Origin of the sequence: Mesorhizobium sp. LNJC405B00, from assembly GCF_000502615.1 — a bacterium.
In the GTDB taxonomy this organism is placed as follows: Bacteria; Pseudomonadota; Alphaproteobacteria; order Rhizobiales; family Rhizobiaceae; genus Mesorhizobium.
In genome coordinates, this window is sequence record NZ_AYWC01000015.1 from 1 (window position 1) to 54477 (window position 54477).

Here is a 54477-nt window from a genome sequence, read left to right on the forward strand (position 1 = left end):
CAAAACCCCTTCGGGCCAAAAGTGTTACCCATGTCTCCGATATAAACCGTAACCTATGTGTCCGGAATGGACCTTGAAGTTGTTGGCGATCCCGACAGGATTCGAACCTGTGACCATCGGCTTAGAAGGCCGGTGCTCTATCCAGCTGAGCTACGGGACCGCTGGCCGGCATTTGATATCTTGGCCGGCTGGTGTCTATGTGCCAGGCGCTGACCGCCGGTCAATGCGTCCAGGGTATCCTGCGGTCATAGCGGAAATTTTCCGCGTAGGAAATCTGCCGGCGCTTGGTCTCTTTCGGCTCCTCGACACGGAAGGCCAGCCCCTGCTTTTCGGCATAGGCCACCGCTTCTTCCCTGGTGTCGAAGGTCAGCCTGATCTGGCTCAGCATGTCGCCCGATGTGGTGTAGCCCATCAGCGGGTCGATCTTCTTGCGTTGGGCGGGATCGAATTCCAGCACCCAATGGCCGGTCTTGGCCTTGCCGGACTGCATCGCGGTTTTGGCTGGGCTGAAAATACGCGCGGACATGGGCACCTCGTAGCTGCGTTGGCGGTAGCGCCGCCTTATTTCAGTCAATACTGTGCAACACTGCCGACGGCAAGGCCGAAGCGGCCTGCAACCAGGCCGCTTCGGCAGCGGCATAGGCTGGATACACTGGCGTAGCATCAAAAGTCATGGTCATGATGGCGACACAAAGAGGCATGGACGCAGGGATTTTGCACGCCGAGGCCGACAGCCAAGCGATTTTCGACGGCGCGATCGTGATCGGCGCCGGGGCAGCCGGCTTGACCGCAGCCCATGCGCTGCTCAAGACCGGCGTGCCTGTGATGGTGTTGGAAAAGGAAGCCCGGCTGGCCGAGCCATGGCACGGGCGGCACGAGCGACTGCATCTCAACACGCATCGCGACCTTTCGGCGCTGCCGGGCGTTTCCTTTCCTGCCGGCACCCCTGCCTTTCCGCACCGAAACACCATCATCGGCCATTTGAACGAATTCCACGCCATGCACCGGCTGCCGGTCGAGTTCGGCATCGCGGTCGAGGAGATTGGCTTCGAGGGCGACCACTGGCTTGTGCGGACCAGTGCCGGGCCGCGGCTGGCGCGCCATGTCGTCATCGCCACCGGGCGCGACCGGCAGCCCTTCATCCCGGCCTGGAAAGGCATGAAGGCCTTTGCCGGACGCATCATCCATTCGGCCGCATTCGGTAACGCCAAGGCCTATGCGGGCAAGAAAGTGCTGGTCGTCGGCGCCGGCAATTCCGGCTTCGACGTGCTCAATCACCTGGTGGCAGCCGACGCGGGACAGATCTGGCTGTCGGCGCGCAACGGTCCGGCACTGCTGCCCAAGCGCCTCGGCCAGATCGCCGTCCACCGATTTTCGCCGATCCTGGCGCGGCTGCCGTTCAAGCTCGCCGATGCGGTGATGGCGGCGACGCAGCGATGGGCCTTCGGCGACCTCACGGCCTACGGCCTGCCGCCGACGCCTTCGGGCGGCGCAAGCCGGCTGGCGTCGGATTATACCGCCATCGCCACCGATGACGGCGCCGTCGATGCCATCAAGGACCGCAGGATCATCGTGCTGCCAACCGTGCGGGAATTTACCGGCGACACGGTCGTTTTCGACGATGGCGCGACGATCCAGCCCGATATCGTCATCGCCGCGACCGGCTACCGCACCGGGCTCGAGGCCATGCTGGGCAAGCTCGGCGTGCTCGACCAAAAGGGCGTGCCGCTGTTCAACGGCGCCGACAGCGACCCGAAACTGCCGGGCCTGTGGTTCACCGGCATGCGGCCAAGCATCCGCGGCTGCTTCGCCAATGCTCGCATCCAGGCCAAGGCGATCGCAGCCAGGATTGCGCGGGAGCGCAGACCGCCAAGCCCCGTTTGATGTTTTAGGGGTTGCGCGACAGGGTCCGGAACCGTATACGCCGCAGGGCCTCGGAGTGTAGCGCAGCCTGGTAGCGCATCTGGTTTGGGACCAGAGGGTCGGGAGTTCGAATCTCTCCACTCCGACCATTTTTTCCCACAAAGCCAGTCCTTGCCCAAGGTCACCCCCAAGGTCGCCAATGGCTGCCTCGCCGGTAGCGCATGGCGGCACGCATTGCCCAAGCAGCAGCCGCTCGCCGATCGGACCCTACATTGGAACACCAGTTCGCTCCGAGAGTTGTGTATGTTCAACCCAAGGAGCAAACAATGAAAACCCTTCTCATCGCCTCGATGATCGCGTTCGCCGGAACGGCGGCTTTGATCGCACCGGCGAAAGCCGCCAGTCTGACTATCCAGTCCGATGACGACGATCAATATACGTCCGACGATGGCGATATACAGATTCTTCGCCATCACCAGCGCCACAAAGACTATAGCGACGACTATGGCGACGGCTACAGCGACAACCAGGATGGCCAATGGCGGCGCCACCATCGCCATCACCGCTGCCATATCGAACTGGTCAGGCACTGGCGCCATCACCACAGGGTCGTCGAAGAGGTCAGGGTCTGCGGCTGATCCGATCGCTTTGGACCTGCTCCGGCCGGGTTGGCGGCCGGAGCACCAATCTGACCTAAAGCGCGTCGCATTTGAACGGACTCACGGACGCGCTTGAGGTCTTGTTTGATGCATGTGGTTCTCTCAAAACCGGGGCCACTTGAGCGACATGCATCAGGCGCCCGTGTCATCGAACAGCATCCCTTCGGCGGGTTTGGCTGAAATCGACGCAGGGATAATCCCCTCGCTTCCACCTCTATCGCCGGTCTAAAAGCGCGTCGCGCTGAAACGTATCCAGGCGACGCGCTTTGATTTTTGTTTTGATGCATGTCGTTCTCTCAAAACCGGGACCACCTTTGAGCGACATGCATTAGACTCCGGGCAAAGGGGAGATTCTGGATGCTTGGTCTCGAGGCATGGCTTTCGCTGATTGGCCCTGCCTACTTCGCTTACATCGGCATCACGGTTCCGTTCGTCGTCGTCTGGGCCATTATCTGTGCAGCCCTGTGGATCTGGAACAACCGGCCGAGCAAGAGGCAAGGCCGTCCCCGCTCGTGGCCCGCCAGCGTGCTGTTCTTTGTCGTCGTCGCCGCGTGCTACGTGGCAGCGCATACGGTGGTCTATCTGCTGGTCCGGTATCTGGCGGCGTTGTGGCTATAGGGCACCCTCCCGGACACTCCGGTGACTGCTCCACGAAGGTAAGCTCGCCGGGCGAGAACCCCAATCATCACTCCCGGCGAGCCTACAACCCGATCAGGAACGCGACCAGGACCGGGGTCAGCCGGCAAGTTCCCAGGTGCAAGACGGATGCCAAATAATGTTTCCCGAAATGGGACAGCGGCCCTCATGCGGCGGTGGGCACGGAGAGATCGAGTGTATTCATTCGAACACGCTGTCGTCGCTGAAGAGGAAATCCTGCCGAAACGCATGTTCGCAGCTCGCGCTCTGGTCGGGCTGCCGTACCTGGTTACGGCTGCCAAGGATCGATGACAGGCACGCCGGCCGCATGGAATGGCGCCGTGTCACGCGAGGCGACATGAAAGCCGTTTGCGGAGGCGATTGCCGCGATGTAGCCGTCGGGCACAGGAAACCCCTTGCCGGCTGCCCTCGCCTTCACTGCAAGTCGGGCATAGTGCCGGGCCACCTCGGTATCGAAAGGCAGGATGCGGCGCTCAAACACGGCGCACACACCGGCGAAGGTTTCAGCGAGCGCAGCCTTGCGACGACCCGCCGGCATGGCCTCGATGCCGAACAGCACTTCGGCGAGCGTCACACTGGAGAGGTAAAGCGTTTCCTCGGCCTGGTCATCAAGCCAGGCCAACACAGCTTGATGCGGTTCGGGCTTCATGGCCTCCGAAACGACATTGGTATCGAGGAGGATCATTCGAACCCCAGCGGTTCGGCCGGCGCCTTGTCGCGAGCCTGCTCCAGGACCTCCACGTCTTCATTGGTCAGCCCGACGCGTCGGGCAATGTCTGCCAGAACGGAGCCGAGTTTCACACGGCCGTCCGGCCGCACCGCGTTTTCCAGAATGTCGCGTATCTCGGCCTCGGTGCTGCGACCGTGCAAGGCCGCCCGTACACGCAGAGCTCGGTGGGTCGCTTCCGGAAGATTTCGGACGGTGACTGCAGGCATTGATATCGCTCCGATGTCATTGATTGAAAGTATCATATTGTTTCAGGTGATGTCACCATGCATGTTTTGAAAACGTCGCACGGGCGGGATCGACAATCGCCGTCCAGGGAATTGCAGCAGGAACTAAACCTCGAACTCGCCCTGCCCTTCGTCCATTGCGCTGACGGTTTCGGCGGCGAGCGCCCTGGTGATCGGCGTCTTGCGCTCGAGCGCGGTGCGGTCGAGGCGTTCGACCACGCGCATGGCGGTGGCCAGTGAGCGCTCGATGCGGCGCACCAGATATTGCACGACGTGCGGCTCGACCTCGACCTGGCGGTCGGCGAAGAGTTTGGTGATGACACCAGCCAGAAGCAAATCGTCCGGCTCATGGATCTCGACCGTTGCCGCCGCCTTCAGCCGCGAGGCGAGATCGGGCAACGTCACCCTCCAGGCGGCGGGGAAGCGCCGCGCCGTCAACAGCAAGGTGGCCCCGGCGCCGCGCACTTCATTGATGAGATGGAACAGGCCCGCCTGGTCGATGGCTGTCTTGTCGACATCGTCGATCAGCGCCGGCCTGCCGCCAAGCCCGGTGATGGCATTGCCGATGCGCTGGGTATCGACCGCCACAGCGTTGGCCCGCGCTTGCCAGATCGAACCCAGATGTGTCTTGCCGGAACCGGCCGGGCCGGCGAGCACGATTACCGGCGACGGCCAGTCCGGCCAGCGGTCGACAAGGGCTGCCGCCTCGCGGTTGGTGGCCGACACCACCAGTTCGTCGCGCGAGTAGCCGGTGCCGTGGCCAAGGTCGAGCGGCAGCTGGCGCGGCGGTTCGGTCTTATGATCCGTCACGTTCAGCCGCGCGGCGACCGGTGGCCCCCGCCGCGAGCGGCGGGCAGCGGCGGGACGGGCTCGGTGGAGTGTCCCTTGTAGAGAGGCGATTCGAGATAGCGGGCAATGGCAAACCGCACCAGCACGGCAACCGCCGCCGAAGCAGGAACGGCGATCAAAAGGCCGACGAAGCCGAACAGGGCGCCGAAAGCGAACAGCGCAAACATCAGCCAGACCGGGTGCAGGCCGACGCTTTTTCCGACCAGCCTCGGCTGGAGGATGTTGCCCTCGATGAACTGGCCGATGAAGAAGACCACCGCGACAGCAACGATCATGGTCCAGTCCGGCCAGAACTGGACGAAGGCGACGCCGACGGCCAGCACCAGCCCGGTCAGCGAGCCGACATAGGGAATGAAGGAGATCAGCCCGGCGAAGAGGCCGATCAGGATGGCGAAATTCAGCCCGGTCAGCGTCAGGCCAGTGGCATACATGCCACCGAGCACCAGGCACAGCGTGCCCTGGCCGCGCACGAAGCCGGCGGTCGCGGTGTTGATGTCCCTGGAGATCGCCCTGACCGTCCCGACATAATCGCGCGGCACCCAGCTGTCGACGACCGCCACCATGCGATCCCAGTCGAGCAGCATGTAGAAAGCGACAACCGGAGTGACCACGAACAGGCTGACCACCGACACCAGAGCAACGCCAGAACTCCAGATCGAGGTGAAGACGGTGCTCAGCAGGCCGAAACCGGAAGTGAGCAGCGAATTCAGCCCGTCGCGCAGGCCATTGGCATTGACGCCGAATTTCTGCTCCAGCCATTTGGGATCGAAGCTGGTGATCAGCGACTGCAGCCGGGTCAGATATTCCGGCAGCTTGCTGGCGAAATCGGCCATCTGCGTGGCCAGAACCGGAACCAGGATGACGAAGGCCAGCACCAAAAGAACGATGAAGGCGATCAGGATGACCACCGTCGCCATCAGCCGGGAGAGGCCGAGGCGCTGCAGCCGGTCGGCGACCGGGTCGAGGAAATAGGCCAGCACCATGCCGGCAACGAACGGCAACAGGATGCTGGAAAAAATGTAGAGGAACAGCGCCAGGAAGATTGCCGTGCCCAGCCAGAAGAAAATCTGGCGGCGAAACGCCAGGGACGCAGCCGCGTCTGCTAACGCGGCAGTCGCGGCATTCTTGTCAACTACCCGGGGTGGAGCCTTCGCCATAGCCGCTCATATGCCTCAGCCAAGCCACGAGATAGGCCGCGGCCGAAGCCACGGTCAAGACCCCGGACAGCAATATGAGCGCAGGCCTGAGCGGGTCGAGGTGGAGGCCAAGGGCAAGTTCGCCCAGCACCACGGCGCCAGCACGATCTGGGCGGCGGTGTTGGCCTACGACACATAGAGCGGCTTCATCTCGACCGGATGCGCCATGACCGTGGACAAAAGCACGGCGCAGATGATCAGCGCATCGCGTGACACCATGGTCACCACCAGCCACAGCGGCAATTGCCCGATGAAGCCCATGACCACGAACACCGAGACCAGAAGCACCTTGTCGGCCATCGGATCGAGATAGGCGCCGAGTTCGAATGCTGGTTGAAGCGGCGGGCGATGAAGCCGTCGACGCCATCGGCAATTCCGGCAACGAGAAATCCGGCAAAGGCCCAGTCCCAGCGCATGTTCAGCATCGCCAGCACCAGCACGAAGCGCAGGATGGTGATGAGGTTGGGAATGGTCAAAGGCATGTCCCGCCATGCTTGTTCTGCAGATCGATGATGGAGATGGATTGTGGCTGCAAGGGGACCAGCGGTGAAGGGGCGACTGTCCACGTATTTATCTTGGGCAAAAGCCCGGTATCCTGTCGTCATCCTTGCCCCCCGAAACCATTCATGCGAAGAGCCGCCGAGGGAAACAGGGATGCGCCGACGATGAGCAAGGGCGACCGGGCCAAGCGCAAGAACGGGCTCACCTATGCCGAGGCGGGCGTCGACATCGATGCCGGCAACCTCATGGTCGAGAAGATCAAGCCGCTGGTGCGCGCGACGCGCCGGCCGGGCGCCGATGGCGAGATCGGCGGTTTTGGCGGCCTGTTCGACCTCAAGGCGGCGGGTTTCACGGATCCGGTGCTGGTTGCCGCCAATGACGGTGTCGGCACCAAGCTGAAGATCGCCATCGATGCCGGCAAGCACGACACGATCGGCATCGACCTCGTCGCCATGTGCGTCAACGACATCGTCGTCCAGGGCGCCGAGCCACTGTTCTTCCTCGACTATTTCGCCACCGGCAAGCTCGACCCCGACCAGGGGGCGGCAATCGTCGGCGGCATAGCAATCGGCTGCCGACAGGCCGGCTGCGCGCTGATCGGCGGCGAGACCGCTGAAATGCCCGGCATGTATAACGACAAGGATTACGACCTTGCCGGTTTCGCCGTCGGTGCGGCCGAACGCGGCCAGTTGCTGCCGACAGACGATATTGTCGAAGGCGACGTGCTGCTGGGGCTGGCTTCCTCGGGCCTGCATTCAAATGGCTTTTCGCTGGTGCGCCGCATCGTTGGCGTCAGCGGGCTTGCCTGGAGCGATCCGGCGCCGTTCAACGATGAGGCGACGCTGGCCGAAGCGCTGCTCGAGCCGACCCGCATCTATGTGAAATCGATCTTGAAGGCGATCCGCAACACGCATGGCATCAAGGCGCTGGCCCATATCACCGGCGGCGGCTTTCCCGAAAACATTCCGCGCGTCCTGCCGAAGGACTTTTCCGCAGAGCTCGATCTCAATGCCATCGATGTGCCGCTGGTATTTTCCTGGCTGGCGAAGACTGGCGGCGTGGCGCCGGAGGAGATGATGCGCACCTTCAACTGCGGCATCGGCATGATCCTCGTCGTCGCCTCCGGCCAGGCCGCACAGGTCGCAGCCGTGCTGCAGGAGGCCGGCGAGACGGTGACGCCGATCGGCCGCATCGTGCCGCGCCGCGACGCCGGCGTCATCTATCGGGGCTCGATCGGCCTATGAGCAGGAAACGCACGGTTGTTCTGATCTCGGGACGCGGCTCCAACATGACGGCGCTGATCGCGGCGGCGAGCGACCCGGCCTATCCCGCCGAGATCGTCGGCGTCATCTCCGACCGAGCCAACGCCGCCGGCCTTGGCATCGCGGCCGCGCGCGGCATCCCGACCAAAGTCATCGTGCGCGCCGACCATGCCAGCAAGGAAGCGCATGATGTGGCGATCGACGCCGCTCTGATTGCGTTCAACGCCGAGATCGTGGCGCTGGCCGGCTATCTGCGCATTCTCTCCCGCGGCCTGGTCGAGAAGTGGCAAGGGCGCATGCTCAACATCCACCCTGCCCTGCTGCCGGCCTTCAAAGGGCTCGATACGCATGCGCGCGCCCTGCGCGCCGGCATTCGCATTCATGGCTGCACGGTGCATTTCGTCACATCAGAGATGGATGACGGCCCGATCATCGCGCAGGCAGCGGTGCCGGTGATGGCCGGCGACAACGAAGACACGCTGGCCGCCAGAGTGCTGAAGGCCGAGCACCGGCTTTATGCGCTGGCGCTCGGGCTGGTCGCCGACGGCAAGGCGCACATGGAAGGCGGCCGCACCGTGCTGGCACATTTCGCCGACGATGCCGAAAACGGAACTTCCGTGGTGATGGCCCCCGACCCGCTGCGCGAAGAGCGCGATCTCGAACATCTGGCGCGGATCACGCCGTAGGCGCTTCAGGACCTGAAAGCCCTTGGATATTTTTGACAGCGCGATCCGGGGAAAAGGCGATCTCGCCGGCGTCTTTGAATATGACGACACTGAAGGGCCAGCAAACGCCACGGCTTATTTTTACCTATACGAAGCGCATGACGAGGTAGTTGGGCGGATCATCGGCGCAATTCATATTCGATCGGGTGCCTGGGCGATCACCGAAGCGGATATTGCCGTCCAATGGGACAAAGATGAGAGGCGCGTCGGCCTGTTCGTCTTCGGCACTTTGTCGGCAGCCTTTGATGCCGCTACGGGCGCTAAATACGGTGGCGGATACGGCAAGGACTTCCAGCGCGAAATTCCCTGGTCCTGAGATCTAACAGATGAAACAGCTGCTTCTTCTTCGCCACGCCAAGTCGAGCTGGGACGACCCGGCGCTTGCTGATTTCGACCGGCCGCTCGGGCCGCGCGGGCTGAAGACGGCGCCGCTGATGGGGCGCGAACTGGCCCGGCGCAGTTGGCAGCCTGACCTGGCGCTGGTGTCGCCGGCGCTGCGCACGCGCGAGACATGGCGGCTGGTCTCGGCGGAACTTTCGGCGAGCGTAACGGTGGAGTTCGCCGAGGCGCTTTTCGAAGCCACGGCTGGCGACATTCTGGCCGAGGTGCAGCAGGCAGTCGCATCGGCTAGCTGTCTCCTGGTGCTCGGCCATAATCCCGGCCTGGAGGACTTTGCCCGCCGGCTCGCCGGTCCGCGATCGGGTGTGGCTGCTCTAAGGAAACTTGAAGAGAAACTCCCGACCGGCGCCCTTGCCCGCTTTGTCATCGACGGCGATTGGGCGGATCTCGGCTTCGGCGCGGCTCGGTTGACGCATTGCATCAAGCCGAAGGATATAAGCTAGACCAAGCGGCCTAACGGGCTAGCCGCAGGTGACAGCCGCAAACCGTGTTTTGAAAAGACCACGCAATCAAGGACATAAGACCAACTGCTGGCGGATTGATTCAAGATCTTTGCGGCCCAGAGTCAATTACATAAAACCAAGAGCGGTGGGCCAGGCCCACCGCTCTTTGTGGTCGTCGATTTCTCAAAAAATCAACGACCCCAGATGCCCTGGCCGGATTGCGGCTGGTTCGAGTCGCCCTTGATCGTGAAATCGCCGAGGCTGGCCGGCTTGCGGATTGAGGCGGTATAACTGTGATCGATGTTGCCGGCGGGCGCTGTCACAGCAGGCTGGTTGACGCCGTCGGAGCCGTAGTGGTCGCTGCCTGCGAAAGCGGTGCCGGTGGCAAGGAGGATGGCAGCAGCGGTAAGTGCGATCTTGGTCATTTCAGGTAATCCAGATTTTTCAGTTCTGTCCGTCAAGTGGCGTGCCTTGGGAGGAATTCGCGTCGCTCGGACCACCCCGAAATGGGTGTGCGTTGCTGCCATTGCCAATCACAAAAATGTGCGAACCGAACCGTTCGGTTCGGTCTTGGAAGGCGCTGAATGGCGTAGTTGTTGCTATATTCTATTCTCCAGGCGGCTCCGACCTCGCAACGCCCCTCGTTGCGTTACCCTTTGCATCTCAAAGGTCGTGAAACCTAGTACGTCGCGCATGTCGTATTCGCCGGGCGGCCGGACGGCGACCCAACGTGCTGCCGCAATGGCGCCGTGCGCGAACATCGAGCGGTCGCCGGCCGAATGGGAAAGCGTGAGCGTCTCGCCCTCACCGAGGAAGCTCACGCTGTGCTCGCCGACGATGCTGCCGCCGCGCAGCACGGCAAAGCCGATCTCGCCGGCAGGGCGTGGACCTGTAACGCCGTCGCGGATGCGTTTCGCCACATCGTCCAGCCTGACGCCATGTCCGCGAGCGGCCGCCTCGCCCAGCATCAGCGCCGTGCCCGACGGTGCGTCGACCTTCATGCGGTGATGCGCTTCCAGGATCTCGATGTCGGCGGCGGGACCAAGTGCTCGCGCCGCCTGTTCGACCAGCCCAGCCAGCATGTTGAGCCCCAGCGAGTAGCTGCCTGAGCGAACGATGGCGACGGACTTCGAAGCAGTAGCGATGGCGGCGAGATCGGCCGGCTCGAAGCCGGTCGAGCCGATGACCAGCGCCGGGCCGCCGCAGGCCGCGCAAGCTTGTGCAAGATCGACGGAGGCCGAAGGCGTGGTGAAATCGATGATGACATCGGCAAGCGCCAGTGCTTCGTCGCGTTCGACCAGCCCCTCGCCGGCGCTGCCCGGCCTGTGAAAGCGGGCGACGAGCGCCAGCCTGGGATCGGTCTCGACGGCCAGCGCCATCTCCCTGCCCATGCGGCCGAGCGCACCGGCTATGGCTATCTTCAACAGATGCGGCATGGCGGCTTTCACTGGAAATGCGAGTCACAACAATGATCTACCATGCCGCCCTGCCAGATTGATTCAGCCGGCGCCATGCGTCTTGAGCATCATGCCGGCGATCTCCTTGACCAGCTTGGCGGCAACCAGCGCGGTGAGATTGGAGACATCCTGGCTTGCATTGTATTCGACGACATCGGCGCCGACGATGGGCTGGTCGATCCGCTGGATCAGGTTGATCACTTGCCGGGTTGTAAGACCACCGGGTTCGGTGCGACACGCCGGGCGCACAAGCCGGGTCGAGGCCGTCGAGATCGACCGAGAGATAGACCGGCGTCTTGAGATCGAGCTGCAGATCCTCGCTGAAATGCCGCGCCTCGATCATTTCGACGCCGAAGCGCTTGAGCTGGTCACGAAGTTCATCATTGAGGGTGCGCAGGCCGATCTGGACCAGCCGGTCGGCCAGTCCCTCCTCCAGGATGCGCGCGAAGGACGAGGTGTGGGACCGCCTGTTGCCCTGATAGGCATCGTAGATGTCGGGATGGGCGTCGATCTGGACGATCGTTAGCCTGGCATGGCGGCGGCGCACGGCACGCAGCACCGGCCAGGCGATGGCATGATCGCCGCCGAGGCTGATCAACGGGCGGCCGGCATCCAGCGCGCGGCCGACCTCGGCCTCGATTCGCTCCCACGGATCGCCGGCGCCTGAAAAGTCGATGTCGCCGTGGTCGACGAAACTGTCCGCCACATCGAAGCCGGTTTCGCTCCACGAGCTGTGCGCGTCGCTTTTGAGTTCGCGCCGGATCAGGGCCGGCGCTGCAGCCGCGCCCTTGAGATAGGACGAGTTCTCGTCATGTGGTATTCCCAGAAGCGAAACCCTGGTCATCGGCGTGCGATCTCCGGCAACAGGCAATCTCCCTAAACCTGGGTGCTGGCTGGCGATAGCAGTGCCGCTTGGGCCAGTTGCGAAGGCGATCAGGCGTCACTTCCCGATCGCGCCGCCCAGTCTTTGCCTGACGATCGCGATATGGAAATCCGTGCCGTGCAACAGCCCGTCATCGTTGAAGTCGTAGCTGGAATTGTGCAGCGGCGGCGAGGTCTCGCCATTGCCGAGAAAGACGAAGCAGCCCGGTACGTGATCGAGGAAGCGGGCGAAATCCTCCGAGGCGGTCATCGGCTCCGCCGCGATGCTGGCGGCGCCATAGGCCAGCACGCGCCTTGCGGCGACAAAGGCCGCGTCCACCAGGTCGGCGTCGTTTTGCAGCGGCACGAATTCCCTGCTGTAGGTCACCTCGGCGGCCACGTTATAGGCGGCGGCGGTGCCCGCTGCGATGACCCGCATCTGGCGCTCGATCTCGGCGCTGACCTCGGGCCGAAAACTGCGGACGTCGCCGAGGATGCGGGCGAGGCCGGGCAACGCGTTGCGGGTGCCGTCGGTGATCAGCTCGGTCACCGAAACCACGGCTATGTCGGCCGGGCTCAGCCGGCGCGAGACGATGGTCTGCAGATTGGTAACCAGCGCGCAGGCGGCGACCAGCGTCTCGTTCCCGGAATGTGGCCGCGCCGCATGGCCGCCGATCCCCTTGAGCACGATCTCGAAATTGTCCTCCGCCGACATGAACGGGCCGGCGCGGGTCTCGAAATGTCCAATGGGCAGGCCCGGCATGTTGTGCAGGCCAAAGATCTCGTCGAAGGGAAAGCGCTGCAGCAGCCCGTCGTCCAGCATCGCCATCGCGCCCCTGCCCCATTCCTCGGCGGGCTGGAAGATGAAACGCGCGGTGCCGTCGAAACCGCCCTCGGCGGCGAGCAGCTTTGCCGCGCCGAGCAGCATGGTGGTGTGGCCGTCATGACCGCACGCATGCATGATGCCGGGGTTCTGCGAGCGATAGGCTGTCGCCGACTGCTCGGTGATGCGCAGCGCATCCATGTCGGCCCTGAGCGCAATCGCCCGGTTGCCGCTGCCGCGCTTCAACGTGCCGACGACGCCGGTGCCGCCGACCCCCTCTGCAACATCGTCCAGCCCGAATTCGCGCAGCTTCGCGGCGACAAAGGCAGCGGTGCGCTTTTCCTCGAAGCCGAACTCGGGGTGCGCGTGCAAATCGCGCCGCCAGCCGGTCATTTCCTGCTTCAGCACATCACGATCGAGCTCAGCCATTTTCTCCCCCGACCGATCTTGCAAGCTCACTGGCGACATCAAGCAGGATGTTGGCGCCGGCGACAAGCTCGGCATCTTCAGTGTGTTCGCGCGGATTGTGGCTGATGCCACCGGCGCTCGGCACGAAGATCATCGCCGCCGGTGCGATGCGTGCCATCATCTGCGCGTCATGGCCGGCGCCCGATGTCATGCGCCTGACGCCGAGACCGCGGTTTTTCGCGGCCGCCTCGATCCGCTCGACGATGCCGATGTCGAACAGCACCGGTTCGAAACGGGCCAGTTGCTCTGCCGAAATCGACAGGCTCTCGGCTGCAGCAAGCTCCTCGAGATAAGCCGCAAGGGCCGCCTCATGCGCCTGCAGGCGCTGTTCGTCGGGATCGCGCAGATCGACGGTGAAGATAGCGCGCGAGGGAATGACGTTGATGGCATTGGGTTCGAAGCGCATCGTGCCTACAGTGACCACGGTTGGCCCATTTGAAGCTTTCGCCCGGTCGTGCAGGAAAGTGATGATGCGGGCGGCGGCATGGCCGGCTTCGCTGCGCATCGACATCGGCGTGGTGCCGGCATGGTTGGCGGCGCCGTCGATGGTGATGCGCTGCCAGCAAATGCCTTGCAAATTCTCGACCGCGCCGATCGGCACGCCTTCACGCTCCAGCACCGGCCCCTGCTCGATATGAAGTTCGAGATAGGCATGCGGCTTGAGGAAGCCGGGTTCGCGGTCGCCGGCATAGCCGATGCGGGCGAGCTCCTGGCCGAGCACGCTGCCGTCCGTGCCGATGGCGGCCAGCACGGCCTCGGCGCTGACGCCACCGGCATGGCATAGCGAGCCCATCATATCAGGCGTGTAGCGCACACCTTCCTCATTGGTGAAAGCGGCGACCGCGACCGGGCGTGACGGCGAAAAGCCCGAAGCCTGCAGCGTCTCGATCACCTCCAGCCCGGCCAGCACGCCGTAGCAGCCATCATAGATGCCGGCATCGATGACGGTGTCGATATGCGAACCGATGAGCAGTGGCGCCTGCCCGGCATTGTCGGGGCATTGCCAGATGCCGAAAATATTGCCGACCCGGTCGATGGCGACTTCCAGCCTGGCCTGCCCGAGCCAGCCGACAAAGAGGTCACGGCCCTGTTTGTCTGTGTCGGAGGCGGCGAGCCGGATCAGCCTATCCTCACTGTCGCGGCCAACGGCGCCGAGTTCCCGGATGCGGCCAAGCAGACGCTGTGCATCGATCCCGATCATGGCTATGCCTCGGCCTTCAGCTTGCCGGCCAGCACATCGGCGGGGCTCTGCCCGACCAGCTCGGTATAGCGATGCGGGTCTGTGGCGCCTTCGGTGTTGATCAGCAGCACGCGGGATTTGTCGTCGAGCCCGAGCGCGGCCTTGTGGTCGGCCACCGCCCGGATCAGCCCGGCCAGACCGACGCCGCCGCTTTCGCCGGCGACGATCACTGGATCATTGCCAGCCGGCCGTGCCAGCCGCCGCATCACCGCGACCGCCTCCTCCTCATCCACCGTCATGAAGGCATCGGCAACCCGCGCCAGAACGCGCCAGGCAACTTGCGAGGCCTCGTAGCATTCGAGCATCGCCATCACCGTCGGCTGATCGTGTGCGACCTTGACCACGTGGCCCGCCCGGGCGGCTGCGACAACGCAGGCGGCGCGGGCCGGCTCGACGACGATGAAGGTCGGCCTGGCGTCACCGAGCACGATGGCGAGATGGCCGGCCAGGGCGGCGGCAATACCGCCGACACCGGCCTGCACGAAGACATGGGTCGGCGGCTGCGGCAACTGGCCCAACGCTTCGCGCACGATCGCCGTATAGCCCTGCATGACCAGACCGGGGATGCGCTCGTAGCCCGGCCAGGAGGTGTCGGACACCACGGTCCAGCCTTGCTCCGCTGAAACCTCGGCGGCCTGCCTGACCGAGTCGTCATAATTGCCGTCGACGCGGATCATCTCGGCGCCATAGCGGGCTATTGCTGCAATGCGCGCCTCGCTGACGCCGGCGTGAACGAAGATTGCCGCTTTCGCGCCAACCAACTGTGCACCTTGCGCGACCGAGCGGCCATGATTGCCGTCGGTGGCGCAGGCAACCGTCATGCCGGCAGCGACCGCCCGGACGTCGAACCGGTTGAGATCGGCCACGTCAACGGGCCGATGAAGCGATCGTCTCGCCTCCTCCAGCACCAGTCGAAAAACGGCATAGGCGCCGCCGAGCGCCTTGAAGCTGCCGAGACCGAGGCGAAAGCCTTCATCCTTGATGTGGACGGCGCCGAGGCCGAGTTCGCCGGCCAGCACCGGCAAGGCATGCAGGGGCGTTGGCAGGTGATTGTCGCGATGGGCCAGAAAGCGCTCGACCGTATCGGCGCCGGCATTCCCCAGCGTTTCGGCATGGACGGGATCGAGCAGCCGACGGTGCAAGGCATTGCTGTTGAGCAGGAACACGGGCGGCCTCCTTTGGGTATGACGAAATCATATTGCAGCCGAGGCGCAAATAGCGCTGTTATTGGCGCTTCGAAATGCAAGTTTGTTTCGCCAGGATAGCGCTTTGCCTCGATCGCCTTCGCTCGACAGTTTCGACCTCGCCATCCTTGCCATCCTGCAGCGGGACAATACGACGCCGCAGCGGCTGATCGGCGAAGCCGTCAACCTGTCGGCGCCGGCGGTGCAGCGGCGCATCAAGCGCATGGAACAGTCCGGCGTCATTGCGGGCAATGTCGCCGTGGTCGACCCGGCGGCGGTCGGCCATCCCATCACCATCGTCGTCGAAGTGGAACTGGAGAGCGAACGCTCGGACCTGATCGACGCGGCCAAGCGGCAGTTCTCGGCGGAGCCGCAAGTGCAGCAGTGCTACTACGTCACCGGCGAGGCCGACTTCATCCTAGTCATCACCGCGGCCGACATGGGCGCCTATGAGGCTTTGACGCGCAGACTGTTCTTCGACAGCAAGAATGTCCGAAAATTCCGCACCTTCGTTGCCATGGACCGTGTCAAGGTGGGGCTGACGGTGCCTCTGCCGGGATAGCCAGTCTCTTTTACGCAATTCCGGACGGAAAACCGCTCACACTTTTCCTGGATTGCTTTAGCCCGCCGGCCGCAGCCAGACCTTGTTGTCGTGGAAGGCCGCGCCGCCATAGGGCGCTGGTGCGTCGGCGCCGGTGAGCACATTGATGCCTTCGCCACGCTCATGCGCGCTGTTTGGCCAGATGCCCTCGGCGATCACCACGCCGCGCTTGAGGCCTTCGAACAGCTTTGCGTGCAGCACCACCTCGCCGCGCCGGTTGCCGACCTCGATACGGTCGCCGTCGCCCAAGCCAAGCGCGGCAGCGTCGTCCGGATGCACCAGGAGTTCCGGCCGGCCTTCCTTGGCTCTCGACACCGGTGTCTCGGCGAATGTCGAATTGAGAAAATTGCGCGCCGGCGATGTGGCGAGCCGGAACGGATGCTCGGCGTCCGCCACCTCGATCAGGTCGACATGGTCAGGGAATTCGGGGAGTTCCGCCACCGGCCCGAACAGGCCCATGCTTTTCGGCGGCCGGTTGGGCGCCGCCTGCCCGCTCCAATTGGCGCGGAAGTGAAATTTCTTGTCGGCATGGCCGAAGCCAGCGATGAAATGCGCGGCCTCGAAATCCGGCTGCAGGTCGACCCATTTGTCTTCCTTCAGGCTGGCGAAGCTGCCCAGCCCGCGCTTGCCCAGGATGATGTCGATATGCTGCTGCTCGGTCAGGCCAAAGCCCGGCCGGTCGGAGACGCCGAGACGCTGCGCCAATTGCTCGATGACGAAGTGGTTGGTGCGCGGCCCTTCCGGCGGGTCGATCAGCTTGGGACCAAGCGTGATGTGCTGGTTGCCGCCGCCCTTGTAGACGTCGTCATGCTCGAGGAACATCGTTGCCGGCAGCACGACATCGGCAAGCTTTGCCGTGTCGGTCATGAACTGTTCGTGCACGCAGGTGAACAGGTCATCACGCAGAAAACCTTGTTTCACCAGCCGCTGCTCGGATGCGACATTCACCGGGTTGGTGTTCTGGATCAGCATCGCCGTCACCGGCGGGCCACCGTAAAGCGCGTCCGCTGCGCCGGTCAGCACCGGACCGATGCGCGACTGGTCGAGATGGCGAATATTGGGATCGCGCATCGCGGTGCCTTCCAGCACATCCTGGTTGAGCTTGAAGATGCCGGAATTGGAATGGAAGGCGCCGCCACCCTCATATTGCCAGGCGCCAGTGACGGCGGCGATGCAGGATGCCGCGTGCATGTTGACCGAGCCATTGCGCTGGCGGGCAAAGCCATAGCCGAGGCGGAAATAGGTTTTCCTCGTCGTGCCGACGAGGCGTGCGAAAGCCTCGATCTCGGTGACGGCAAGACCGGTGATGGCAGACGCCCATTCCGGCGTGCGCGTCTCCAGATGCGCTTCCAGCCCCTTCGGATCGTCGGTGTATCTTTCGAGATAGGCGCGGTCGGCCATGCCTTCCCTGAACAGCACATGCATGACCGCGCAGGCCAGCGCGCCATCGGTGCCGGGCTTCAGCACAAGGCCTATATCGGCCTGCTTCATCGTCGCGTTCTCGTAGACATCGATGACGACGATCCTGGCGCCACGCTCCTTCCGCGACTTGATGGCGTGGGTCATGACATTGACCTGCGTGACCACGGCATTGGTGCCCCAGATCACCACGCAGTCGGACTTCGCCATCTCGCGCGGATCGGGACCACGCAAGGCGCCCGCTCCCATCATCCAGCCGGTCCAGGCCAGATTGGTGCAGATCGAGCCGAAGAAGCCGGAGTATTTTTTCGCATGGCGCAGCCGGTCGATGCCGTCGCGCTGCACCAGCCCCATCGTGCCGGCATAGAAATAAGGCCAGACGGTCTCGGAGCCGTATTTTTCCTCGGCCGCGATGAATTTCTCGGCGACGAGGTCGAGTGCCGCTTCCCAGCTGGATTCTTTCCAGATGCCGGCGCCCTTGGCGCCGGCGCGAACAAGCGGCTTCAGCAGCCGGTCGGGATGGTGGACACGGTCGGCATAGCGCGCGACCTTGGCGCAGACCACACCAGCCGTATACGTATTGGACTTGGCGCCATGGACACGGCCGATGCGGTTGCCATCGAGCAGTTCGACCTCGAGCGCGCAGGTCGACGGACAATCATGCGGACAGGCGGAGTGGCCGATTCTGAGCTTGGCGTGCTGGTTCATGCGGCGTTTTTAGCGGGTTTCGCGGGCGGCGTGTAGGGCCAGATCTTACCCTCCCCTTGATGGGGAGGGTCGGCGCGCAGCGNCCCCCACCCCGCTCCGCTTCGCGGATCGACCCTCCCCACAACGGGGGAGGGTAATCACTCCGCCGTGCCTTCCTCATACTCGGCCGACATGGTCAGCCACTTTTCCTCGTGGCCGGCAAGCTGCTGTGCCAGTTGCGATCGCTCCTTGGCGAGCCGGGTCGCCGTCGACGGATCCTTTTCGTAGACGGCCGGATTGGCGAGTTCGTCCTCGATCAGGTCGATGCGCTTGCGGATGCGGTCCATCAGCGCTTCGGTGGCGCGGATTTCCTTTGCCAGCGGCTCGAAGGCGGCGCGGCGCGCCGCGGCATCGCGGCGGCGATCGGCCTTGGATGCCTTCTCGGCCTCGCGCTTGCCGCGTCGGTCGCCGGACACGCCGGTGACCAGCGTCTTGTAGTCCTCAAGGTCGCCGTCATACGGGTTGACCGCCCCGTCCTTGACCAGCCACAGCCGGTCGGCGGTCGCTTCCAGCAGATGGCGGTCATGCGAGATGAGGATGACGGCGCCGGGAAACTCGTTCAGCGCATGGATCAGGGACTCGCGGCTGTCGATGTCCAAATGGTTGGTCGGTTCGTCGAGGATGAACAAGTTTGGCCCCTCAAAGGCCGACAGGCCCATCAGCAGGCGCGCCTTCTCGCCGCCGGACAGGTCCTTGGCGGCGGTGTTCATCTTCTCGGTGGTGAGACCGAACTGGGCGACGCGGCCACGTACCTTGGATTCCGGCGCCTCCGGCATCAGCCGGCGGACATGCTCGTAGGCGTTTTCATCAGGCCTGAGATCGTCGAGCTGATGCTGCGCGAAGATCGCCACCTTCAGGCCCGGCGCCACCGTCATGGTGCCGGTTTCCTGCTTCAGCCGGCCCGAGAGAAGCTTGGCGAAGGTCGACTTGCCGTTGCCGTTGGCGCCGAGCAGCGCGATGCGATCGTCGGCATCGATGCGCAACGTCATCTTCTTCAGGATCGGCTGGCCCTCGGTGTAGCCGACATTGACGTTGTTCAAGGCAATGATCGGCGACGCCACCGTTTTCACCGGTTCGGGGAAAGAGAACGGCCGCACCGTGTCGTTCACGATCGCGGCAATCGGCTTCATCTTCTCCAGCGCCTTGATGCGCGACTGCGCCTGTCTCGCCTTCGAAGCCTTGGCGCGGAAGCGTTCGACGAAGGACTCCATGTGTTTGCGCGCGGCTTCCTGCTTGACGCGGCCCTTCTCCTGCAATTCCTTCTGCTCGGTGTACTGGCGCTCGAACTGGTCGTAGCCGCCGCGCCAGAAGGTCAGCTTCTTCTGGTCGAGATGAACGATGGAATTGACGGCGCGGTTGAGCAGGTCGCGATCGTGCGAGATCAGAAGCACCGTGTGCGGATATTTCGACACGTAGTTTTCCAACCAAAGCGTGCCTTCGAGATCGAGATAGTTGGTCGGCTCGTCGAGCAGCAGAAGGTCGGGCTCGGCAAACAGCACCGCGGCGAGCGCCACACGCATGCGCCAGCCGCCGGAGAAGGACGAGGCCGGGCGGCGCTGCGCGGCGTCGTCGAAGCCAAGGCCAGCGAGGATGGTGGCCGCGCGAGATTCCGCCGAATGCGCATCGATATCCGCCAGCCGCATATGGATGTCGGCAATGCGGTGCGCGTCGGTGGCGGTCTTTTCCTCCTCGAGCAATGCGGTGCGCTCGAGGTCGGCCTTGAGCACGATTTCGATCAGCGGCTCCTCGGTTCCGGGCGCTTCCTGCGCCACCTGGCCGATGCGGGTGTTCTTGGGCAGGCTTATCGAGCCGGTCTCGGAGGGAAAGTCGCCGGTGATGGCCTTGAACAGCGTCGTCTTGCCGGTGCCGTTGCGGCCGACGAGGCCGGCCTTGGTGCCGGCCGGCAAGGTCAGCGAGGCATGATCGAGAAGCAAGCGTCCGGCCATGCGGAGCGAAAGATCGTTGATGATAAGCATGCCGGGGCTTTTGCACGGGAGGGCGGCGCTTCGCAAGGGCCTGGGCGCTGGCGGGGGCATAAGGCATGAAGACGGCGCGCCCAAAGCGCGCCGTCCATCACTGCTAACTGCAGACTGACTTTAAGAGGCTGCCTGGTTCAGGCTTTGGGTTTGCGCTTCGTCACCTTGGCCGCGGCAGCCGGAACGGCCGGCTTGCGGCCGAGGCCCGAAGACTTGGCCAGTGCCGAACGGGTCGCGGAGTAGTTCGGCGCCACCATCGGATAGTCCGACGGCAAGCCCCATTTGCCACGATATTCCTCCGGGCTGAGACCATGGTCGGTCATCAAGTGGCGCTTCAGCGACTTGAATTTCTTGCCATCTTCCAGACAGACGATGTGGTCGGGAAACACCGACCGCTTCGGATTGACAGCAGGGTTCAGCGCGGGGCTTTCCACGGCGGCAATGCTGCCCAGCTTGCGCACCGATGCGCTGACGCTGGCGATCAGATCCGGCAGGCCAGACGCAGGGAGAGGATTGTTGCCGACATAGGCCGAGACGATGTCAGCAGTCAGTTCAATAGCGGTCTTGCTGTCGATGGTGTGCAATTCTGTTTCTCCCGCCGGTCATGAAGTTGCCGGCTTTTTTTAAGACTTCTCTTGATGTATCGACCTAGCTGCACCCCCCAACGGATCGCTAAAGTCTCAATAAACGATCAAGAATCGGAACAGGAGGATGTTTCCACAACAGGTTGCAACGTTGCAAATTAGAAAATCTAATACTTGGAAACGGCCGACTTCGCGCCAGCAGATTTCAACTGCACGGACGCCGCAGGTTTAGAGTCGGCCAGTATGTCCAGAATGCGCTTCCAGCGGGCGCACCGGCCGAAATCTTTTTGCTCTATCGCTTTTTCGGCCTTCATGGCGGCGTAGAGCGGCGCCTCGGCGCCGAACTCCTTGAGCAGCCAGAATGCTTCCTGTCTGGCGAGGCGTTCATCGTCGTCAAGCATGTTCAGCCTCCGAGCGTTCTATGCCCACCGCAATACAGCTGCCGATGACGAGGACCGCACCGGCTATCGCGGTCAGCGTCAGCCTTTCGCCCGAAAGTGTCAGCAGCAGCGTCGACGCGATCGGCGTCAGATAGGCGATGACCGCAACCTTGCCGCCGCCTTCAAGCTTCAAGGCGCGCGACCAGAAATAATATCCCAGCCCCATCGGACCGGCGCCGAGATAGAGGCCAAGCAGGAGGTGCTCGCTGGATGGCCAGGCTGCGCCGTCGTGAATACACCATAGCAAGGTCAGGCCGACGCCGACCAATGCCGAAGGCAAAAGCAAACGCTCCGACGGTGTGGCCAGGCGGGCGACCGCAATCGAATAGAAGGCCATGCACAGCGCCGAGCCGAAGGCAGCGAGATAGCCGACGATGCTGCCTTGGAGAAAAGGCTGGCCGCGACCACCCGAGATCACCAGCGCCACGCCGACAAAGCCGAGCACGGCAGTCAAACCCAGAAGCACGGGGCGTTGCCGCTTGCCCAGCACGATGACCGCCGCCGCGACCATCAGCGGCCAGGTGTAGGCGACGAGATTGGCCTCGATCACCGGCATGGAGGCAAAGGCGATGTATTGCAGCACCATGGTGCCGACCAGGCCAATAAAGCCGACCGCGACCGGCGCCAGGGTGCCGTCAGCACCCTTGGCAAAGGCTGCGTCTTGCGTGTCCCCCTTCCGGCTCGCCAGATGGATGACGGCGAACACCAGAGCCGCTCCACAAAACTGCAGCAACTGCACGAGCGACACCGGATGGCTGGCCAGCAGGGATTTGCCGACCAGCGCGTTGGTCGACCACAGGGCGACCGCGCCGGCGGCGAAGACCAGGGCCGATGGCGAACCCGATCCATCCCGGAATCGGCGCGACGGTGCCTTGTCCTTATCGCCGACCATGATGTTACCGACGGCCAAACCGGCGTCCACTTCTATGCTCTGGCTACCATGATTCCCTTGATCCGCCCGGGACCGGCGCATCGGTCGCCGCCGCAACCGGACGTTCTTCCTCGAAGCGCCGATAGGCCGGCAGCTGGTTCGTCCAGACGTCTTCGGCCAGTTCGTTGACCCATTCGCGATCGTGATCATTGTCGGCTGCGAGATAGAACATGCGATTGTCGTCGACGTAGGGCTTGGCCACAGAGCGCTGGTTGAGGACCAGCGTGACGCGCGAGCCGAGCTGGATCGGCGCGGTGCGGTGCAGCACACCGAGAAACTGGCCGAGTGTGGCGTAGTTCATCTTGTGGTCGATGCGCATGACCTGGTTGCGCGGAATCTCGCGGCCGGATTCAAGGATGGCGCGGCCGGTCTCGGAATCGTCGCAGTAGATTTCGAGATGGCCGCCGACCAGCGGATTGCTGATCGACAGCGGAATGAGTTCGGTGACCGGGACACCGTCGCAATGCCAATCGACGGCGCCGTCCTTGGGATTCATGAAAGTGACGGTCGAGCCGACGATCGACAGCGGATAGGGCTCGAGCTTGGTGCCCATCATGTCGGACAGACGTTCCAGGCGCAGCTTGTCATGCAGCAGTTCCTTGATCTCCGGGATGAAGCGGTCGGCGCCGGTGATGAAGGTCAGGTCGAGGTGCTTGTGCACGGCGTGGCTGGCCTTGAGCTTCAACGCCGCCTCTTCGATCGCCGCCAGCAGCGCCGGGTCGTAGCCATGCAGATACTGCGCAACGCCGAAACCCGACACTTTCCAGGCCGTCTCATGACCGATAATGGCTTCTCGGCTCATCGCGTAGCGCAGTTCAGGTATGGTATGGGCGTTCATTCTACTTCTCCAGGATGGGGGCATCACTTGGTAAACTGTCGATTAATTTCCCCACCCCTGTAAAATTAGGAATGCTGGTGCTAGTGTAAGCCCAGCTTAAGGTCGAAACGCGTGCGTCTGCTCAGTCAGGTCAACCTCAATTCGCTGAAGATTGTCGAAAGTGCCGCCCGGCACCGTAACTTCACGCGCGCCGGCGAAGAGCAGTTTATTACTGCTTCCGCCGTCAGCCAGCGCGTCAAAAGCCTCGAGGACCAGCTGCGCTTCAAGATCTTCCAGCGCGGTGGCAATGCGGTGTCGCTGACACCCGAAGGCGAGACCTATGTGTCGCGCGTTCGCGAGGCGCTGGAGCGCATCGTGGCGGCCAGCATGGAGGCGACCGGACAGTCGCAGGCGCATGTGCTGAAGATTTCGGTGCTGCCGACGTTCGCGGCGCGCTGGCTGTTTGCCCGCCTGCCGCTGTTCCAGCGGCAATATCCCGAAATCGAGATGCGCGTCTCGACCTCCTACGCCACCAATGAGTTCGCCACCTCCGAGTTCGACCTTGAGATCCGCTATGGCGACGGCAGCTTTCCCGACCTCAAAGCGGACCTGCTGTTCAAGGAGGATTTGACGCCGGTGTGCAGCAGGAAGCTGTTCCACGAAGTTCTCGGCGACAGGCCGCCGTCACAGGTGACGCCCGACGACCTCAGGCATTTCACGCTGCTGCATTCCGACACCTGCACGCAGAACTGGCAGTCGTGGCTGGGTTTTGCCGGCGCGAGTTCCGTGCTGGGCGAGACCAAGAGCATCTATTTCGATTCCTGCATGATGTCCTATGAGGCGGCCAATGCCGGCATGGGCTTTGCAGTCGCCAACCGCGCCTATATGGCGAGCGAGATCCGCGCAGAGCGGCTGGTGGCGCCGTTTGCCGTGCATCACCCCAACACCGCCGGCTGGTATTTCGTCTGCCCGGTCACCGCGCCCTACACGCGCAAGGTGGAACTGTTCAAACAGTGGATCATGGCCGAGGCGGCCCTGACGCAGTGCCAGCTGGACGCCGGGATTGCCGGCGGCCCGGTGCTGCGCAAGGCCATTGCCTGAGGTCGGATTCTTTCCGCGGCCTTGCGGGATTTGTGGTCTTTTCTGCTGGTTTTGCGCAGACGGCACGAGCAGAACCGGCACGAAAACTGCCACCTCATGACGCAGGCGAGAGACTCAGGTATCTTCGGTTGTTGCGGCGGACCTGATATCCGCCTGGCCGGCGCTATCAGCTCACCTCCCAAGCGGCGCCGGCCTTCTTCTCCTGAAAGCCATTTCTCGTCTCCCGCCGGAAAACGATCATTGCGCCGGCTGATCGCCGCTGGCCGCCGGCTTTGGCGCCGAATCCGTCTGCGGAGTTTGATCGAGCACCGGGGCTTTGGTTGGCTGGATGTCGCCGTCGCACGCGGCGAGCGCCAAGCTGGCGGCCAACAGAATCAGAAGCCTTTTCATGGCGACCTCCTAGGTCTGCCCTCTCCTTCGTAAGGCAACGAGGTGGTTCGGCTTTGGTTGCACGCTCGCAAACGACACCGCGTCGGCTGGAACCAAACGGCGGCTCTGAGGTTGGTTGCCCAAAGGAGATCGCGCCATGATCCGTCTGCTCATTACCGGCCTTTTCGCTTACGCGACCTATCGCATCGCCAAGGAGATCATCAAGGACGTGCCCGACAATTTCGATCCGTTGCCGGTGCCTGGCGACGAACGCGCCACCTTGCGGCGCCAGTCGGCGGCGACGGGTGTCGCGCCACGGCGATAAGGGCGACTTCGGCCCGTTGCGAACAAAGCGGAAACGATGCTTGATAGGCGATGACCATCGCCATCAATGATTCGTCCTTGCAGCCCGCCTATCTGGCGAAGCTCAACGCCGAGCAGCGGCTCGCCGTCGAACATGGCGACGGCCAGGTCGCCGGGCCGCTGCTGGTGATCGCCGGCGCCGGCTCCGGCAAGACCAACACGCTCGCCCACCGGGTTGCGCATCTGATCGTCAAGGGGGCTGATCCCAGACGCATTCTGCTTATGACATTCTCGCGCCGCGCCGCCACCGAAATGGCCAGGCGGGTCGAACGCATCGCCGGCGAGGTCCTGGGCCGAGACGCGTCCGTCATCGCCGACGCGCTGGCCTGGGCCGGTACGTTTCACGGCATCGGCGCCAGGCTGCTGCGCGACTATGCGCTGACGATCGGCCTCGACCCGGCCTTTACCATTCACGACCGCGAGGATTCCGCCGACCTGATGAATCTTGCCCGGCATGAACTTGGATTCTCGAAGACCGAAAGCCGTTTTCCGACCAAGGGCACCTGCCTGGCGATCTATTCGCGCGCCGTCAACGCGCAGGCGCCGCTTGGCGAGGTGCTGGGTTCGGCCTTTCCGTGGTGCTCGGGGTGGGCAGAACAGCTGAAAGAGCTGTTCGCCCGATATGTCGAGGCCAAGCAGGCGCAGAACGTGCTCGATTACGACGACCTCCTGCTCTACTGGGCGCAGATGGCCGCCGAGCCGGAGATCGCGGCGCATCTGGGCTCGCGCTTCGACCATGTGCTGGTCGACGAATACCAGGACACCAACCGGCTGCAGGCCTCGATCCTTTCGGCGCTGAAGCCGGACGGCGCCGGACTGACAGTGGTGGGCGACGACGCGCAGTCGATCTATTCGTTTCGCGCCGCGGAAGTGCGCAACATCCTCGATTTCCCGCAACAATTCGCGCGAGCCGCCGATGTCATCATGCTGGAGCGCAACTACCGCTCGACCGAGACCATTTTGGCGGCAGCCAATGCGGTCATCTCGGAGGCATCGGAGCGCTTCACCAAGAACCTCTGGTCGGAGCGCAAATCCTCCCAAAGGCCGAAACTGGTCAGCGTGCGCGACGAGGCGGAGCAGGCGAACTATGTCTGCCAGGCCATCCTTGCCGAGCGCGAGGCCGGCACGGTGCTGAAATCGCAGGCGGTGCTGTTTCGCGCCTCGCACCACAGCGGCCTGCTGGAGATCGAACTGACGCGCCGCAACATCCCCTTCGTCAAGTTCGGCGGGCTGAAATTCCTCGACGCCGCCCATGTCAAGGACGTGCTTTCGGTGCTGCGTTTTGCCGAGAACCCGCGCGACCGCGTCGCCGGCTTCCGCGTGCTGCAGCTGCTGCCCGGCATCGGCCCTTCGGCGGCGAGCACCATCGTCGAGACCATGGCGACATCGCTCGACGAGGAAATGGGGCTGGCCCGCTACCGGCCGCCGCAACGCGCGGCTGAGGACTGGCCAGCCTTCGTTGCGCTTTATTCCGGCCTGCGCGCGCGGTCGGGGAAATGGCCGGCCGATCTCGAACAGGTCAGGCTGTGGTACGAGCCGCATCTCGAGCGCATCCACGATGATGCAACGACGCGGCGGGCCGACCTCATGCAGCTCGAGCAGATCGGTTCCGGCTATGCTTCGCGCGAGCGCTTCCTGACCGAGCTGACGCTGGATCCACCGGATGCGACCAGCGACCAGGCCGGGCCGCCGCACCGCGACGAGGACTATCTGATCCTGTCGACCATCCATTCGGCCAAGGGCCAGGAATGGAAGAACGTCTTCGTGCTCAACACCGTCGATGGCTGCATCCCGGCCGATCTCGGCGTTGGCACCAAGGAAGACATCGAGGAGGAGCGCCGGCTGCTTTACGTCGCGATGACGCGGGCCAAGGACGGCCTGCATCTGGTGACGCCGCAGCGCTTCTTCACTCACGGCCAGGCAGCGCGCGGCGACCGCCACGTCTATGCCTCGCGAACCCGTTTCATCCCGGCCTCGATCCTCGGCGCCTTCGAGCAGACGTCGTGGGCGAGCGTCCACGCCAAGGACGATCCGCGCCACAGACCTGAAGTCCGCGTCGACCTCGGCGCCCGCATGCGCGGCATGTGGAAATAGCCGCAACCGCGAATGCCGGCAGGGAGCGACCTCAAGAGCAAATCGTCCTGTCATGGCATCTCTCAGGGAACCTCGGGCCGCCAGCCGCGTTTTCTGGCGTCCAACCCGCGATCGGAGGGCGGCGGCCGCCGCCCTTCCGCCCATCCAGAGAGGCCAGAATGCACGACGCGATGTTCTTCACCCCGGTTGCCGTTAGCGTTGGCGCCGGCCACAAACGCATGCTCGCCTCGCTGTTCGAGATGCATGATTTCCTGACCGAATTTCCGCCGTCACGCCGGCGCCTGAGCTATGGCGCGGCCGTGAGGGCTTGCGAGGCGGCGCGCGCCGGAGAAATCTCGACCGAGGCCGCACGCGATGCCCTGATCACCTTTGCAGTCACGGCAGGCATCCTCTGGCCCGCGGTCCAGCCGGCCGTCTCGGTCAAGCCGGTCGCACACGGTTATGGCGGCTACGCCGTCTGAGACGGCCGGGACCAGGCCTGCCCAGCAAAAAAGATCACTCGGACTTGCCGGCAGACGTCGAACGACAAACACGTCTTGGTGATCCCACCAAGCGTCCACTTCATCTTGGAGTAACTCGGCATTGGAAGCGTCTTGAGATAGTTTGATCACGAACCCAAGATCCATGGCCACCATGCCGTATTCCTCAACCGCGATGTCGGCCTGTTCACTGTTCAATGCAAACCGAAAGCCAAATTCACTCGGTGGCGTCTCCATTGAAGAAAAGGAATGGATCGCGAGCCGTGAGTTGTGAAAATCGGAATGCCACCAGGCCGCACAAAGCTGAACAGACGAACCAGCCATCGCGACCAGTTGTTATCGGCATGTGGAAAAGAATGAAAGCGCAAAGACTGCATCATAGAGCCGGCCAAAAACTGCCTCCTCCGGTATCGATCGCGACTGAATGGCTTTAACCTTAAATTTGTTCGCCAGGAAAGAAATCGCTTGTGGATGATCGGAACTGACGAGATCGATGTCTTCATCCTTTACAAGGTGCCGCGTCACGCATCCATACCCTGAGGCGAACTGGAGGAGTAAAAAAGCCCCCCGGCCTAGATGCCGTGTTAAATCCTTTGAGTTTTATTGCATATTTTTTTCCCATCTGAAATATCAACTGACGCTTGAGACGTCAGACACAAATCCATTATGGTTGACCGGGAAATTGAATATATCATCACTTGAATTGATGGAACAATCCGACGCCACTCTACGAATTATTTCTTCTCTAAGTAAATGCCCGTTAAACAAGTTTAGGCCGACTTCTGGATTCCTGACTCATCCGATCTATGAGCACTGGATAACGGTACAAGCCGCCGAGGCGGGTACCACGCGCGATAGCGAGCGACGCTGCAGCCACCGTTTCGCCATCGCGTTGATCACACCTCGAAGCAGAAATGGACGGCCAACCCGCAAGCAGCGGCGGACGCAGCAAGCGAGGACTAGGTACATCTGAAGGCATCATATCGATGCGGTAGGCCAACGGATCGCAGCGCCAACCAGCAGACCGAGACACTTGCGTTAAGGAACGAGGCCTGCTGCAGTCGACACCATGGAAGCTGACGGCGCCGTTGCGTATTCCAGGTCGCATTGCCGCGATCCGTTTGGAAAGCGCCTGCGCCCGACCGGAGCCTCGCCTGGCCCCCGCATTTCAATGCAACGTCGGGTCGCCGGCGAGCAGGCTGCGCGGCCCGGTCGTTTCGAAACTGACCTGATCGCGGCCGTTGGACTTGGCCTTGTAGAGGTGCCGGTCGGCCGTCAGGAACATGTCGGCATAGGTGGTGGGTCCGCTGAAGGCGACGCCGCCTATGCTTACCGAGAGCGGACAGGGCCGCCCATCCGGGGCAAACTCGACCTCGCGGATGCGCCGCCGGATCCCCTCGGCAACCAGCCAAGACTGCGACGGGTCGGCGCCGGGCAGGAAGATGGCGAACTCCTCGCCGCCGATGCGTCCGACGATGTCGGCGCCGCGCAGCTGGGCCTTGATCGTCTGCGCGATCAGCTTGAGCGCCTGATCGCCGCAATCGTGGCCCAATCGATCGTTGATGGTCTTGAAATGATCGGCGTCGACGATCAGCAGGGCGCCGGCATCGACGACGGCCTGGCTGCGCGCCTGTTCGAGATAGGCCTCGACCAGCATTGAAAACGCGCCGCGGTTGAACACCGCGGTCAGGCTGTCGGTTGCCGCGACAATGCTCAGATTCTTCTGGGCGATCGCCAGCTGGCGCATCTTGTACATCAGGAAAGAGAAGAACGATCCACCCAGCACAAGCGGCAGTAGCAGGTCGGTGAGCTGCGCCCAGCGCAATGCTTCGGGCGACAGCGACGGAAAATTGTAGGAATCGACAAGGAAGGCCGCCGCGATACAGATCGCCGTGCCGACAACCGTGACTGCTATGACCCTGCCCCAGCTGGTGGGCGACAGATCGACCCGCATGCCATTTCTCCCACTGTGTTCGCCATTTTGCAGCGGGAACACAAATGAAACCCTAAAATCTTACCTGCAATTCGAATGTGGTTAACCAGAACAATTCCAGCAAAAGTGTGAGCGGCTTTCCGGGAAGAGCGCGTTGGGCGCTTTCCCCTTCGGAATTGCCAAGACAAAGGGATAGCGCGTTTCACCGTTTCCGTTAAACGATAAAACGCTCCGGCAATCGAAAGGCGCGATCGGTTGCCTTGTGAGTGGCGACAAAAAGCCCGCCACTTGCGCGGCGGGCTTTCCGACTGGCCGGAGGCTTCTCGTCAGCGCATGTCCCTCGGGAAGTCTGGGCCATGCGGTAGGAGAGTGCCGTAAAGCCTCACGGCTGGCTCGACACTCCCGGCGAAACCTGTCTCAGCGACGCGAGATCATAAGGCATAGCTGCCGCAGATCGCTGTCGTAGGTGCCCTCGCTGGCGAGCACATCGACGCAGCGCTTCTTCATACGTGTCAGCTGGCTGTTCGACATGCTGGCGACGACACCGGGTGTCCCAGGGGTGCCTGGTGTTCCAGGAGTTCCTGGAGTGCCGGGGGTACCGGGCGTACCGGGCGTGCCCGGCGTTCCGCCAATGCCGACGCCGACACCGACGTTGATGCCGCTGCCGACGTTGACGCCGACACCGGCATTGATACCTCCGCTGCCGCCGACCGTGGCCCCAACACCGGCCTTGATGCCACCGGCTCCGCCGACCGTCGCGCCAGCGCCGGCCTTGATGCCGCTGCTACCGCCGACTGAGGCGCCGAGGCCCGCAGTAACGCCGCTATTGCCGCCGACCGTTGCGCCAGCACCCGCCTTGATACCGCCGCTGCCGCCAACCGAGGCGCCGGCACCGGCCTTGACCCCGCCGCTGCCGCCGATCGAAGCGCCAACACCGGCATTGATGCCGCCAGCACCGCCGATAGATGCGCCGACACCGACGCCAATTCCGCCGCCTGCATTCGCGGGAGCGGCAAAAATGGCGATAATTGCACCCGCCGCCAGTGTTCTAGCGATTTTTTGAGTGATATTAACCATGACACTCTCCTTGTTGCCGTTCTGCTTTGTGCATTGCAACATGCCAGCAAACCAAAGCAGACATATGCTTATGCACTCACAGCTACGCACGAGTCTTCCTTATAGTTTCTTTATTTTTTCCAAGAATAAGGATTGTAGTTCTCAAGGCGTGCACTGGTCTGCTAAAAAAAAATATGTTTTTGCTTCAATATTTAAACTCTGCTTAATTCCCTTGACAGAAATTCCACCGGAGTTGGAGCGGGTTGTGGCTGCGGCGGCCTGGAGCCGAAGGCCCACAAAAGGCGGGCCACTGACAGCCCAGCCATCTGGCCCAGTCACCGGGCAGCGTTGTGCCGACAGGGTCCTCAAAACCCGGCTTGGATCCAGAGCTGGTGCCGGGCATCGACGGCCGCGCAAATGCACCGGTTAACGCTCCCGTGCGTTTAAACGGGAAGCGCGGTCAGGAGATCAGGCGTAGGCGCGGCCTTCGTCGGTGCGTTGGAAAAACGCCAGGTCGAGCTGCACCGAAGGCCGGCCGAGAATGGTCAGCATGGTATGCGCCTGGCCGCGGTGATGGGTCTGGTGGTTGAAGACGTGTCCCAGCGCCGGCGCCAGCCGCTGCGAGACGGTGCGCATGTCGGAAACGGTCATGTAGGAGAAGCGGCCGGACAAAGCCTTTTCGGTCAAACCGCCGACCCAGTCGACGATCCGCCTGTCCTCGGCCTCACGCGCCAGCTTTAGGCCAGGCAATGCGCGGTGCAGGATGGCGTCGAGCTTTGCCGGCGCGTCGCCCTCGCCGGTGAAGCGTTTCATCCAGATGCGGTCGGTGGCCAGCAGATGGTTGAGCGTGCCCATCATCGAGCCGAAAAATGCGCCGACATCGCGGTTGAACTCTTCTTCGTCAAGTGCGGCGACGGCATCGTAGATGCGGCCATTGGCCCATTGATTGTAGGCCGCGAACATCATGAAATGCTGTTTCATCTTTTTCCCGCCGACGAGTTCCGCTTCAGCCGCAGGCGCCTAATTAGACCGCGAGGACGCAGCCGCCAATGACCATTCTGTTCTATGAACTCGTCGGACACGACGCGACCCGTCCGCTCAACCGGCATTGCTGGAAGGAGGCGGCGGCAGCAGCTTAGGGAATAGGCAGTAGGCAATAGGGTCTGAGCGCTGTACTGCCTACTGCCTACTGCCTACTGCCTACTGCCTACTGCCTACTGCCTACTGCCCACACAAGTCTCCTGATCGCCATGCCACCACCCCCCGATTTCACCGATGATTTTCGCGCCGGGCTGGTCACGCTGCTGCGCTGGCGCCGGGATGTGCGGCGCTTCGAGCGGACGGCTTTGCCCGAGGGTACGCTGGAGCGGCTGCTGGAGCTTGCCAGCGTCGCGCCGTCCGTCGGTCTCAGCCAGCCGTGGCGCTTCGTGGTGGTCGAGAGCGCCGAGCGGCGGGGCGCGGTGAGAGACTGTTTCGAGCGCTGCAATGCCGAGGCGCTGGCATGCTTTTCGGGCGAGCGCGCCGCTCTCTATGCCCGGCTGAAGCTCGCCGGTCTCAATGAAGCGCCCTGCCAGTTCGCGGTTTTCGCCGACCGCACGACGCAACAGGGCCACGGGCTCGGCCGCATGTCCATGCCGGCGACCATCGACTATTCGGCCGTCATGGCGGTGCACACACTGTGGCTGGCGGCGCGGGCGGAAGGCATCGGCATGGGCTGGGTGTCGATCCTCGACGCCGCCGAGATGGCCGCAATCCTGGACACCCCGCCTGAGTGGACGCTGATCGGCTATTTCTGCCTCGGCTATGCCAGCGAGGAGCATGATCTGCCGACGCTGGAACGCGAGGGCTGGGAGCAGCGGCGGCAGCCGGTGGTGATCAGGCGGTAAGGCTGCCCATCACTTCGTCTCTTCCTTGGCGATGAGCTTGACGCAGATCGGGTCGCCCTTCGGCATCGGCGTGCATTGCCATTCGGGGCCGAAGCCGAAGTTCGTATCTGTGCGGCGACCCAGAAAGAGCAGCAGAACAAGGCCCACGGCAGCAAAAATGCCGATAGTCAATAGGCTCCCTTTTATGTCGCCCGGCCTGAGGTGGTGGTAGGGCCAGCGCGTCCCGTCAAACATGGTCCGATGTCTTTCCATTCCGCTGGTTTCCCTTCGAAACCGTGCGTGCCTGCGCAATCGCCATTTTCCCGCAAAGCCTTGCCTTTGACCACAGCGTTGCGAACAGCCATCCGGGCGGTCGCGGTCGAATAACGCTGCCGGGGCGCCTCCCCTTGGCAATGGGCCGGGCGGCTTGTATAGAGCCCGCCACTCCACATTCCGATCTCAAGACTTTCCATCTCAAGACAAGGACGACCCCATGGCGCTCGAACGCACCTTTTCCATGATCAAGCCGGACGCGACCCGGCGCAATCTTACCGGCGCCATCACCAGGATGCTGGAAGAGGCCGGCCTGCGCGTCGTCGCCTCACGTCGCGTGTGGATGAGCCGCCGCGAGGCCGAAGGCTTTTACGCCGTCCACAAGGATCGTCCGTTCTTCGGCGAACTGGTGGAATTCATGTCGTCGGCGCCGACCATCGTGCAAGTTCTGGAAGGCGAAAACGCCATTGCCAGGAACCGCGAAGTTATGGGCGCGACCAACCCCGCCAACGCCGCCGAAGGCACCATCCGCAAGGTCCACGCGCTGTCGATCGGCGAGAATTCCGTGCACGGCTCCGACGCGCCGGAAACCGCTGCTGAAGAGATCAAGTACTGGTTCTCGGACACCGAGATCGTCGGCTGAGCCGACGCGAACCAATGTATGCAAGAGGCCGGCACTTCGCCGGCCTTTTTCTTTGGTCAGGTCCCGGCTTCGGCTTCATGCCGCTTTCAACGGATGAGCGGCGTATCCCAGAGGTCGCCGAGCAGCGTTTTCAGCTCCGAGAAACGCTTCTCGCCCAGTTCCTCGGCCCATTCCCGTTCGACGTCGAGCAGGATGTCGGCCATCTTCTGGTATGCGGCGCGCCCGCGGTCGGTGAAGTGGACGACGGTCCCGCCGCTCTCATCGGGTGCCGCCGAGCGAGTGATATAACCCATCGCTTCCAGCGTCTTCAGCAGTTGATTCATGGCCTGCTTGCTCATCGCGGCGCGCTCGGCGAGCGCGCTCGGCCGAAGGCCATCCGGGCCGGGATATTGGATCACCGCCATATGCGGCGGGCTGAGGTCCTCGAAACCCGACGCCCTGAGATCCCTGATCAGCTTGCGGTGAATGGCCATGGCCGGAACGCGCAGCAGTGCACCGATCAGCGGTGGCTTCTTTGGCGGTTCTTCCGCGGATAATGGCATTGACACTCTGGTAAATTGAGTTTACTCATTTCGGTAAATTCAATTTACCACGCGGGAGGATGAAATGCTAGACAGAGCTAGCCAGATCAGCGTCAATCCGGCCGACGAGACAATCAGCCATGGCGGCCTTGCCGTGCGCTTCCTGCTTACCGGCGACCAGTCGAACGGCAGCATCGCCGCCTTCGAACTGACGGTCGCCGGCTCGCAGCGCCTGCCCGCCCCGGCGCACAGCCACGATCACTATGAAGAGACGATGTACGGGATCGAAGGCGTGCTGATGCTGACCGTCGACGGACACCGGCACGATATCGGGCCGGGCCAGGCGCTGTGCATTCCGCGCGGCGCGGTTCACCGCTTCGACAACGACACCGCCGCGACCGCCAAGGTGCTGTGCGTGGTGACGCCGGCGGCGATCGGCCCGGACTATTTTCGCGAGGCCTTCGCCATCTTCAGCACTGGCGGCCCGCCAGACCGCACCAGGCTGATGGACCTGATGCGCCGGTTCGGCCTGACGCCGGCGCCCCCGCCGCCGCCGCAGTCTTGATCTTAACTCGCTGCGTTAAATCGCAAAATGTCACGGCCGTCCTTGTCGGCGATGATCAGCTTGCCGCCATCGACACGGTTTGACGCCGCCTTGGCGAGCGCCTCGAACAGCGCCTTTTCCTCGGCCATGATCTCCGGCGCGCAGGCCTTGTAGGTCGAGCCGATGTCGCTGATGACGATGGTCTCGCCATCGACCTTGGCGGTGGCGAAATAGGCGTTGCACGGGCCGCTGCCGCCCGCCTTGCCGGCTTCGCTGACCCGGAACGTCGCCTGCGGCTCCGAAATCACGCCGATACCGTCGATATACTCGACCAGCCAGCTCTGGCCGAACAGCGAGGCCGAGGTCGGCTTGTCGCTCGGCGCCACCATTTTCAGCACAATGGCCTGCGGCGCGTCGCTGAGCGGATCGACCTGATAGCGCGAGTCCGTGACGAACAGCAGCTTGTCGTCGGCGGTGATGCGCGCCTGCAGCGCATAGGTCATGTTGGGCCGGATCACCGTTGAATCGAAGCTGATCTCGAACTTGATGGGCACCTGGCCGGCCGGCGCTACCTTGCGCTCGCCGACAATGGCGGCCGGCGCATCGGCCAGCGATACATCGGCAAGTTGAACCGACAGCACGGCGTTGGGCGGCAGCGCGATGCGCTCGCGATACATCACCTCGCCCTTCAGGGTTTTCTCGGCGGCGACGGAAGGCTCGGGAACGGCCAGAACGCCGATAACCAGCGGCACAAAACCGAAGACGAAGAATTCGGCGATCCTGTCCAGCATGCCCTTGCTCCCTTTTTGCCGATGCGATTTGGCCAAGGGAATGCGGTCAATACATGGCTGCGCCGAGATTTATTCGGGCCGCGCCTTCCAGCGCGCCACAGCCTGGTCGTCGGCGTCCTTGGCCTCGACCCAGCCGCCATCGGTGCCGTCCACGCGGTGCTCCTTCTTCCAGAAGGGTGCACGCGATTTCAGGAAATCCATCAGGAAATTGGCCGCTTCGAACGCCGCCTGCCGGTGCGAGGACGCTGCCACCACCAGCACGATGTTTTCGCCCGGTGCGATCTTGCCGTGGCGATGGATGACGGTCAGCCCTTGCAGCGGCCAGCGCTGAAGTGCCTCGCGGGCGATGCGGGTGATTTCGGCCTCGGCCATGCCGGGATAGTGCTCGAGTTCCAGGGCCGACAGCTGGCCCTGCTCGTCGCGGCAAAGTCCTGAGAAGGACACCACGCCGCCGATGTCGGCGCGACCCCCGGTCAGTTTCGCGATCTCGGCGGCAACGTCGAAATCGTCGCGCTGGATGCGCACCGTCGGCGCGCCGGACATGGTGTCAGCCCCCGGTCATCGGCGGAAACAGCGCGATCTCGCGCGCGCCGGCTATCTTCTCGCGATGCTCGACATGTTCCTGGTTGATGGCGACGCGGATCACATCAGGATATTGCAGCGCGTGCTCATATTCGTCGCCACGCGATTTCAGCCAGCGCAGGAGGTCGGCCACCGTCTCGATACCGGCGGGCAGTTCGACATCCTCTTCCGGCTTGCCGATCCGTTCGCGCACCCAGGCGAAATAGATGAGCCGGGTGATCATCTCACTCGTCCATGATGTGCTTGAGGCCGGCGCGGAAATAGTCGTAGCCGGTGTAGAGCGTGACGAGGGCTGCGATCCACAGCAGCACCAGTCCGGTCTGCGTGGTCAGCGGGAAGATCTTGTCGCCGGCAGGCCCAGCCAGCAGGAAGGCGATGGCGACCATCTGGATGGCGGTCTTCCATTTGGCGAGCTGCGTCACCGGCACCGAGACTTTCAATGCCGCCAAATATTCGCGCAGCCCCGAAACCAGGATTTCGCGGCACAGGATGATGATTGCCGCCCACAGCGACCAGCCTGCGATTCCGGCATGGCGGTCGGTATCGGCGGCGAGCAGCAGCAGGCAGGTGGCGACCAGCAATTTATCGGCGATCGGATCCAGCATCTTGCCGATGTTCGACGTCTGCTGCCAGGCGCGCGCCAGATAGCCGTCGAGATAGTCGGTGATCGAAGCCAGCAGGAAGATGATCAACGCCGACCAGCGGGCGAAGTCGCTCGATTTCAGATGGCCCTCGAGAAAAAAGCACAGCACCACCAGCGGCACCGCGACGATGCGGGCATAGGTAAGCATGTTGGGCAGGTTGAACGCGCGCTTGGCCATATCTGAGGGACTCTTTCTGCCTGCGTACTCAAATCAGAACCGGATGTAGGGGGTCAACAGGCGAGATTCGATTGGCCAGACGAAAATAGCGCGCGATTGCCGGGATTCGAGTGGCCTGCGAGAAAAGAACGGCTGCTGCCATTTCATCGGGACAGCGGCGTCACCGGCGCTCAGCTCTCATGGAAATGATTGTAGACGAGCTTGGCGACCTGCTCTGAAATACCGTCGACCTTGACCAGATCCTCGACTGCCGCGCGGCTGACCGCCTTGGCAGTGCCGAAGGCCAGCAGCAGCGCGCGCTTGCGACCGGGACCGATGCCGGCGATCTCGTCGAGCGGGCTCTTGACCAATTCCTTCTTGCGCCGCGCGCGGTGCGAACCGATGGCGAAGCGATGGACCTCGTCGCGCAGCCGCTGGACGAAATAGAGCACGGGATCCCGCACGGGGAGCGAAAACGAGTCCCTGCCTCTGACGAAAAAACGCTCGCGGCCGGCATCGCGGTCCTGGCCCTTGGCGATGCCGATGGCCGCCACGCGATCCTCGATGCCGAGGTCGGCGAGGATCTTGCGCACCGCGCTCATCTGGCCCTGGCCGCCATCGATCAGGATGACGTCCGGCCAGGCCGGGAAGCTGCCGGAGATGTCTTCCTCGATGTCGTCGCCTGCTCCACCGGCTGCCGCGTCGTCGGGAACGACATCGCCATGTTCCTTCAGCAGCCGCGAAAAGCGCCGTTCCATCACCTCGCGCATCATGCCGAAATCGTCACCGGGCGTGATCTCGGTCGAGCGGATGTTGAATTTGCGGTACTGGTTCTTCACAAACCCTTCCGGCCCCGCGACGACCATGGCGCCAACGGCGTTGGTGCCCATAATGTGCGAATTGTCGTAGACCTCGATGCGCACCGGCGGCTTCGGCAGGCCGAAGGTCTCGGCAAAGCCGGCGAGCAGCCGGCCTTGCGTGGAGGTTTCGGCCAGGCGGCGGCCGAGCGCCTCGCGGGCATTCTGCAGCGCGTTGTCGGTCAAATCCTTCTTCTCGCCGCGCTGCGGCACCGAGATCGACACTTTACGGCCGGCGCGGGTGGACAGCGCTTCGGCCAACAGTTCCTGATCCTGGACGCCTCGCGACAGAAGGATGTTCCGTGGCGTCGGCTTGTCGTCATAGAACTGCGCCAGGAACGAGCCCAGCACTTCCGCCCCCTCCAGTGCCGGATCGGCCTTGGGGAAATAGGCGCGGTTGCCCCAGTTCTGGCCGGTGCGGAAGAAAAACACCTGGATACAGACCTGGCCGCCCTCCTGATGGATGGCAAAGACATCGGCCTCGTCGACCGTGGCCGGGTTGATGCCCTGATGGCTCTGCACATGGGACAGTGCAGCCAACCGGTCGCGATAAATGGCGGCGCGCTCGAAATCGAGCTCCTGCGAGGCCTGCTGCATGGCGGCAGAGATTTCGGTCTTCACCTTCTGGCTGCGGCCCGACAGAAAATCCTTCGCCTCGCTGACCAGCTCGGCATAGTCGCTATGCGAGATCTCCCCGGTACATGGACCGGCACAGCGCTTGATCTGGTAGAGCAGGCACGGCCGGGTGCGGTTTTCGTAAAAGGAGTTGGTGCAGCTCCTGAGCAGGAAGGCGCGCTGCAGCGAATTGATGGTGCGCCCGACCGCGCCGGCCGACGCAAAAGGTCCGAAATAGTCGCCCTTGCGCGAGCGCGCACCGCGATGCTTGTAGATGCCGGGCGAGACGTGATCGCCGGTCAACAGGATGTAAGGGAACGACTTGTCGTCCCGCATCAGCACATTGAAACGCGGCCGCAAGCGCTTGATGAGATTGGCCTCGAGCAGCAGCGCTTCGATTTCGGTGCGGGTGACGACGAACTCCATCGTCGATGTCTCGCGCACCATGCGGCCGATGCGGGCGGTGTGGAACCGGCCTTGCGCGTAGTTGGTCACCCGCTTCTTCAGGCTGCGCGCCTTGCCGACATAAAGCACGTCGCCGGCAGCGTTCATCATGCGGTAGACGCCGGGCGCATTGGGCAGCCGCTTGACCAATGTCTGGATGACCTCCGCGCCGACCATGCCGTCGGCGTCGCCGGCATGCGGCGCCCAGTCTATCGCTGTGAAGGCGACATCGGGCCCGGTGGCCTCGGGCTCGACGATCTCCTCGACCGCTTCATCCTCAAGCTCGATGTCAGGCGGCATATCGTCGGCGGCGCCGGCGCGCGTCTTGTGTTTCTGGTCTGCGGGACTCATTCCACCATGCCTGTCACATCCGGCGTCTGCCATGCAAGATGCTGGCCGCCGTCGAGCGCGATCATCTGGCCGGTCACCGAGCGCGCCTCCCAGAGATAGCGGATGGTGGCGCCGAATTCGGCCAATTGCGGGCCGCGCTTCAGAATCAGGCCATCGACCTGCTTTTGGAAATCATCATCGTCCTGGCGCGCATTCTTCAGCGCCGGACCGGGACCGATGGCGTTGACGCGGATGGGCGGACCGAGCGCCTGTGCCAGCATTTCGGTCTGCGTCCACAGGGCCGACTTCGAGAGCGCATAGGAGAAATAGCGCGGCGTCGGCCGCCAGACGCGCTGGTCGATGATGTTGACGATCAGCCCCTCCTGCCCTTGCGGCAAGGCGCGGGCGAAGTTTTGCGCCAACAGCGCCGGCGTCTTCACATGGATGGCGAAGTGAAGGTCCCATGCCGCCCAGTCGAAGTCCTCGACGCTATCGTCGACGAACAGCGACGCATTGTTGACAAGAAGCGTGACCGGGCCGAGCGCTGCCGCGGCGCGGCCGACGAGATCGCCAACCGCATCCATGTCGGTCAGATCGGCGGCTACCACGCCGGCGCGGCCGCCTCCGTCCCTGATGCTCGCAGCCAGCGCGTCGGCCTCGGCGGTCGAGCGGTTGGCGTGGATGGCGACGGCAAAACCGTGCGCGGCCAGATCCTCGACGATCGCCTTGCCGATCCGCTTCGCCCCGCCCGTCACCAGCGCCGTTCCGGCGGCTTCGATCATCTGTCAATCCTCAATCTGCGCCTCAATTCGGCTAGCGGCACATTGTGACGCGTCCAGGGGTTAAATGCCGTTTCCACCTGGGGCAGGAATGTGGCGAAACGGCTTTTTCGCCGCCGGCACCGCCCCGGATTCGGGTCGGCAGGACCGCAATATAGGACGCTGAACCCGTTGCACCAAGCCGAGTGCAGTGCAGCATCGCCTGCGTACTGACATTTCGCTGTTGCGAAGATGCAACGTCAAGCTTCGGCCTCATTCGTGCCGGGGAATGACCCATTTTCAGGTTCGCTGCCGCCGCATTTTGACACGACATTCGGAACCGTTGAGTGCCAGATCCGTTTCACCCCCCGGACGGGTTGATGGCGCTCAGGACAAACAAGCCTACGTGTCTTGTGGCTTAAGGAGTAAACAACAATGCAAACCAATCTCAAATTCGCGCCGCTCGCGGTTGCGCTCGGGCTCTTCGCCCTCAGCGGTACCGCTTTTGCTGCCGATGTCGTCTCGGAAGAGCCCCCGGCGCCAGCCCCGATCGCCGAGCTCCCCGTCGCTTCCTGGGCCGGCCCGTATGCCGGTCTCAGCGCCGGCTACGGCTTCAGCGGTCATGCCAAAGTCCAGGACGGCGGCCCCGACATCAAGACCAAGGGCTTTGTCGGCGGCGTTTTCGGCGGCTACCAGTGGCAGCAGGAAAACTTCGTGTACGGTGCTGAAGCCGATCTCGGCTACAATGGCGTCAAGGGTGACAGCGGCGGCGTCAATTCCAAGGGCGGCTTCGAAGGCTCGCTGCGCGCCCGTCTGGGTTACGCCGTGACCCCGGAAATCCTGCTCTACGGCACCGGCGGCGGCGCCCTGAAGAACCAGAAGGTCTCGGTCCCCGGCGACAGCGACAGCAACACCATGCTCGGCTGGACGGCCGGCGTCGGCACCGACATCAAGATCACCGACAATGTGTTCGGCCGTGTCGAGTACCGCTATACCGACTTCGGTTCCAAGAGCTTCGACAGTGTCGGCACCAAGGTCAAAGAGAGCGACAACCGCGTCACCTTCGGCGTCGGTATGAAGTTCTAACTGTCGTTCAAGCCACGACACAAGAAAGCCGGGCCTCGCGCCCGGCTTTTTTTGTTTCGCCCGTCAGGCCGGCACAGCCACCTTCAGCCCCGGAAACTTCTCATCGAAACGCGCTGCCCAGCGGGTCAGGCGGCCGCGGCCCTTTTCCCATTTGCCGGCGAAGCGCAGAGAGAGGTAGCCGAGGCAGGCACGCAACGCCAGTTGGCCAAGCGTGATCTTCTTCGGCAGCTTCGGCGGATTGGCGTTGAGGAAATCGAGTGCGGCGGTGATCTTGGTCCACTGGCGATCGAGCCAGGGTTGATAGACCATCTCCTCCGGACGCGTGCGCCGCTCATAGACCATCGACAGCGCGCAGTCGCATATGCCGTCGGCCAGCGCCTCCAGCACTTCGGCCTCGAGGCGCTTGTCGGCATTGCGCGGCAACAACAGGCTCTTCGAAGCGCGGTTGAGATGCTGGGTGATCGCGCGGCTGTCGTGGATCGAGCGGCCGTCGTCGAGCACCAGCACCGGAATCTTGCCGAGAGGATTGGCTGACATCAGTTCAGCAGGCTTGTCCTCGGTCTTGACCGGCACCAGCTCGACGGCAATGCCGGCATGGAGTGCTGCCATGCGCACCTTGGAACTGTAGGGGGATGAGGACGCGTAGAGCAGCTTCGGCATGATCGGTTCCCTGTTTTCGGACGGCCAGTGCATGTCGCTCAAAAATGCGATTCCGGTCTTGAGAACGACGCGCGTAAAACAAAGGTCTAGAGCGTGTCGCCTGAACCCCATCGAATGCGACCGCCTTAGTGTTGGCCGATCTTCCCTGAGGGAGCAACTGCCAGAAGGGCAAAACCAGGCGGCCAATCCGCCGACAATGAAATCGCCATGCATGTCTCACAGAAGTGGCGCCAATTTCGAGAGAACGACATGCATCAAAACAAGACCTAAATCACAACAAAAAAGCTCCCGGGAATCTGCCAGTCGGCAAAGTTCCCGGGAGCTTTGAGATGGACCGCTGTTACTTCTTCTTGGCGGCTGGCTTTTTGGCCGGTGCAGCCTTCTTCACAGCGGCCGTCGACTTGGCGGCGGCGGCCTTCATCGGAGCCTTGGCGGCGGGTTTTGCCGCTGCCTTGGCTGCCGGCTTCTTGGCGGCGGGCTTGGCTGCTGCCTTCGCAGCAGGCTTCGCCACAGCCTTGGCGGCCGGCTTCTTGGCGGCGGGTTTCGCTGCTGCCTTGGCGGCGGGTTTTGCTACTGCCTTAGCTGCCGGCTTTGCCGCTGCCTTGGCAGCCGGCTTTGCCGCTGCCTTCGGTGCTGCCTTCTTTACTGCTGCAGGTTTCGCGGCAGCTTTCGGTGCCGCTTTCTTTGCCGGCGCTTTCGCCGCCGGCGCCTTCGTCGTGGTCTTTGCCATGCGATGCCCCTTGCGTTTGTGCCGATGGCCGTGAGTGACCCGGCGAGCTAATGCATATCTGACTCGTGCGTATCTAGCCAGCGAAGCATTACATAGAATTTCGCAAATTAAGTTTCGGTTACGCTGAGAGCATTATCGCAATGATCGGCACAGAAATCGGCAAAGAATCTTCCCGCTTCGCAGCGAACTGTTGCGAGAGAAATCTCTGATATCGAGACTCACACGATCTTCTCGTCAAGCTCACATTCTCTTGCAACGCCGTCGATCTCACGCGGTCATCGGCGACCTATCGGATGGCAACAATCATCGCACCGCAGAGGCTGATCTTGCTTCATCCCAGCGGTCGCAGGAACAGCACTAAATTGAACGCGAGCTTTTTACTCGTATATTGCGAGTGGGTGGACGGAATCCAGGAAAGACAGCACTTGAAGGGACAGCCTGTTGTGTCGGACGTCTCCCCGACGAGAAGGGAGATCGCCAGCTTCGGCGCAAGAGATGCCAAACGGAAATGGGAAACGAAAGATCGGGAAATCCTCCTCCCGGGAAGCCGCGATCCCTTGGAAGCCAAGGGGTGCAGGCCCCTAAGCGCCAACCCGCTCGCGCACCTGCAGCCGGCGCAAGGCTCGGCGTGGTGGAGGTGGACGGCAAACGTATCCCACGGCGGCGCAATGCCGATCCGCATCAGGATCCGCCCGATCTCGCCGCGGTGATAGCCGCCATGCGTGACGATATGTGTCAGCATTTCCTGGCGTGACATCATCGCCCTGTCGCCTTCGGTGAAGGTGAAAGGCACAGGCTCTGACATGAGCTTTGGCGAGACGGCTTCGATATAGTCGAGATACCAACGATCCATCGCAGCGACATCAGCGCTCAATTAATCGAGTGCCGGTGTGTCCTCGGTGTTGTCGGACGCATAGCCATGACGCGTGCCGGAAAGATGCGCGGCGAATATCTTCGATACGACGAGGTTGTGGTTGATGAGACGGGTCGCTGTGTGACGCTGATCGACATGCTCCTGCTGGTCGAGACCCGCAAGCTTCTCCAGCAATTCACCATTCGCCCAGGTTTGATAAACGTAGAGGCTGCGGAGCAAATCCAGCGCGTCCATGGTCTGTATCCTTTCCAAAAAATGTGAGTATGTTATCTATATTCTTGGCTGCTGGAGCAGACATGTCTACTCGCATTGCAAAGCCGCGCTCACGCATGCGCAAGCAGCCGCGCCAGGCGCGTTCGAGAGCGACGGTCGAGGCGCTCATCGAAGCCGGTGCTCATGTTCTGAGCGCGCTCGGCTGGGCCGGCTTCACCACCAACAAGGTGGCCGATGCGGCCGGCGTCAGCATCGGCTCGCTCTATCAATATTTTCCCGACAAGCTGTCGCTGGTCGAAGCAATTCGCCGGCGACATTTCGATCAGGTGCTGTCGGTGATCGCCGAATCAGCAGAAGGCGACAAGCCGCTCAAGCGATTCGCGCAGGAGCTGGTGCGCGGCATGATCGATGCGCACAGCATCCATCCGACGCTGCATCAGGTGCTGCTCGACGAGGCGCCGGGCGATCGCGGCTCACGCGCCGCCCATGCCTCGTTCCAATCGCGCTATCTCGATCACTACACGGCGGCGGTGGCGCAATATCGCAGGCGCAGAAAGGACAATGAGACCGTGGCCCGGGTGCTGTCCTCAGCGGTCGAGGGCGTCATCCACAATGCCGCGCGGCGAGACATGCTCGACGCGCCGGAACTGCAGAAGCAGTTGGTCGAGCTGATCTGCGCTTACGTATCTGGTGGGAAGGCGATGTGAGGCAGCGGCAGCAGTTCGGAGATTGGCGAAACCGGAGCGACATCAGATCTCCCCCTTGCAGGAGATGGCAGGTGCAACGGCGGTTCTTATCCGACCTTAGCGCAGGACGCGGCAGCGGCCGTTGTAGACCATCCAGCGGTCGAAGCCCGAGACGCAGAATTCGACATTGTCGCCGATCGAGGCAAAACCCTGGCCTTCCTCGATCAAGTACCAGATGGTGCGGGCGCGGCCGTCGGAAAGGCTGACGGTGGCGCCGCAATAGCGGCGGCCGATCGGCCATTCTTCGCTGGCCGGGAGATAGCGATGCTGGTGGATGCGTTGGAAATCGGTGATCGAAACATCCGGCAGATGCGGCACGTGATGCACCTGGTAGGAGAAGCGGCTGGAGATTTTGCTTAGCACCCAGGCCTCGCCGCAAACGCCGCTGTCCTCGTCGGAATAGACGGAAAGATCGGCGGCCTGCGCTGGCTGGCCAAAGGGTGCGGCCAGCGGCGTGCAAAGCGAAATCAGGGCAGCAACAGCGGATTTGGCAAAGCGAGTCATGGCAGCCTCTCAAAGGTCGACTGCGCCCACTTTGCGGATTCGGCGGCGCGCGGTCAAGCGGTCGCCCTGACGATGGTTTCCCGCTCCGCAACCGGTTTTGCCGGTGCGAAGCTGCGAAACCACGTCCTGACCTTCGAAAAAGCTCGCCTTGCCCATTAGGAAAAGCGGCCTGCCCATGGCCGGCGGGCCGCCGAAACCCGGTTCAGCCTTGCCAGGCTGCGATTGTACATGAAGCCATAATCCTGTTGGGCGTTGATGTCGGCGGCGCCGCCATTTTTAGCCGCCGCCTCATTCATCGCATCGACCGCCGCGCGGCTGTCGCAGGACACGGCCAGCATGACCTCGCTCGAGGTGGCCGGTGGGATGGGGCGATCGGTGAACTGACGCCATTTGGCATGGGTGAGCAGCATGACGTTGATCGTTTCGCTCAGCACCATGCAGGCTGCGGTGTCGTCGGTGAAGTGCGGGTTGTTGTCGAAACCGAGAGCTTTGTAGAAGGCCATCGACGCAGCGAGGTCGGCGACGGGCAAGTTGACGAAGATCATACGGGGCATAGGGTCTCCTTGACAGTACACAGTTGAAACCGGACCGGCGTTGCGCCGGACCATCCTCCGATGCCTTCTCTCAACGCACCGGTTTTGCTTTGCCGCGCAGCCTCTCGGTCTACGCCTTCTGCATCGCTTCGACCTCTTCGATGAAGCCGAGCAAAAACTGCATCTCGGCCACCGTGTATTTCTCCAGCAATGCGGCGCCTGCCTCGAAGATCGGATGGTAGCAGCGCCGGACGAGTTCCTCGGTCTTCTTGCCCGCCGCTGCCATGACCTTGCGCCTGTCATCGGGATCCGGCTGGCGGCTGACGAAGCCGCGCTTTTCCAGCCGGTCAATCAACGTCGTGACCGCCGCCGGCGTGAGATTTGTCTCCCTCGCTACGACGTTTGCCGGCCGCGGGCCGTGACTGATCGCGCCGAGACAGCGGCGCCCGGCAGCGCTCAGCACATAGATTTCGGCGACGGTCCCATCGAACGTTTCGACGGCATCCTGCCAGCGCGACATCGCGAAGCCTATCGCGTTGACCAGTTCCTCTTCTGTCGATCTTGGCATTCGATTCGAAATCTAATAATTAGATGTCTATCTATCTGATTTTGGGATTAGCGTCAACGCCGAGCCGATTAGATGTGCATCTCCATGGTTTCGGTTCGTTGAACACAGCTGAGCATTCGCGGATGGCGCCACCGTCAAAACCTCTAGCGACTTTGTGTCTTTGCCGCGGGCGTCGCCCGCTGCGAAGCGTCGCTACTCCCCGGCCAGCCATTCCAGCGACCAGTGCGCCGGCTTTTCGACCGCCAGCAATCTGTGCAGGACCGGCAGCACGATGCGCAGTTCGCGCTCCAGCGTGAAGGGCGGGTTGACCACCACCATGCCGCTGCCGTCGAGGCTTGGTTCACGCGATGCCGGCCGGATCTCGAACTCGATGTCGAGCAACTTTGGGACGCCGGATTGCTTGAGCGCCTTGCGGAAGGCGATGATCGCTTTGCGATCCTTGATCGGATACCACAGCGCGTAGATGCCACCCGGCCAGCGCCTGTGCGCTTTCTGCATGCCGTCGACCAGGCGGTCGAATTCGCCGGCTTCCTCGAACGGCGGATCGATCAGCACCAGGCCGCGCTTTTCCTTTGGCGGCAGATGCGCGCCAAGCGCCAGCCAGCCGTCGAGTTCGATCACCCTTGTCTGGAAATCGCCGGCAAACAGCGTCTTCAGCCTGGCGACATCTGCGCCGTGCAGTTCGATCGCCGACAACCGGTCCTGCTTTCGCATGAGGTGCCTGGCGATCAATGGCGAGCCCGGATATTTCTTCACCCCGCCATCGGGATTGAGCGAACGCACCGCTTCAAGATAGGGGGCAAGCAGCGCAGCCGCCGATTTTTCGATCGGGGCGTCGATGAGGCGGCCGATGCCGCCTTGCCATTCGCCGGTCTTTTGCGCTTCCGCCGACGAAAGATCGTAGCGGCCAAGGCCGGCATGAGTGTCGACGACACGGAACGCCTTGTCCTTCTGCTTCAGATAGTCGAGCAGAAGGCTGAGCACGACATGCTTGACGACGTCGGCGAAATTGCCGGCGTGATAGGCGTGACGGTAGTTCATGCCGCGCTCATGTCGAGGAGCCTCTGCCCCAACGCGGCGGTGGCGGCTTCGAGTTCGGGTTCTCCGGCCGGCGACCGCCGAAAGCCAGAGTAAGCAGGAAGCCGATCAGGCCGACGGCGATCAGCCCATAGCCAACCGGCCGTGCGCGTTGATCGATCTCACCGGCGCCGGAGCGCAGTATCAGATCCACTGCGCGTATCGGGATATCGTCGGCGTCGCCCGGGCCGGCGGTGAAGAGATAGGCGCCGGGACTGACGGTTTCGATCACGCCGGCCTCGTCGCGAAAGATCTTGTCGGGCAGTTGCGGGCTGACCTGGCGCGGATTGTCGGCGTGGTTGAATTGCAGCGTCGAGGCAAGCACCGTGCGCCCGGCTGTGGCGGCAGTCAGCGTCAGCACGGTGCGCTGCTGCGAGACAATGCGCTCGGCCTTTGCCGTCAGGTCGACCAGCACTCTGACCGGCGCGTCGCCAGCTTTCAGCGTCACCGTCACAGGCCTAAACCGTCCCTGGTCGTAGACGCGCCATGTGCCGATCTCGTGGCCGGAGAAATTGCTCATGGCCCAGGGATACACGAAGCCAATGGCGGCGCCGGCAAGCAGTATCAGGACAAACAGAAAGCGCATTGAGGAGATCCGGGTGTTCGACAGATTGCCAATAACGCCCTGAAGGCCAAAAAGCGATGGCTGACGCAGCGGAGCCACCTTTGTGGAGTCCGTTGGCGGCACGCAAGCCATGTGGCACTTATGGCGAATGAAGCCTTCCGCAGAAGCATTGACTCGTCTTTTCCAACCGATGCCGGTGGCTCATGCCCAATAGCACCGTGCTGATCACCGGTGCCCGCGCGCCGGTGGCGCTGCACCTGGCGCGGCTGCTGCATGGCGCCGGTTGCCGGGTGATCCTGGCCGACAGCCCGGCCCGGCCGATCGCCGCAGCGAGCACGGCCTGCGCCGCCTACCATCGCCTGCCGCCGCCGCGCTTTGCCGCCGACGCCTATGCCAAGGCGGTGGAAGCGCTTGTCCGCGCGGAAGGCATCGAACTCGTTATCCCGACCTGCGAGGAAGTCTTTTATCTCGGTCGTCTCTGGCAGCACCGCGCCATGCCGGCCCGCCTCTTCGCACCCGAGATGGCGATGCTCGCCCGCGTTCACGACAAGCATGCCTTCATCCGGCTGGCGCAGAGCCTTGGGCTCGACGTGCCGGAAACGATACTGCTGCAAAGCGAGGCCGATCTCGACGGCGTTCGTGGCCAATCGCGCGAATTGGTGTTCAAACCTGTGTGGTCACGTTTTGCCCGTGACGTACTGCTGCGGCCATCGCCGGACGAACTCGACGCCGTCCGCCCCTCGCCCGCCGCTCCTTGGGTGGCGCAGCGCTACATCGCCGGTGAAGAGATCAGCGCCTATGCGGTGGCGGTCGAGGGTGAACTCAAAGCGCTGGTGCTCTACAGTTCGCTCTATCGCGCCGGCATGGGCGCCGGCATCTGTTTCGAGCCAGTCGGGGATGCGGCTGCCCGGCGCTTCGTCGAAACCTTCGTCGCCGGCGCCGGCTGGACCGGCCAGATCTCCTTCGACCTGATGCGCGAGAATAACGGCACGGTGCTGCCACTGGAGTGCAATCCGCGCGCCGTGAGCGGCCTGCACTTCTTTCGCGATCCGCGGCGCTTCGCCGACGCGGTCCTGGAGGATGGCGCCGAGGTGAAGCCCGACGTGACGGCGCCGCAGACGGTGAGGCTTGCGATGTGGATCTACGGGATGCCGGCGGCACTGCGCTCCGGTGGTCTCGGCAGCTTTCGCCAGGCGATGCACGATGCCGATGAGCTGCTCGACTGGCCGGGCGACCCCGCGCCGAAGCGGGCGCAGTGGCGCACGCTGGCCGAGATCGCCGGCACAGCACTGCGCCAGCGCATCAGCCTTCAGGCTGCGTCGACGCGCGATATCGAGTGGAATGGGCCGGAGCAGGACTAGTCGAGTTGAAGCGGAACTTCCCGTTTTCAGCTGAGTGCGTAAGTCCTGCTAAGGTTGCCTAAACGGGATTAACTGGCTTTGCGGACAATTGCAGGCCAAGCGCCTTGGTTACGCCCAGCAATGTACTGAGGCGCGGATCGCCCTTTTCGCTCAGCGCCTTGTAGAGTGCCTCTCGGGTCACGCCGGCGTCCTTCGCTATGCTTGTCATGCCGCGGGCGCGCGCGACAATGCCGAGGGCGTGCGCAATATAAGTCGCGTCCCCGGTCTCGAACGCATCAGCGAGCAGTTCGGCTTGAGACTCAGCATCATCAAGATATTCGGCGGCGTCGAATGGTGTGGTTCTGAGGGTCATATCAAACTTCCTTTGCCATTTTCCTGGCTTTTCCGATGTCCCTGTCCTGCGAGCCTTTGTCACCGCCGCAGAGCAGGATAATGACCGTGTTGCCGCGCCGGACGAAGTACACGCGGTATCCCGGACCGTAATCTACGCGCAATTCTCCTATGCCATCGAAGAACTTGGCGTCTCCCGCCAGCCCAGCCTGAACGCGGACAATCCGTTGGGTGATCTTCTTTACGGCGCGAATGTCCGTGAGCCCTCTGAGCCATTTTCGGAATTCGTCAGTGGATCGAACTTCGATCATCCGTGAACTATAATTTACAGCAGAACTGGAATCAAGTGCCGTGAACTTTAGATTACAGCTCGATTTGGTGCACCCGCGGCTCTGCCGCCGCCGGTGGCATCTTGCCGTCGATGATCGCCGCTATGTCGCGGCGCAGGAAATCCAGCGGGCCGATCGCCGGCTGAACCTGCGGCGATATACGGGCGTTGTCGCTGGCCGATTTCAGCACACGGCGATCCTGCTGCAGGGCAAAGGCAAAGAGCGGCCGGAAAGCAAGCGCCTTGAGTTCGCCGAACAGGCCCTGTCGCGGGCCGATCAGCCAGCCGACGCCTTCGACGGTCCGTTCGTCCGCCTGACGCAAATGGAAAGTGGTCGCCAGCGCCAAGCCGCCCTTGCCCCAATATTCGAGTTCGACGATGCCGGGATGTCGGTAGCGGCCGATGGTCCTGGCGCGCTCGCCTTCCAGCAGCCGGCTGACCAGCCCCTGTTGGCGGTCCTCGCCGGTGTAGCAGCTTTCGACCCAGCCCTTGCCGCCGGTCACCTCGACGCGCACGAGATGGCGCTTTGCGGTCAGGCCGCGCAGCACACCCTTGTGGGTGAAGTGGGTGTGAGTGGCGTCGAGAATGTTCTCGGCGGCGTCGAGCACCGTCGATCGCGCCGAGCTTCGCACCCGCTTCACGACGACATCCTTGCCTTGCATGCAATGGAGATAGGGCTCGCCCTCAGGCGTGCCTGCCGAGACGAAGACGACGCCGTCGCGCTCGATCGCGCTGTAGCGGCGGATACGGTAATGCGGGACGTCGCCGACATGGCCGGGAATGGCGGTGCAGCGCCCTTCCCCATTGTAGCGCCAGCCATGATAGGGACATTCGATCTCGCCACCGACGACCTTGCCGGTCGAGAGTTCGACCAGGCGGTGAGCGCAGCGGTCGAAGAGGGCGGCAATGCCTTTCGCCGAGCGGAACAGCACCAGTGGCGCGCCGTCGAACAGGATGCGCTTCGGCTTGGCTTTGATGTCGGCAGACCGCATCACCGCCTGCCAATAGTCTTTGTCTTTCTGCTGCCGGGTGTCGCTCAAAGTTCAAATCTCCTGAGCAGGGGAATGCCAATCTCGCGAGCACAAATTCCATGATCCGCACCGCCATGCGTTGGCGGCGCGGCAGATGGGCAGCATAGACGGCGTTGTATTCCACCGTCGCCACGGCGCCGCGCAAGCGTTTGAAGGCGGCGGCACCGGCGCTCATGTTGAAGAACAGGCTGTGCGCCATCGCATGATCCTGCGCCAGCGCCATCATCATGCGGTAAAGGCCTTCGCTCACCGGGAGGCCGGTGTCGTAGCCGACGATGGGCTGCGTCAGTGTCCTGCCGTTCTGAGACAAAGCGGCGACGGCGACCAGTTCACCGCCGGGACGACGCAGGCCTGCCAGTTGCAGGATGCCGCGACGGTGCGTCTCGCCGATATAGCGGGCCGTGTAGTGCGGGTTGAGCGGCGTGTATTTGTCGAGATAGAGCATCCGGTAGAGCGCTTCGGCGCGCGCATAGTCGGCCTCGGTGAAGTCGCCATTGCCGACCTGCTCGAAAGGCGTCGTGGGCAGCCGCTTGCGGTCGCGCTTCATGTCGTTGGTCATGGCCGAACCGTCGCCTGCGAAGATGTAGATCTGCCGCGCCGCCAGCATTCGAAAACCCTCCGCCTTCAGCGCTGCGATTGTCGAGGGATCGGCGATCTCGTTCAGGGAGCGGATGAGAACAGCGCGATCGGGAAAACGCGCGGTGAGATCGTCGCGCATCGCCGCGACCGCGTTGCGATCGAGCAGCGGCACCGGATTGGTCGAATAGAGCCAGTTGTTGACCTGAACCTGATGGTCAAGGCCGCTCATCCTGACCAGCGGCGCGCACAGGCCGATCAGCATCCGCATCGTTTTTTGCAGCAAGGGCGAGGAGACGAAATTGCGGGTCTCGTCGATGGCATAGTCGATATAGGCGCTGGACGGGCAGCAGATGTAGCAGTTCGGCGCTTCGCTTCTGTCGTTCAGCGTCAGCGGAAAGGAGCGGCCGGCGATCTCGAAGGTTTCGACAGCCACTGTCAGATTACGCACGAGGTCGCGCACCGGCACCTCGTTGAAAAGCTGAACGAAGGCTTCGACCTCACGCGGGTTGTTTTCTACCCGGTTCGTCTGATCGAGTGGCAACATAGCGAGCCGGTTCATGATGCCGCTCCCAGGTGGCATTCGACCCGACGCAGTTTGCGGCCGGTCTCCAACGGCAGGTCCCTGCGAACAAGGCTGACCGAAGCTGTCGCCTGGCGCGCCGCCAGCAAATTGCGCACGGACTGATGGGCGGCGGTGGCGGCTTCGTCGGCAAGCCCGGGGGCCAGGCTGAGTTCGATTGCATCTTCAGCGGTCTGGACCAGGCGGAAATCGTCGATGCGCCGGTCGGCCTTGAGCACCGCATTGCGTAGTATGTCGGGCGTGACGAGGAGCTGCCCGTGCGGCGAGGCGAGCCGGAAAGCGTCGTCCATGCGGCCGACGATCTCGTTCAGCGTGCGCAGCGGCGAGCCGCAGCGGCATGGCTTTTCGGACAGCCGCAGCAAGTCGTTCATCCGGTAGCGCGCCATGATCTGGGTCCGGCGGCGAAAGGCGGTGATCAGCGGCATGACCAGGCCGTCGCCGGCCGGTTCGAACTCGAAGAACACCGAATCCTCGGCCAGATGCAGCCCGCCCTGGCGGCAGGTGACGGCGAACAGCCCTTCCGTCGCCATGTAGATCTGGTCGAGCTGACGACCAAAGAATGCCTGGATGACCGGCCGGTCAACCGGGTCGAGCGTTTCGGCGGCGCTGAAGACACGCTGCGGCTTGAGCCTAAAGCCCTCGGCCGCGAAGTGCCGCAGCATCTTCGGCGGCGCGATGATCACCGTCGGCGCGAAATCTTCGAGAGCGCCGCGCCAGCTCTCCGGACCGCGCGTCAGATCGAAGAAGCGCAGGTCGATACGCCGCGATTTGCGCGCGCTATCGTAGAGCCCGGTGTTTTGCGGCAGGATCACCGCAACGCGCTGCCGGCGCCAGAGCAGATCGGGCACGGCTTTGGCCAGGATGGTGCCCAGCCAGCGGTATTTTTCCGCCTCGGAAATGACGAACAGGCCACGATTGCCCGACGTGCCGGTGCTGGAGCCGACAGTCAGCTCGCCAATGCGGCTATCGCCGGCCTGCGCCTTCCAGGCCTCGGCGGCCGAGACGCCATGAATGTTGAAGCGCTCGAAATTGCCCATCACCGTCGCCTTGTCGGTCACCGGCAGGTCGCCGAGAAGACGCGGCGCCTTGCCGTAGAACGGCGCGCGCGGCAGGTCGCGGTCGAGAAAGCGGCGCAAGGCTTGCGCCTGCCAGCGCTCGAAACTCTCGCGGCTTTTGCGCGAAACCCATTGCGTCAGCGCAAACGAGCGGATCGCTTCGGCCGGCCCGTTCACGCGCTCTCTCCGGCCACATCGTAGGCCGTCACCGCCGGATCATGACAAAGAACAACCTCGCCGCCGGTCGCCAGAAACCGACGCAACATTACGCTGGTCGGCTCGATCGCGGCGGCATCCTCGGCCAGCAGGGTTGCAGGCAGACCGGGAGTTCGGTTTTCCACCAATGCTCTGATCAGCCATTGCGCATCGACGGCGTAGAGCAGCGGCCGCTCCAGATTGGGGAACAAAAGGCCGAACTGGCCATCGGCATGGCCGGGCAGATCGACTGCGACGACGCTGCCGTCGCCGAACAGATCGGCGCCGCCTGGCACGCCGCAGCGAGGTTCGACCTGCCGCTTCGACGACAGCCCGTCGAGTCGGGCCTCGAAGTCAGACGGGAACAGTTCCTTGAAGACGCCATGGCGCAGATTCTGCCGGGAAGTCTTGGCCTTCGCCCGCGCCCAGGCGGTGTCATTGGCGATAAGCCGAGCGTTGGGAAACAGCGACAGGCCCGACATGTGGTCGGCATGGAAATGCGTGACAATGACGGTGCGCACGTCCTGCGGCGAGAGGCCGAAGCGCGCCAGTACCGCGAGCGGCTGCTCGGCTTCGTTGAGCTGGGGCCGGAGGATCGCACTGTAAAGACGCAGCGCCGTGCTGCGCCCACTGCCTTGTGTCACATGCGGCGTGTAGCCGGTATCGATCAGGACGGGGCCGGCTCGCGGATGCATGATCAGGCCGTAGCGGACACGTAGCCTGACCTTCGCCCAGCTGCCGCCGCGCAGGATCAGGCGCTCGGCTGCGCTGACAGAGGCGCTGTTGGCGAAGACGATCTTCACGCTGCCCTCCTGCTTTCCATCGCCTTGCCGAATGTGCGATCGAGCCCTTCCTCGAACGACACTTTCGGCGCCCAGCCGAGGATGCGGCCTGCCTTGGAAAGATCGAGGCTCTGCGCATAGGCGAACAGGCCAAGACCGTAGCGCGTCACCGGCGGTTCCGGGCGGCCGGGCAATATATTCGCTACCGCCTCCGCTATCCCGGCCGCCAGCATGGCGGGCCAGAGCGGCATTCTGCGCCAGCGCGGCTGCACGCCGGCGCGGGCGCAGGCCGCCTCGGCAATGCGGCGGACCGGCACCACTTCGCCGCCGGAGATGTTGAATATCTGTCCCTCGGCAGCGCTCCCGGCGGACAGCGCGGCAAGCACCGCATCGACGACATCCTCTATATAAGTGAGATCGATGCGCGCCTTGCCGTCGCGAAACAGCGGCAGCGGGCGCTGCCGTGCCACCTGCAGCAGACGCGGCAGCAGCGTGCGATCGCCGGGACCGTAGAGGCCGCGCGGCCGCAGCACCACCGGGCTGATCTCAGGCGCCGCCAGCACGATCTCCTCGGCCTGCCGCTTGGTGCGGGCATAGTGATTGACCGGAGGGGGCAAGGCCGCATTCTCGGAAACTCCGAGCTGGTCGCGATAGGCGAAACAGACCGTCGGGCTGGAGATATGGACGAAGCGGCGCACGCCTTGCCCGCGCGCGAAATCGCTGAGGTTGCGGGTAGCTGTGACATTTGCCGTCTGGAAATCCGCCAACCTGCCGAAGGGCGCGGAAAGTGCCGCGCAGTGGATGATCGCATCGACTCCGTAGAGAGCGCGCGCGGCAGCTGCATCGAACGGTTGAGACAAATCGAGCCGAACGACCCGATGACCAGCGGCTTCGAGCGCCGCGCAGCGTTTGGCGTCCCTGCCAAGACCCAGCGCCGGTGTACCCAGTGCAGCCAGCCGCGCCATGACATGCGCGCCGAGGAAGCCGCTGGCGCCGGTGACGAGGACGCGTCCCACGGTCATGCTTCCAGCGCCATGCCGCCGAACGACACGCCGGCCGAGGTGCCGAGGAACAGCACTTTGGCGCCGGGCACAATGCGTTGTTCGCGGCGCGCGACGTCGAGCGCAAAGGGGATGGAAGCGGCGATCTGATTGCCGTAGCGCGCCGCGATGTCGACGAGCTTTTCCCTGGCGAAGCCGGTCTGGC

At 63.2% G+C, this 54477-nt stretch carries 63 protein-coding genes, 2 tRNA genes and 2 pseudogenes (1 of these 67 only partly in view); 19 read left to right on the forward strand and 48 right to left on the reverse strand.

The annotated features are described in order from the left end of the window. Positions 1-83: 83 nt before the first annotated feature. Positions 84-160: transfer RNA gene (locus X756_RS141970), tRNA-Arg, on the reverse strand. Between the two features lie 60 nt (positions 161-220). Then, positions 221-526, reverse strand: a complete 306-nt coding sequence (locus X756_RS141965) for an ETC complex I subunit (protein ID WP_023670294.1) — start codon at positions 524-526, stop codon at positions 221-223. A gap of 173 nt (positions 527-699) precedes the next feature. Between X756_RS141965 and X756_RS141960 the strand changes: the two genes are divergently transcribed. The 4 genes from X756_RS141960 to X756_RS141945 all read left to right on the forward strand — a co-directional run bounded on the left by X756_RS141960 (position 700) and on the right by X756_RS141945 (position 3140). After that, positions 700-1884, forward strand: a complete 1185-nt coding sequence (locus tag X756_RS141960) for an NAD(P)/FAD-dependent oxidoreductase (protein WP_023731091.1) — start codon at positions 700-702, stop codon at positions 1882-1884. Between the two features lie 51 nt (positions 1885-1935). Continuing rightward, a tRNA-Pro gene (locus tag X756_RS141955) sits at positions 1936-2012 on the forward strand. A gap of 177 nt (positions 2013-2189) precedes the next feature. Further along, positions 2190-2501: a hypothetical protein gene (locus X756_RS141950; RefSeq protein WP_023731092.1), complete on the forward strand. Its 312-nt coding sequence runs from the start codon at positions 2190-2192 to the stop codon at positions 2499-2501. 378 nt (positions 2502-2879) lie between these two features. Continuing rightward, positions 2880-3140 carry a hypothetical protein gene (locus X756_RS141945; protein WP_023684764.1) on the forward strand — a complete coding sequence of 87 codons (261 nt, stop codon included), beginning with the start codon at positions 2880-2882 and terminating at the stop codon, positions 3138-3140. A 307-nt stretch (positions 3141-3447) separates the two neighbouring features. On the opposite strand, the gene X756_RS141940 is transcribed toward X756_RS141945, so the two are convergent. From X756_RS141940 to X756_RS01000000165930, 5 genes and pseudogenes are all read right to left on the reverse strand, one after another. Next, complete coding sequence (locus tag X756_RS141940; RefSeq protein WP_023731093.1) at positions 3448-3864, reverse strand: type II toxin-antitoxin system VapC family toxin; 417 nt, start codon at positions 3862-3864, stop codon at positions 3448-3450. Further along, complete coding sequence (locus X756_RS141935; protein ID WP_023731094.1) at positions 3861-4115, reverse strand: plasmid stabilization protein; 255 nt, start codon at positions 4113-4115, stop codon at positions 3861-3863. The genes X756_RS141940 and X756_RS141935 overlap by 4 nt, the downstream gene beginning before the upstream one ends. 123 nt (positions 4116-4238) lie before the next feature. Further along, positions 4239-4943 (reverse strand): DnaA regulatory inactivator HdaA, encoded by a 705-nt coding sequence (hdaA, locus tag X756_RS141930; RefSeq protein WP_023731095.1) that lies wholly within the window; start codon positions 4941-4943, stop codon positions 4239-4241. Positions 4944-4945: 2 nt separating this feature from the next. Continuing rightward, the gene (locus X756_RS141925) at positions 4946-6139 is read right to left on the reverse strand and encodes an AI-2E family transporter (protein ID WP_023711891.1); all 1194 of its coding nucleotides are present in this window, start codon (positions 6137-6139) and stop codon (positions 4946-4948) included. Then, positions 6111-6654 (reverse strand): annotated as a pseudogene (locus X756_RS01000000165930) (CDP-alcohol phosphatidyltransferase family protein). Before X756_RS01000000165930 ends, X756_RS141925 begins: the two are co-directional and overlap by 29 nt. Positions 6655-6843: 189 nt before the next feature. On the opposite strand from X756_RS01000000165930, the gene purM reads away from it, so the two are divergent. From purM to X756_RS141905, 4 genes are read left to right on the forward strand one after another with little or no spacing between them, the layout of a single operon-like run. Continuing rightward, complete coding sequence (purM, locus tag X756_RS141920) at positions 6844-7923, forward strand: phosphoribosylformylglycinamidine cyclo-ligase (RefSeq protein ID WP_023670283.1); 1080 nt, start codon at positions 6844-6846, stop codon at positions 7921-7923. Next, a complete protein-coding gene (purN, locus tag X756_RS141915) occupies positions 7920-8627 on the forward strand; it encodes a phosphoribosylglycinamide formyltransferase (protein ID WP_023731096.1) in 708 nt (235 codons plus the stop codon). The genes purM and purN overlap by 4 nt, the downstream gene beginning before the upstream one ends. Positions 8628-8649: 22 nt before the next feature. Continuing rightward, entirely contained in the window at positions 8650-8982 is a 333-nt protein-coding gene (locus X756_RS141910; protein ID WP_023731097.1) for a hypothetical protein, read from the forward strand. 10 nt (positions 8983-8992) lie between these two features. Beyond that, a complete protein-coding gene (locus X756_RS141905) occupies positions 8993-9508 on the forward strand; it encodes a histidine phosphatase family protein (RefSeq protein WP_023731098.1) in 516 nt (171 codons plus the stop codon). A gap of 191 nt (positions 9509-9699) precedes the next feature. Here X756_RS141905 and X756_RS141900 read toward each other — a convergent pair whose 3' ends face one another. The 7 genes and pseudogenes from X756_RS141900 to X756_RS141880 all read right to left on the reverse strand — a co-directional run bounded on the left by X756_RS141900 (position 9700) and on the right by X756_RS141880 (position 15523). Then, complete coding sequence (locus X756_RS141900) at positions 9700-9933, reverse strand: DUF680 domain-containing protein (RefSeq protein WP_023701885.1); 234 nt, start codon at positions 9931-9933, stop codon at positions 9700-9702. 174 nt (positions 9934-10107) lie between these two features. Further along, complete coding sequence (dapB, locus tag X756_RS141895) at positions 10108-10944, reverse strand: 4-hydroxy-tetrahydrodipicolinate reductase (RefSeq protein ID WP_023731099.1); 837 nt, start codon at positions 10942-10944, stop codon at positions 10108-10110. 63 nt (positions 10945-11007) lie between these two features. After that, entirely contained in the window at positions 11008-11214 is a 207-nt protein-coding gene (locus tag X756_RS1000000170090) for an arginase family protein (protein WP_348529834.1), read from the reverse strand. Positions 11215-11254: 40 nt separating this feature from the next. Next, positions 11255-11809: pseudogene (locus X756_RS01000000165935) on the reverse strand (arginase family protein); the annotation flags it as partial. Positions 11810-11905: 96 nt separating this feature from the next. Then, positions 11906-13078: an amidohydrolase gene (locus X756_RS141890; RefSeq protein WP_023731103.1), complete on the reverse strand. Its 1173-nt coding sequence runs from the start codon at positions 13076-13078 to the stop codon at positions 11906-11908. Further along, the gene (locus tag X756_RS141885) at positions 13071-14318 is read right to left on the reverse strand and encodes a Zn-dependent hydrolase (RefSeq protein WP_031239286.1); all 1248 of its coding nucleotides are present in this window, start codon (positions 14316-14318) and stop codon (positions 13071-13073) included. The genes X756_RS141890 and X756_RS141885 overlap by 8 nt, the downstream gene beginning before the upstream one ends. Before the next feature lie 2 nt (positions 14319-14320). Further along, positions 14321-15523 (reverse strand): diaminopropionate ammonia-lyase, encoded by a 1203-nt coding sequence (locus X756_RS141880; RefSeq protein ID WP_023731105.1) that lies wholly within the window; start codon positions 15521-15523, stop codon positions 14321-14323. A gap of 103 nt (positions 15524-15626) precedes the next feature. Between X756_RS141880 and X756_RS141875 the strand changes: the two genes are divergently transcribed. After that, on the forward strand, positions 15627-16103 hold the full coding sequence (locus X756_RS141875) for an Lrp/AsnC family transcriptional regulator (protein WP_023731106.1): 477 nt from the start codon (positions 15627-15629) through the stop codon (positions 16101-16103). A 57-nt stretch (positions 16104-16160) separates the two neighbouring features. Here the strand turns inward: X756_RS141875 and X756_RS141870 are convergent, their stop codons facing one another. The 6 genes from X756_RS141870 to X756_RS1000000169490 all read right to left on the reverse strand — a co-directional run bounded on the left by X756_RS141870 (position 16161) and on the right by X756_RS1000000169490 (position 23077). Next, positions 16161-18269 carry a molybdopterin oxidoreductase family protein gene (locus tag X756_RS141870; RefSeq protein ID WP_023731107.1) on the reverse strand — a complete coding sequence of 703 codons (2109 nt, stop codon included), beginning with the start codon at positions 18267-18269 and terminating at the stop codon, positions 16161-16163. 137 nt (positions 18270-18406) lie between these two features. Continuing rightward, positions 18407-20284 (reverse strand): ABC-F family ATP-binding cassette domain-containing protein, encoded by a 1878-nt coding sequence (locus tag X756_RS141865; RefSeq protein WP_023689073.1) that lies wholly within the window; start codon positions 20282-20284, stop codon positions 18407-18409. Between the two features lie 137 nt (positions 20285-20421). Further along, positions 20422-20868 (reverse strand): MucR family transcriptional regulator, encoded by a 447-nt coding sequence (locus X756_RS141860; RefSeq protein ID WP_023670270.1) that lies wholly within the window; start codon positions 20866-20868, stop codon positions 20422-20424. A gap of 167 nt (positions 20869-21035) precedes the next feature. Continuing rightward, on the reverse strand, positions 21036-21269 hold the full coding sequence (locus tag X756_RS141855; protein ID WP_023684750.1) for a hypothetical protein: 234 nt from the start codon (positions 21267-21269) through the stop codon (positions 21036-21038). Then, complete coding sequence (locus X756_RS141850) at positions 21262-22230, reverse strand: DMT family transporter (RefSeq protein ID WP_245264570.1); 969 nt, start codon at positions 22228-22230, stop codon at positions 21262-21264. Before X756_RS141850 ends, X756_RS141855 begins: the two co-directional genes overlap by 8 nt. A 13-nt stretch (positions 22231-22243) precedes the next feature. Next, a complete protein-coding gene (locus X756_RS1000000169490; protein ID WP_023684748.1) occupies positions 22244-23077 on the reverse strand; it encodes a hypothetical protein in 834 nt (277 codons plus the stop codon). A 111-nt stretch (positions 23078-23188) separates the two neighbouring features. Between X756_RS1000000169490 and X756_RS141840 the strand changes: the two genes are divergently transcribed. Further along, on the forward strand, positions 23189-24157 hold the full coding sequence (locus X756_RS141840; RefSeq protein ID WP_023731109.1) for a LysR substrate-binding domain-containing protein: 969 nt from the start codon (positions 23189-23191) through the stop codon (positions 24155-24157). Positions 24158-24394: 237 nt separating this feature from the next. On the opposite strand, the gene X756_RS1000000169495 is transcribed toward X756_RS141840, so the two are convergent. Beyond that, a complete protein-coding gene (locus X756_RS1000000169495) occupies positions 24395-24547 on the reverse strand; it encodes a hypothetical protein (RefSeq protein WP_023693936.1) in 153 nt (50 codons plus the stop codon). Between the two features lie 136 nt (positions 24548-24683). Between X756_RS1000000169495 and X756_RS1000000169500 the strand changes: the two genes are divergently transcribed. The 3 genes from X756_RS1000000169500 (at position 24684) to X756_RS141830 (ending at position 27444) form a co-directional block, all read left to right on the forward strand. Then, positions 24684-24851: a hypothetical protein gene (locus X756_RS1000000169500; protein ID WP_023670264.1), complete on the forward strand. Its 168-nt coding sequence runs from the start codon at positions 24684-24686 to the stop codon at positions 24849-24851. Positions 24852-24901: 50 nt separating this feature from the next. Then, the gene (locus X756_RS141835; protein WP_023731110.1) at positions 24902-26983 is read left to right on the forward strand and encodes an ATP-dependent helicase; all 2082 of its coding nucleotides are present in this window, start codon (positions 24902-24904) and stop codon (positions 26981-26983) included. A gap of 158 nt (positions 26984-27141) precedes the next feature. Beyond that, a complete protein-coding gene (locus tag X756_RS141830; RefSeq protein ID WP_023670262.1) occupies positions 27142-27444 on the forward strand; it encodes a DUF982 domain-containing protein in 303 nt (100 codons plus the stop codon). 1186 nt (positions 27445-28630) lie between these two features. Here X756_RS141830 and X756_RS141825 read toward each other — a convergent pair. From X756_RS141825 to X756_RS141815, 3 genes are all read right to left on the reverse strand, one after another. Then, the gene (locus X756_RS141825; protein ID WP_023731111.1) at positions 28631-29416 is read right to left on the reverse strand and encodes a GGDEF domain-containing protein; all 786 of its coding nucleotides are present in this window, start codon (positions 29414-29416) and stop codon (positions 28631-28633) included. Between the two features lie 396 nt (positions 29417-29812). Further along, positions 29813-30472 carry a hypothetical protein gene (locus X756_RS141820; protein WP_023731112.1) on the reverse strand — a complete coding sequence of 220 codons (660 nt, stop codon included), beginning with the start codon at positions 30470-30472 and terminating at the stop codon, positions 29813-29815. 447 nt (positions 30473-30919) lie between these two features. Next, the gene (locus X756_RS141815) at positions 30920-31432 is read right to left on the reverse strand and encodes a DinB family protein (protein WP_023731113.1); all 513 of its coding nucleotides are present in this window, start codon (positions 31430-31432) and stop codon (positions 30920-30922) included. 269 nt (positions 31433-31701) lie between these two features. On the opposite strand from X756_RS141815, the gene bluB reads away from it, so the two are divergent. Then, the gene (gene bluB, locus X756_RS141810) at positions 31702-32337 is read left to right on the forward strand and encodes a 5,6-dimethylbenzimidazole synthase (protein ID WP_023731114.1); all 636 of its coding nucleotides are present in this window, start codon (positions 31702-31704) and stop codon (positions 32335-32337) included. A gap of 9 nt (positions 32338-32346) precedes the next feature. On the opposite strand, the gene X756_RS141805 is transcribed toward bluB, so the two are convergent. Then, positions 32347-32571, reverse strand: a complete 225-nt coding sequence (locus tag X756_RS141805; protein ID WP_156941408.1) for a hypothetical protein — start codon at positions 32569-32571, stop codon at positions 32347-32349. Positions 32572-32809: 238 nt separating this feature from the next. On the opposite strand from X756_RS141805, the gene ndk reads away from it, so the two are divergent. After that, positions 32810-33232, forward strand: coding sequence for a nucleoside-diphosphate kinase (gene ndk / locus X756_RS141800; RefSeq protein WP_023684731.1), 423 nt, complete (start codon positions 32810-32812; stop codon positions 33230-33232). 86 nt (positions 33233-33318) lie between these two features. On the opposite strand, the gene X756_RS141795 is transcribed toward ndk, so the two are convergent. Next, positions 33319-33774, reverse strand: a complete 456-nt coding sequence (locus X756_RS141795) for a MarR family winged helix-turn-helix transcriptional regulator (RefSeq protein WP_023731116.1) — start codon at positions 33772-33774, stop codon at positions 33319-33321. Positions 33775-33838: 64 nt separating this feature from the next. Here X756_RS141795 and X756_RS141790 point away from each other — a divergent pair, with 64 nt between their 5' ends. Then, positions 33839-34318, forward strand: a complete 480-nt coding sequence (locus X756_RS141790) for a cupin domain-containing protein (protein ID WP_023689086.1) — start codon at positions 33839-33841, stop codon at positions 34316-34318. A 2-nt stretch (positions 34319-34320) separates the two neighbouring features. Here X756_RS141790 and X756_RS141785 read toward each other — a convergent pair whose 3' ends face one another. The 6 genes from X756_RS141785 to X756_RS141760 all read right to left on the reverse strand — a co-directional run bounded on the left by X756_RS141785 (position 34321) and on the right by X756_RS141760 (position 39498). Then, on the reverse strand, positions 34321-35088 hold the full coding sequence (locus X756_RS141785; RefSeq protein WP_023731117.1) for a YbaY family lipoprotein: 768 nt from the start codon (positions 35086-35088) through the stop codon (positions 34321-34323). Between the two features lie 69 nt (positions 35089-35157). Then, complete coding sequence (locus X756_RS141780) at positions 35158-35631, reverse strand: molybdenum cofactor biosynthesis protein MoaE (RefSeq protein WP_023731118.1); 474 nt, start codon at positions 35629-35631, stop codon at positions 35158-35160. Between the two features lie 4 nt (positions 35632-35635). Continuing rightward, complete coding sequence (moaD, locus tag X756_RS141775) at positions 35636-35893, reverse strand: molybdopterin converting factor subunit 1 (protein ID WP_023731119.1); 258 nt, start codon at positions 35891-35893, stop codon at positions 35636-35638. A gap of 1 nt (position 35894) precedes the next feature. Continuing rightward, the gene (gene pgsA, locus X756_RS141770) at positions 35895-36491 is read right to left on the reverse strand and encodes a CDP-diacylglycerol--glycerol-3-phosphate 3-phosphatidyltransferase (RefSeq protein ID WP_023673449.1); all 597 of its coding nucleotides are present in this window, start codon (positions 36489-36491) and stop codon (positions 35895-35897) included. Positions 36492-36661: 170 nt separating this feature from the next. Beyond that, the gene (gene uvrC / locus X756_RS141765; RefSeq protein ID WP_023689090.1) at positions 36662-38737 is read right to left on the reverse strand and encodes an excinuclease ABC subunit UvrC; all 2076 of its coding nucleotides are present in this window, start codon (positions 38735-38737) and stop codon (positions 36662-36664) included. Beyond that, positions 38734-39498 carry an SDR family oxidoreductase gene (locus X756_RS141760; RefSeq protein ID WP_023731120.1) on the reverse strand — a complete coding sequence of 255 codons (765 nt, stop codon included), beginning with the start codon at positions 39496-39498 and terminating at the stop codon, positions 38734-38736. The genes uvrC and X756_RS141760 overlap by 4 nt, the downstream gene beginning before the upstream one ends. A gap of 411 nt (positions 39499-39909) precedes the next feature. On the opposite strand from X756_RS141760, the gene X756_RS141755 reads away from it, so the two are divergent. After that, the gene (locus tag X756_RS141755; protein ID WP_023673452.1) at positions 39910-40560 is read left to right on the forward strand and encodes an outer membrane protein; all 651 of its coding nucleotides are present in this window, start codon (positions 39910-39912) and stop codon (positions 40558-40560) included. Between the two features lie 63 nt (positions 40561-40623). On the opposite strand, the gene X756_RS141750 is transcribed toward X756_RS141755, so the two are convergent. The 4 genes from X756_RS141750 to X756_RS1000000170615 all read right to left on the reverse strand — a co-directional run bounded on the left by X756_RS141750 (position 40624) and on the right by X756_RS1000000170615 (position 43058). Further along, a complete protein-coding gene (locus X756_RS141750; RefSeq protein WP_023689091.1) occupies positions 40624-41220 on the reverse strand; it encodes a glutathione S-transferase family protein in 597 nt (198 codons plus the stop codon). 340 nt (positions 41221-41560) lie between these two features. Then, on the reverse strand, positions 41561-41950 hold the full coding sequence (locus X756_RS141745) for a hypothetical protein (RefSeq protein WP_023673454.1): 390 nt from the start codon (positions 41948-41950) through the stop codon (positions 41561-41563). 331 nt (positions 41951-42281) lie between these two features. After that, positions 42282-42824, reverse strand: a complete 543-nt coding sequence (locus X756_RS1000000170610; protein WP_348529833.1) for a DinB family protein — start codon at positions 42822-42824, stop codon at positions 42282-42284. After that, positions 42825-43058 (reverse strand): hypothetical protein, encoded by a 234-nt coding sequence (locus X756_RS1000000170615; RefSeq protein ID WP_348528141.1) that lies wholly within the window; start codon positions 43056-43058, stop codon positions 42825-42827. Positions 43059-43120: 62 nt separating this feature from the next. Here X756_RS1000000170615 and X756_RS141740 point away from each other — a divergent pair, with 62 nt between their 5' ends. Next, positions 43121-43744: a TetR family transcriptional regulator gene (locus tag X756_RS141740; RefSeq protein WP_031193538.1), complete on the forward strand. Its 624-nt coding sequence runs from the start codon at positions 43121-43123 to the stop codon at positions 43742-43744. A gap of 96 nt (positions 43745-43840) precedes the next feature. On the opposite strand, the gene X756_RS141735 is transcribed toward X756_RS141740, so the two are convergent. The 5 genes from X756_RS141735 to X756_RS141715 form a co-directional block, all read right to left on the reverse strand. After that, the gene (locus tag X756_RS141735) at positions 43841-44287 is read right to left on the reverse strand and encodes a hypothetical protein (protein WP_023711921.1); all 447 of its coding nucleotides are present in this window, start codon (positions 44285-44287) and stop codon (positions 43841-43843) included. Between the two features lie 155 nt (positions 44288-44442). Continuing rightward, the gene (locus X756_RS141730) at positions 44443-44841 is read right to left on the reverse strand and encodes a glyoxalase (protein WP_023731121.1); all 399 of its coding nucleotides are present in this window, start codon (positions 44839-44841) and stop codon (positions 44443-44445) included. A gap of 109 nt (positions 44842-44950) precedes the next feature. Continuing rightward, positions 44951-45388 (reverse strand): MarR family transcriptional regulator, encoded by a 438-nt coding sequence (locus tag X756_RS141725; protein ID WP_023731122.1) that lies wholly within the window; start codon positions 45386-45388, stop codon positions 44951-44953. A gap of 192 nt (positions 45389-45580) precedes the next feature. After that, positions 45581-46429: a 23S rRNA (adenine(2030)-N(6))-methyltransferase RlmJ gene (locus X756_RS141720; RefSeq protein ID WP_023731123.1), complete on the reverse strand. Its 849-nt coding sequence runs from the start codon at positions 46427-46429 to the stop codon at positions 45581-45583. 7 nt (positions 46430-46436) lie between these two features. Beyond that, positions 46437-47051: a hypothetical protein gene (locus X756_RS141715; RefSeq protein WP_023731124.1), complete on the reverse strand. Its 615-nt coding sequence runs from the start codon at positions 47049-47051 to the stop codon at positions 46437-46439. Between the two features lie 182 nt (positions 47052-47233). Between X756_RS141715 and X756_RS141710 the strand changes: the two genes are divergently transcribed. Further along, entirely contained in the window at positions 47234-48391 is a 1158-nt protein-coding gene (locus X756_RS141710) for a hypothetical protein (protein ID WP_031239293.1), read from the forward strand. Between the two features lie 58 nt (positions 48392-48449). Here X756_RS141710 and X756_RS141705 read toward each other — a convergent pair whose 3' ends face one another. From X756_RS141705 to X756_RS141680, 7 genes are all read right to left on the reverse strand, one after another. Then, complete coding sequence (locus tag X756_RS141705; protein ID WP_023672747.1) at positions 48450-48743, reverse strand: addiction module antidote protein; 294 nt, start codon at positions 48741-48743, stop codon at positions 48450-48452. A 1-nt stretch (position 48744) separates the two neighbouring features. Further along, positions 48745-49032 (reverse strand): type II toxin-antitoxin system RelE/ParE family toxin, encoded by a 288-nt coding sequence (locus tag X756_RS141700; protein WP_023727340.1) that lies wholly within the window; start codon positions 49030-49032, stop codon positions 48745-48747. A gap of 52 nt (positions 49033-49084) precedes the next feature. Further along, positions 49085-50089, reverse strand: coding sequence for a Rieske (2Fe-2S) protein (locus X756_RS141695; RefSeq protein ID WP_023731126.1), 1005 nt, complete (start codon positions 50087-50089; stop codon positions 49085-49087). A 1125-nt stretch (positions 50090-51214) separates the two neighbouring features. Beyond that, entirely contained in the window at positions 51215-52471 is a 1257-nt protein-coding gene (locus X756_RS141690) for a F390 synthetase-related protein (RefSeq protein ID WP_023731127.1), read from the reverse strand. Beyond that, on the reverse strand, positions 52468-53292 hold the full coding sequence (locus tag X756_RS05520; protein WP_023731128.1) for an MBL fold metallo-hydrolase: 825 nt from the start codon (positions 53290-53292) through the stop codon (positions 52468-52470). Before X756_RS05520 ends, X756_RS141690 begins: the two co-directional genes overlap by 4 nt. Continuing rightward, positions 53289-54293 (reverse strand): NAD(P)-dependent oxidoreductase, encoded by a 1005-nt coding sequence (locus X756_RS141685; protein WP_031239295.1) that lies wholly within the window; start codon positions 54291-54293, stop codon positions 53289-53291. The genes X756_RS05520 and X756_RS141685 overlap by 4 nt, the downstream gene beginning before the upstream one ends. Beyond that, positions 54290-54477 carry the final stretch of a 3-oxoacyl-[acyl-carrier-protein] synthase III C-terminal domain-containing protein gene (locus tag X756_RS141680; RefSeq protein WP_245264571.1) on the reverse strand. It continues 754 nt past the right edge of the window, so the window shows 188 of its 942 coding nt (coding positions 755-942); its start codon lies beyond the right edge, outside the window — the gene reads right to left on this strand; its stop codon occupies positions 54290-54292. Before X756_RS141680 ends, X756_RS141685 begins: the two co-directional genes overlap by 4 nt.

Coding starts and splice junctions, on each gene's coding strand:
- X756_RS1000000169490 (WP_023684748.1), bottom strand. CDS start 23,077: ATGAACGCCCATACCATACCTGAACTGCGCTACGCGATGAGCCGAGAA.
- X756_RS141820 (WP_023731112.1), bottom strand. CDS start 30,472: ATGGTTAATATCACTCAAAAAATCGCTAGAACACTGGCGGCGGGTGCA.
- X756_RS141830 (WP_023670262.1), top strand. CDS start 27,142: ATGCACGACGCGATGTTCTTCACCCCGGTTGCCGTTAGCGTTGGCGCC.
- X756_RS141795 (WP_023731116.1), bottom strand. CDS start 33,774: ATGCCATTATCCGCGGAAGAACCGCCAAAGAAGCCACCGCTGATCGGT.
- X756_RS141710 (WP_031239293.1), top strand. CDS start 47,234: ATGCCCAATAGCACCGTGCTGATCACCGGTGCCCGCGCGCCGGTGGCG.
- X756_RS141720 (WP_023731123.1), bottom strand. CDS start 46,429: ATGAACTACCGTCACGCCTATCACGCCGGCAATTTCGCCGACGTCGTC.
- X756_RS141700 (WP_023727340.1), bottom strand. CDS start 49,032: ATGATCGAAGTTCGATCCACTGACGAATTCCGAAAATGGCTCAGAGGG.
- X756_RS141855 (WP_023684750.1), bottom strand. CDS start 21,269: ATGCTTGACGACGATGAACGCCTCGCCAGACAGGAAGCATTCTGGCTG.
- X756_RS141780 (WP_023731118.1), bottom strand. CDS start 35,631: ATGTCCGGCGCGCCGACGGTGCGCATCCAGCGCGACGATTTCGACGTT.
- X756_RS141750 (WP_023689091.1), bottom strand. CDS start 41,220: ATGCCGAAGCTGCTCTACGCGTCCTCATCCCCCTACAGTTCCAAGGTG.
- X756_RS141745 (WP_023673454.1), bottom strand. CDS start 41,950: ATGGCAAAGACCACGACGAAGGCGCCGGCGGCGAAAGCGCCGGCAAAG.
- X756_RS141685 (WP_031239295.1), bottom strand. CDS start 54,293: ATGACCGTGGGACGCGTCCTCGTCACCGGCGCCAGCGGCTTCCTCGGC.
- X756_RS141940 (WP_023731093.1), bottom strand. CDS start 3,864: ATGATCCTCCTCGATACCAATGTCGTTTCGGAGGCCATGAAGCCCGAA.
- X756_RS1000000169495 (WP_023693936.1), bottom strand. CDS start 24,547: ATGAAAAGGCTTCTGATTCTGTTGGCCGCCAGCTTGGCGCTCGCCGCG.
- X756_RS141735 (WP_023711921.1), bottom strand. CDS start 44,287: ATGACTCGCTTTGCCAAATCCGCTGTTGCTGCCCTGATTTCGCTTTGC.
- uvrC (WP_023689090.1), bottom strand. CDS start 38,737: ATGAGTCCCGCAGACCAGAAACACAAGACGCGCGCCGGCGCCGCCGAC.
- bluB (WP_023731114.1), top strand. CDS start 31,702: ATGCCACCACCCCCCGATTTCACCGATGATTTTCGCGCCGGGCTGGTC.
- X756_RS141945 (WP_023684764.1), top strand. CDS start 2,880: ATGCTTGGTCTCGAGGCATGGCTTTCGCTGATTGGCCCTGCCTACTTC.
- X756_RS141885 (WP_031239286.1), bottom strand. CDS start 14,318: ATGATCGGGATCGATGCACAGCGTCTGCTTGGCCGCATCCGGGAACTC.
- X756_RS141730 (WP_023731121.1), bottom strand. CDS start 44,841: ATGCCCCGTATGATCTTCGTCAACTTGCCCGTCGCCGACCTCGCTGCG.
- X756_RS141925 (WP_023711891.1), bottom strand. CDS start 6,139: ATGGCGAAGGCTCCACCCCGGGTAGTTGACAAGAATGCCGCGACTGCC.
- X756_RS141760 (WP_023731120.1), bottom strand. CDS start 39,498: ATGATCGAAGCCGCCGGAACGGCGCTGGTGACGGGCGGGGCGAAGCGG.
- X756_RS1000000170615 (WP_348528141.1), bottom strand. CDS start 43,058: ATGGACGCGCTGGATTTGCTCCGCAGCCTCTACGTTTATCAAACCTGG.
- X756_RS141870 (WP_023731107.1), bottom strand. CDS start 18,269: ATGAACCAGCACGCCAAGCTCAGAATCGGCCACTCCGCCTGTCCGCAT.
- dapB (WP_023731099.1), bottom strand. CDS start 10,944: ATGCCGCATCTGTTGAAGATAGCCATAGCCGGTGCGCTCGGCCGCATG.
- X756_RS141960 (WP_023731091.1), top strand. CDS start 700: ATGGACGCAGGGATTTTGCACGCCGAGGCCGACAGCCAAGCGATTTTC.
- purN (WP_023731096.1), top strand. CDS start 7,920: ATGAGCAGGAAACGCACGGTTGTTCTGATCTCGGGACGCGGCTCCAAC.
- X756_RS141905 (WP_023731098.1), top strand. CDS start 8,993: ATGAAACAGCTGCTTCTTCTTCGCCACGCCAAGTCGAGCTGGGACGAC.
- X756_RS141965 (WP_023670294.1), bottom strand. CDS start 526: ATGTCCGCGCGTATTTTCAGCCCAGCCAAAACCGCGATGCAGTCCGGC.
- X756_RS141950 (WP_023731092.1), top strand. CDS start 2,190: ATGAAAACCCTTCTCATCGCCTCGATGATCGCGTTCGCCGGAACGGCG.
- X756_RS141785 (WP_023731117.1), bottom strand. CDS start 35,088: ATGCTGGACAGGATCGCCGAATTCTTCGTCTTCGGTTTTGTGCCGCTG.
- X756_RS141715 (WP_023731124.1), bottom strand. CDS start 47,051: ATGCGCTTTCTGTTTGTCCTGATACTGCTTGCCGGCGCCGCCATTGGC.
- X756_RS141935 (WP_023731094.1), bottom strand. CDS start 4,115: ATGCCTGCAGTCACCGTCCGAAATCTTCCGGAAGCGACCCACCGAGCT.
- X756_RS141900 (WP_023701885.1), bottom strand. CDS start 9,933: ATGACCAAGATCGCACTTACCGCTGCTGCCATCCTCCTTGCCACCGGC.
- pgsA (WP_023673449.1), bottom strand. CDS start 36,491: ATGGCCAAGCGCGCGTTCAACCTGCCCAACATGCTTACCTATGCCCGC.
- X756_RS141805 (WP_156941408.1), bottom strand. CDS start 32,571: ATGTTTGACGGGACGCGCTGGCCCTACCACCACCTCAGGCCGGGCGAC.
- X756_RS141740 (WP_031193538.1), top strand. CDS start 43,121: ATGTCTACTCGCATTGCAAAGCCGCGCTCACGCATGCGCAAGCAGCCG.
- X756_RS141890 (WP_023731103.1), bottom strand. CDS start 13,078: ATGGCTGAGCTCGATCGTGATGTGCTGAAGCAGGAAATGACCGGCTGG.
- X756_RS141725 (WP_023731122.1), bottom strand. CDS start 45,388: ATGCCAAGATCGACAGAAGAGGAACTGGTCAACGCGATAGGCTTCGCG.
- X756_RS141705 (WP_023672747.1), bottom strand. CDS start 48,743: ATGACCCTCAGAACCACACCATTCGACGCCGCCGAATATCTTGATGAT.
- moaD (WP_023731119.1), bottom strand. CDS start 35,893: ATGATCACCCGGCTCATCTATTTCGCCTGGGTGCGCGAACGGATCGGC.
- ndk (WP_023684731.1), top strand. CDS start 32,810: ATGGCGCTCGAACGCACCTTTTCCATGATCAAGCCGGACGCGACCCGG.
- X756_RS1000000169500 (WP_023670264.1), top strand. CDS start 24,684: ATGATCCGTCTGCTCATTACCGGCCTTTTCGCTTACGCGACCTATCGC.
- X756_RS141835 (WP_023731110.1), top strand. CDS start 24,902: ATGACCATCGCCATCAATGATTCGTCCTTGCAGCCCGCCTATCTGGCG.
- X756_RS141790 (WP_023689086.1), top strand. CDS start 33,839: ATGCTAGACAGAGCTAGCCAGATCAGCGTCAATCCGGCCGACGAGACA.
- X756_RS141825 (WP_023731111.1), bottom strand. CDS start 29,416: ATGCGGGTCGATCTGTCGCCCACCAGCTGGGGCAGGGTCATAGCAGTC.
- X756_RS141865 (WP_023689073.1), bottom strand. CDS start 20,284: ATGCTTATCATCAACGATCTTTCGCTCCGCATGGCCGGACGCTTGCTT.
- X756_RS141815 (WP_023731113.1), bottom strand. CDS start 31,432: ATGAAACAGCATTTCATGATGTTCGCGGCCTACAATCAATGGGCCAAT.
- X756_RS141755 (WP_023673452.1), top strand. CDS start 39,910: ATGCAAACCAATCTCAAATTCGCGCCGCTCGCGGTTGCGCTCGGGCTC.
- purM (WP_023670283.1), top strand. CDS start 6,844: ATGAGCAAGGGCGACCGGGCCAAGCGCAAGAACGGGCTCACCTATGCC.